At 72.5% G+C, this 57671-nt stretch carries 44 protein-coding genes (2 of these 44 only partly in view); 22 read left to right on the top strand and 22 right to left on the bottom strand.

Translation table 11 applies throughout. From position 1 onward, the window contains the following. Positions 1-874: the 3' portion of a sugar kinase gene (locus AWQ71_RS18160; RefSeq protein WP_067134683.1), read on the top strand. Its footprint begins 80 nt before the window's first position; the window shows 874 of its 954 coding nt (coding positions 81-954); its start codon lies beyond the left edge, outside the window; it ends in the stop codon at positions 872-874. Between the two features lie 22 nt (positions 875-896). Here AWQ71_RS18160 and AWQ71_RS18155 read toward each other — a convergent pair whose 3' ends face one another. From AWQ71_RS18155 to AWQ71_RS18140, 4 genes are all read right to left on the bottom strand, one after another. Then, a complete protein-coding gene (locus tag AWQ71_RS18155; RefSeq protein ID WP_067134682.1) occupies positions 897-1496 on the bottom strand; it encodes a hypothetical protein in 600 nt (199 codons plus the stop codon). 117 nt (positions 1497-1613) lie between these two features. After that, positions 1614-2780: a cytochrome P450 gene (locus AWQ71_RS18150; protein WP_067134677.1), complete on the bottom strand. Its 1167-nt coding sequence runs from the start codon at positions 2778-2780 to the stop codon at positions 1614-1616. A gap of 54 nt (positions 2781-2834) precedes the next feature. Continuing rightward, complete coding sequence (locus AWQ71_RS18145) at positions 2835-4028, bottom strand: cytochrome P450 (protein WP_067134675.1); 1194 nt, start codon at positions 4026-4028, stop codon at positions 2835-2837. After that, on the bottom strand, positions 4025-5338 hold the full coding sequence (locus AWQ71_RS18140; RefSeq protein WP_157570418.1) for a hypothetical protein: 1314 nt from the start codon (positions 5336-5338) through the stop codon (positions 4025-4027). The genes AWQ71_RS18145 and AWQ71_RS18140 overlap by 4 nt, the downstream gene beginning before the upstream one ends. Before the next feature lie 214 nt (positions 5339-5552). Here AWQ71_RS18140 and AWQ71_RS18135 point away from each other — a divergent pair, with 214 nt between their 5' ends. Beyond that, positions 5553-6590 carry a methyltransferase gene (locus AWQ71_RS18135; protein WP_067134672.1) on the top strand — a complete coding sequence of 346 codons (1038 nt, stop codon included), beginning with the start codon at positions 5553-5555 and terminating at the stop codon, positions 6588-6590. A 118-nt stretch (positions 6591-6708) separates the two neighbouring features. On the opposite strand, the gene AWQ71_RS18130 is transcribed toward AWQ71_RS18135, so the two are convergent. The 6 genes from AWQ71_RS18130 to AWQ71_RS18105 form a co-directional block, all read right to left on the bottom strand. Then, a complete protein-coding gene (locus AWQ71_RS18130; RefSeq protein WP_369407204.1) occupies positions 6709-8322 on the bottom strand; it encodes a (2,3-dihydroxybenzoyl)adenylate synthase in 1614 nt (537 codons plus the stop codon). Positions 8323-8395: 73 nt separating this feature from the next. Then, a complete protein-coding gene (locus tag AWQ71_RS18125) occupies positions 8396-9574 on the bottom strand; it encodes a pyridoxal phosphate-dependent aminotransferase (RefSeq protein WP_067134668.1) in 1179 nt (392 codons plus the stop codon). After that, positions 9568-10320, bottom strand: coding sequence for an SDR family NAD(P)-dependent oxidoreductase (locus tag AWQ71_RS18120; protein ID WP_218001839.1), 753 nt, complete (start codon positions 10318-10320; stop codon positions 9568-9570). The genes AWQ71_RS18125 and AWQ71_RS18120 overlap by 7 nt, the downstream gene beginning before the upstream one ends. 2 nt (positions 10321-10322) lie before the next feature. After that, a complete protein-coding gene (locus tag AWQ71_RS18115) occupies positions 10323-13790 on the bottom strand; it encodes a non-ribosomal peptide synthetase (RefSeq protein ID WP_067134664.1) in 3468 nt (1155 codons plus the stop codon). A 141-nt stretch (positions 13791-13931) separates the two neighbouring features. Next, positions 13932-15182 carry a condensation domain-containing protein gene (locus AWQ71_RS18110; RefSeq protein WP_067134662.1) on the bottom strand — a complete coding sequence of 417 codons (1251 nt, stop codon included), beginning with the start codon at positions 15180-15182 and terminating at the stop codon, positions 13932-13934. Continuing rightward, complete coding sequence (locus tag AWQ71_RS18105) at positions 15170-16336, bottom strand: cytochrome P450 (RefSeq protein ID WP_169806586.1); 1167 nt, start codon at positions 16334-16336, stop codon at positions 15170-15172. Before AWQ71_RS18105 ends, AWQ71_RS18110 begins: the two co-directional genes overlap by 13 nt. 1110 nt (positions 16337-17446) lie before the next feature. Between AWQ71_RS18105 and AWQ71_RS18100 the strand changes: the two genes are divergently transcribed. From AWQ71_RS18100 to AWQ71_RS18085, 4 genes are all read left to right on the top strand, one after another. Then, positions 17447-18322 carry a ParB/RepB/Spo0J family partition protein gene (locus AWQ71_RS18100; protein ID WP_245658349.1) on the top strand — a complete coding sequence of 292 codons (876 nt, stop codon included), beginning with the start codon at positions 17447-17449 and terminating at the stop codon, positions 18320-18322. Next, complete coding sequence (locus AWQ71_RS18095) at positions 18319-20121, top strand: non-ribosomal peptide synthetase (protein WP_067134656.1); 1803 nt, start codon at positions 18319-18321, stop codon at positions 20119-20121. The genes AWQ71_RS18100 and AWQ71_RS18095 overlap by 4 nt, the downstream gene beginning before the upstream one ends. A gap of 146 nt (positions 20122-20267) precedes the next feature. Continuing rightward, positions 20268-21005 carry an ABC transporter permease gene (locus AWQ71_RS18090; RefSeq protein WP_067134655.1) on the top strand — a complete coding sequence of 246 codons (738 nt, stop codon included), beginning with the start codon at positions 20268-20270 and terminating at the stop codon, positions 21003-21005. Between the two features lie 53 nt (positions 21006-21058). After that, the gene (locus AWQ71_RS18085; RefSeq protein WP_067134654.1) at positions 21059-21889 is read left to right on the top strand and encodes a thioesterase family protein; all 831 of its coding nucleotides are present in this window, start codon (positions 21059-21061) and stop codon (positions 21887-21889) included. Between the two features lie 199 nt (positions 21890-22088). Here AWQ71_RS18085 and AWQ71_RS18080 read toward each other — a convergent pair whose 3' ends face one another. Then, on the bottom strand, positions 22089-23543 hold the full coding sequence (locus tag AWQ71_RS18080) for a 4-hydroxyphenylacetate 3-hydroxylase family protein (RefSeq protein ID WP_067134653.1): 1455 nt from the start codon (positions 23541-23543) through the stop codon (positions 22089-22091). Between the two features lie 23 nt (positions 23544-23566). Beyond that, on the bottom strand, positions 23567-24499 hold the full coding sequence (locus AWQ71_RS18075) for a thioesterase family protein (protein WP_067134651.1): 933 nt from the start codon (positions 24497-24499) through the stop codon (positions 23567-23569). A gap of 286 nt (positions 24500-24785) precedes the next feature. On the opposite strand from AWQ71_RS18075, the gene AWQ71_RS18070 reads away from it, so the two are divergent. From AWQ71_RS18070 to AWQ71_RS18040, 7 genes are all read left to right on the top strand, one after another. After that, positions 24786-25676 (top strand): ABC transporter ATP-binding protein, encoded by an 891-nt coding sequence (locus tag AWQ71_RS18070; RefSeq protein ID WP_067134649.1) that lies wholly within the window; start codon positions 24786-24788, stop codon positions 25674-25676. 2 nt (positions 25677-25678) lie between these two features. Continuing rightward, positions 25679-26407 (top strand): tryptophan 2,3-dioxygenase family protein, encoded by a 729-nt coding sequence (locus AWQ71_RS18065; RefSeq protein WP_084259012.1) that lies wholly within the window; start codon positions 25679-25681, stop codon positions 26405-26407. Between the two features lie 16 nt (positions 26408-26423). After that, a complete protein-coding gene (locus tag AWQ71_RS18060) occupies positions 26424-27053 on the top strand; it encodes an O-methyltransferase (protein ID WP_067134645.1) in 630 nt (209 codons plus the stop codon). A gap of 71 nt (positions 27054-27124) precedes the next feature. Further along, entirely contained in the window at positions 27125-29503 is a 2379-nt protein-coding gene (locus AWQ71_RS18055; RefSeq protein ID WP_067134643.1) for a lantibiotic dehydratase, read from the top strand. 98 nt (positions 29504-29601) lie between these two features. Continuing rightward, positions 29602-34143, top strand: coding sequence for a non-ribosomal peptide synthetase (locus AWQ71_RS18050; RefSeq protein ID WP_067134638.1), 4542 nt, complete (start codon positions 29602-29604; stop codon positions 34141-34143). Further along, a complete protein-coding gene (locus AWQ71_RS42670) occupies positions 34140-35165 on the top strand; it encodes a saccharopine dehydrogenase NADP-binding domain-containing protein (protein ID WP_084259010.1) in 1026 nt (341 codons plus the stop codon). Before AWQ71_RS18050 ends, AWQ71_RS42670 begins: the two co-directional genes overlap by 4 nt. Next, positions 35162-36361: a cytochrome P450 gene (locus tag AWQ71_RS18040; RefSeq protein WP_067134636.1), complete on the top strand. Its 1200-nt coding sequence runs from the start codon at positions 35162-35164 to the stop codon at positions 36359-36361. Before AWQ71_RS42670 ends, AWQ71_RS18040 begins: the two co-directional genes overlap by 4 nt. On the opposite strand, the gene AWQ71_RS18035 is transcribed toward AWQ71_RS18040, so the two are convergent. Next, a complete protein-coding gene (locus AWQ71_RS18035; protein ID WP_067134630.1) occupies positions 36348-38021 on the bottom strand; it encodes an AMP-binding protein in 1674 nt (557 codons plus the stop codon). The genes AWQ71_RS18040 and AWQ71_RS18035 overlap by 14 nt on opposite strands. A 226-nt stretch (positions 38022-38247) precedes the next feature. Between AWQ71_RS18035 and AWQ71_RS18030 the strand changes: the two genes are divergently transcribed. Beyond that, positions 38248-38472: an acyl carrier protein gene (locus AWQ71_RS18030; protein ID WP_218001838.1), complete on the top strand. Its 225-nt coding sequence runs from the start codon at positions 38248-38250 to the stop codon at positions 38470-38472. Positions 38473-38500: 28 nt separating this feature from the next. On the opposite strand, the gene AWQ71_RS18025 is transcribed toward AWQ71_RS18030, so the two are convergent. Together AWQ71_RS18025 and AWQ71_RS18020 are read right to left on the bottom strand one after the other, a co-directional pair. Next, on the bottom strand, positions 38501-39652 hold the full coding sequence (locus AWQ71_RS18025; protein WP_157570415.1) for a phosphotransferase family protein: 1152 nt from the start codon (positions 39650-39652) through the stop codon (positions 38501-38503). A gap of 29 nt (positions 39653-39681) precedes the next feature. Next, a complete protein-coding gene (locus AWQ71_RS18020; RefSeq protein ID WP_157570414.1) occupies positions 39682-40944 on the bottom strand; it encodes a cytochrome P450 in 1263 nt (420 codons plus the stop codon). 166 nt (positions 40945-41110) lie between these two features. Between AWQ71_RS18020 and AWQ71_RS18015 the strand changes: the two genes are divergently transcribed. Together AWQ71_RS18015 and AWQ71_RS18010 are read left to right on the top strand one after the other, a co-directional pair. Continuing rightward, a complete protein-coding gene (locus AWQ71_RS18015; RefSeq protein WP_067134622.1) occupies positions 41111-41941 on the top strand; it encodes an FAD binding domain-containing protein in 831 nt (276 codons plus the stop codon). After that, the gene (locus AWQ71_RS18010; protein ID WP_084259009.1) at positions 41934-44732 is read left to right on the top strand and encodes a molybdopterin-dependent oxidoreductase; all 2799 of its coding nucleotides are present in this window, start codon (positions 41934-41936) and stop codon (positions 44730-44732) included. The genes AWQ71_RS18015 and AWQ71_RS18010 overlap by 8 nt, the downstream gene beginning before the upstream one ends. Here the strand turns inward: AWQ71_RS18010 and AWQ71_RS18005 are convergent. After that, entirely contained in the window at positions 44665-46203 is a 1539-nt protein-coding gene (locus tag AWQ71_RS18005) for a GMC family oxidoreductase (protein ID WP_169806585.1), read from the bottom strand. The genes AWQ71_RS18010 and AWQ71_RS18005 overlap by 68 nt on opposite strands. Before the next feature lie 91 nt (positions 46204-46294). On the opposite strand from AWQ71_RS18005, the gene AWQ71_RS18000 reads away from it, so the two are divergent. Further along, positions 46295-47398 carry an XdhC family protein gene (locus AWQ71_RS18000; RefSeq protein ID WP_067134620.1) on the top strand — a complete coding sequence of 368 codons (1104 nt, stop codon included), beginning with the start codon at positions 46295-46297 and terminating at the stop codon, positions 47396-47398. Between the two features lie 68 nt (positions 47399-47466). Here the strand turns inward: AWQ71_RS18000 and AWQ71_RS17995 are convergent, their stop codons facing one another. Continuing rightward, on the bottom strand, positions 47467-48351 hold the full coding sequence (locus tag AWQ71_RS17995; RefSeq protein ID WP_157570412.1) for a DUF7064 domain-containing protein: 885 nt from the start codon (positions 48349-48351) through the stop codon (positions 47467-47469). A 103-nt stretch (positions 48352-48454) separates the two neighbouring features. On the opposite strand from AWQ71_RS17995, the gene AWQ71_RS17990 reads away from it, so the two are divergent. Continuing rightward, the gene (locus AWQ71_RS17990) at positions 48455-49276 is read left to right on the top strand and encodes a thioesterase II family protein (RefSeq protein ID WP_369407203.1); all 822 of its coding nucleotides are present in this window, start codon (positions 48455-48457) and stop codon (positions 49274-49276) included. Next, positions 49273-50478, top strand: a complete 1206-nt coding sequence (locus AWQ71_RS17985; protein ID WP_218001837.1) for a cytochrome P450 — start codon at positions 49273-49275, stop codon at positions 50476-50478. The genes AWQ71_RS17990 and AWQ71_RS17985 overlap by 4 nt, the downstream gene beginning before the upstream one ends. Positions 50479-50484: 6 nt before the next feature. Here AWQ71_RS17985 and AWQ71_RS17980 read toward each other — a convergent pair whose 3' ends face one another. From AWQ71_RS17980 to AWQ71_RS17965, 4 genes are read right to left on the bottom strand one after another with little or no spacing between them, the layout of a single operon-like run. After that, positions 50485-51339 carry an alpha/beta fold hydrolase gene (locus AWQ71_RS17980; protein WP_067134617.1) on the bottom strand — a complete coding sequence of 285 codons (855 nt, stop codon included), beginning with the start codon at positions 51337-51339 and terminating at the stop codon, positions 50485-50487. A gap of 32 nt (positions 51340-51371) precedes the next feature. Then, a complete protein-coding gene (locus AWQ71_RS17975; protein WP_067134615.1) occupies positions 51372-51644 on the bottom strand; it encodes an acyl carrier protein in 273 nt (90 codons plus the stop codon). 16 nt (positions 51645-51660) lie between these two features. Next, positions 51661-53181, bottom strand: coding sequence for an amino acid adenylation domain-containing protein (locus AWQ71_RS17970; RefSeq protein ID WP_067134613.1), 1521 nt, complete (start codon positions 53179-53181; stop codon positions 51661-51663). Next, entirely contained in the window at positions 53178-54314 is a 1137-nt protein-coding gene (locus AWQ71_RS17965) for an acyl-CoA dehydrogenase family protein (RefSeq protein ID WP_067134611.1), read from the bottom strand. Before AWQ71_RS17965 ends, AWQ71_RS17970 begins: the two co-directional genes overlap by 4 nt. Before the next feature lie 168 nt (positions 54315-54482). Here AWQ71_RS17965 and AWQ71_RS17960 point away from each other — a divergent pair, with 168 nt between their 5' ends. Together AWQ71_RS17960 and AWQ71_RS17955 are read left to right on the top strand one after the other, a co-directional pair. Then, the gene (locus AWQ71_RS17960) at positions 54483-55136 is read left to right on the top strand and encodes a class I SAM-dependent methyltransferase (protein ID WP_067134609.1); all 654 of its coding nucleotides are present in this window, start codon (positions 54483-54485) and stop codon (positions 55134-55136) included. Positions 55137-55190: 54 nt separating this feature from the next. Then, positions 55191-55556: a VOC family protein gene (locus AWQ71_RS17955; RefSeq protein ID WP_067134607.1), complete on the top strand. Its 366-nt coding sequence runs from the start codon at positions 55191-55193 to the stop codon at positions 55554-55556. A 174-nt stretch (positions 55557-55730) separates the two neighbouring features. Here the strand turns inward: AWQ71_RS17955 and AWQ71_RS17950 are convergent, their stop codons facing one another. Then, positions 55731-56114: a hypothetical protein gene (locus AWQ71_RS17950; protein WP_157570411.1), complete on the bottom strand. Its 384-nt coding sequence runs from the start codon at positions 56112-56114 to the stop codon at positions 55731-55733. Between the two features lie 223 nt (positions 56115-56337). Here AWQ71_RS17950 and AWQ71_RS17945 point away from each other — a divergent pair, with 223 nt between their 5' ends. After that, positions 56338-57671, top strand: partial view of a hypothetical protein gene (locus AWQ71_RS17945; RefSeq protein ID WP_067134603.1) — the 5' portion only. Its footprint extends 205 nt past the window's final position; 1334 of the gene's 1539 nt are visible here — the first part of the coding sequence; its start codon is at positions 56338-56340; its stop codon lies off the right edge, out of view.

Below are 57671 nucleotides of genomic sequence, written 5' to 3'. Positions count from 1 at the left end.
CTTTGCGGGAGACGTCTTCAACACCGCCGTCTATCTCAAGCGGCACGCCCCTCAGGTGACGGTGGGCTTCGCCTCGGCGATCGGACGTGACGAGCTCAGCGACGGCCTCGCGGAGGCCGTCCGTGCCGAGGGCGTCCACACCGAACACCTCTGGCGGCACCCGGACCGGACCATCGGGCTCTACCTGGTCCACACCGATGACGACGGCGAACGCAGCTTCACGTACTACCGGGACAGCTCCGCGGCCCGCGAATGCTTCAGCGCTCACTATCCGGCCGAGGTCGACGAGGGGATCGCCGCGGCCGACCTCGTCTATCTCTCCGGCATCACCCTGTCGATCCTGCGTCCGGAGGCGCGGAGCCGGCTACTGGCCGCACTTCGCGGGACCCGGGCCAACGGCGGCCGGATCGCGTTCGACAGCAATTACCGGCCCCGCGGATGGGCGTGCCGGGACGACGCGCGTACGGCCGTCGCGGAGGTTCTTCCCCTGGTGACCATCGCCCTGCCGTCGATGGACGATGAGATCCAGCTCTGGGGCGATCATCCGGTCGAGGAGTGCGGCCGCCGCTATCTCGATGCGGGCGCCGATGAGGTGATCGTCAAACAGGGAGCCTCCGAGGTGACGATCTGCAAACCAGGCGGCAAAGGGGGAGAACTGCACGCATTGGCTACCCGGCGGGTGGAACGGGTCGTCGACACGACCGGAGCCGGGGATTCGTTCAACGGCGCCTACCTCGCCGCCCGGCTGGCGGGTGCTTCGGCGGCCGACGCGGTCGCGGCCGGGTCGGCCTGCGCGGCGACGGTCATCGGGCATCGTGGGGCGATCGTGCCTTCGAAGAGTTCATCTCGTTCTCCCAACGCTCGCCCGTGCTGATCGCTCGTCGTCGGCGGGATCGTCAGCTCCAGGTCGCGTACTTGAGGACCGTCGAGAGGCCCTGCGTGTTCCACTGGTCCACGAGCAGGATCTTGGACTTGGGCAGGTACCACTCGCGCTGGGTGAAGCGTCCCTTCACCTTGCCGCCGTTCCGGGTGACGCAGTCGGCCGACCAGGCGCGATAGTACGCCTTGTGCCCTGGGCCGATCTGGCGCAGCGCCTTGGCCGCGAGCTTCATCGCGCCGACCGAGAGGTTCGCGTCGTACACGCAGGGGCCGACGTCGGTGGCCGGATAGAACGGGGCGTCCGGTGTGTACGCCTGGAACACCTCGTGCCCTATCTCGATCGCACTCGGGCCCAGCACCCAGAAGCTGCGGCAACCGGAGTCACGGAACCCGAAAACCTCGTCGTTGACGGTCGGGCACGAACCGGTCACCACGCGGGTCCAGTCCTTGCTGATCTTGTAGACCTTCCAGGACCTGGGAATGATCAGGCTCAGTCCGGCACGCAGCCGGAGGTTCTTGGTGTCGGAAGCGGAAGCGGTGGCGGAGGCGGTGGCGGAGGCCGGAGTCACCAGGACCGCGAGGCCGGCCACCACCGCGGTGATCGTCTTCTTCATCATGGCGGGATCGTAAAATCGCGTGCTTGTAAATGACTTGCCGGACTATGTGCGGCGTGCAGCCACCAGGCCCGGCGTCAGGACCCGGAGCAGGCCAGGGCCCGGAGCAGGCCAGGGCCGTCAGCTCTCCCGCTGGAAGGACACCGGGAGCGAGGCGAAGCTGCGCACCGTGGTGGTGGGCAGCCGGAACGGCGTGCCGGCCGGCCGCAGCGGGCCCGGCGCGTCGTGCACGGCGCGGGTCAGCTCCCGCAGCGCGAGCTGCCCGAAAAGCGACCCGAGGCACGAGTGGGGGCCCCACCCGAACCCGAGGTGCCGGTTGGGCGCGCGGTCGAGCACCAGCTCGTGCGGCCGCGGGAACTGGCGCGGGTCGCGGTTGGCGGCGGCCAGCACGACGAACACCGGATCGCCCTGCTTGATCGTGACGCCGCTGACCCGGGTCTCCTGCTTGGCCATCCGGCTGGTGGCCTGCGTCGGCCCGTCGAAGCGCAGGAACTCCTCGACCCCGGTGCCCAGCAGAGCGGGGTCGCGAAGCTTCTCGAAGACGTCAGGCCGCTGGATGAACAGGTGGGCGAGACTGCCGGAGGCGGCGAAGATCGTGCCGAAGCTGCCGATGAACAGCAGGCCGATGAGGTTCTTGATGACTCCCACCGGCACGCCCATCTCCGCGGCCCTGTTCTTCAGCGTCAGCATCGTGCCGTGGGTCTCAGGCGAGCTGAGCCACCCGTCGATGAGGCCGCCGAACGCGTCCCGTACCCGCTGCTCGGCCTCAGGGTCCGGCTCGCTGAGGTCGGCGTCGAACTTGCGGGCCATGCCTTCGACGATCGTCTTGAAGACCTGGGGGTCGGGCTCGGTCACGCCGAGGAAGTCGGCCGTGATCATGCCGGACAGCCGCGCGCTCACCTCGATCATCCAGTCGAACGACGGCCGCGCCAGCACGCCCTCGAAGATGCGATCGATGCTGGCCCGCACCCGGCGGCCGATCTCCTCCAGGTCCTGGTCGTGGATCGAGCCGGTGACCAGGCGCCGCAGCTCGCTTTGCGCCTTGACGTCCAGGCCCTGGATGCTTTCCCCCGACTCGGCGGAGACCTCGCTGACCCGGCGCGGGTCGCGGACGAACAGCTCGGAGTTCCTGAGGACCTCCCGGCAGTCGTCGTAGCGGGTGACGACCCAGGCGCCCACCTTCTCGTGCCAGAAGACGGGGTGCTTCTCCTGGAGGTCCGCGTACACGGGGTAGGGGTCCTCCAGCATGGCCGGGCTGAGCGGGTCGAAGTCCGGAGCGGAGCTCATGGGGGTTGGCCTGCCTTTCGGTGACGTGACGGGGGTGGCTGCCGCCCGGCCGGGTCAGCGGACGGAGATCCTCAACTGGGTGGGGCCGCGGCGGTTCAGCAGCGTGCTCCAGGTCGGCTCCTCCAGCAGCTCCAGGCGCGGGAAGCGGCGCAGCATCCGGCCGAAGGTGAGCTGGCCGTGCATGCGGGCGAGCGCGGAGCCGAAGCAGGTGTGGATGCCGCGGGCGAACGACAGGTGCTCGCCCGCGCGCTCGCGGCGCACGTCGAGCTCGTCGGCGGTGGGCCCCCACTTGTCCGGGTCGTGGTTGGCCGAGGCGAGGGACATCACGATCGCCGTACCCGCCTCAATGGTGCGGCCGTGCAGCTTGATGTCCTCCAGCGGGTAGCGGCCGGTGATCTGCAGCGGCGCCTCGTAGCGCAGGATCTCCTCGACCGCGTTGCGGTCCAGCGCGGGGTCCGCGCGCAGCTCGTCCGCCTGGGCGGGGTGGCGGGCCAGGGCCAGCACCCCGTAGGCCAGGTGGCTGGCGGTCGGCTCCGGCGCGGAGACGTGCAGCAGGATGATGTGGCTGATGAGCTCTTCCTCGTCGAAGCCGTCGGCGGCGCCCAGCAGGTTGGACAGCACGTCGTCGCCGGGGTGGGCGCGCTTGTGGGCGCACACCTCCCGCAGGTAGTCGCGCATCTCGTCGCGGGAGCGGATGATCGCGCGGGTGACTTCCGGGCTGGCTATCGGCTCGGTGAGGTTGACGATGTCGCACGTCCAGGCGTGGACCTGCTCCCGGTCCTGCGGCGGCATCCCGAGGAGTTCGGAGATGGCCAGGAACGGGATCGGGTTCGCCACGTCGGTCAGGAAGTCCGCCTCGCCCTTGTCGGCCAGCCGGTCCAGGTGCTCGTCGATGAGCTGGGCCAGGCGGGGCTGGTAGGCGGTGACGCGCGCCGGGGTGATCCCCTGCGACAGCAGCCGCCGCCACCTGGTGTGCTGCGGCGGGTCGCGGAAGAGGATGACGGCGATGTCGTCGTAGGCCAGGTCCTGCTCCGGGCCCCGCTTGAGGTTGCGGTGGTCGACGCTGAACCGCTCGCGGTCGTGGAGGATGACGTCGATGTCGTCGTGGCGGGTCAGCAGCCACACGCCGTCGGCGGCGGTGATCTGGTGGCAGGGGTCCTTCTCGCGCAGCTCCTTGAAGAAGGGGTAGGGGTTGGCGATGAAGGCCGGGTCGAAGGGGTTGTAGATGACGGGCTGCGGCTGGGTCATCGAGGCTCACCTGTCTTGTCGGCGTCGCGCGGCAGGCCCGCCGCCGCGAGGTCGTCGGCGTAGCGGACGACCTCGCTCCCGGGATGGATCCGGTCCAGCGAGGGGATGAGGTTCTTGGCGATCTCGGCCGTGATCGCCGGGTTGATCTGGAGGATCTGCTGGGTCAGCTCGCGGGCGTAGGCCTTGTCCCCTTCGCGCTGGTGGTAGGCGGCCAGGCCGATGCGGACGAGGATGTTGTCGTGGTTCTCCCGCCGGACCTTCTCCAGGAGCCGCATCGCCTCGTCCCGGCGGCCGGCGCCCAGGTTGATGTAGGCCAGCGCCATCAGCAGCCCGTGTGGCGGGAAGGGGTCCAGGCGCAGCGCCCGGCGGATGGACCGGCTGGCCTCCAGCCGCTGGTGGCCCATGGTGAGCGCGACGCCGCGCATCGCGTGCGGCCAGGTGATGCACGGGTCGGCCTTGATCGAGCGGTCCTGGTGCTTGACCGCCTCCCGCCAGTTACCCCGCACCAGCTCCACGACGCCGAGGATGCCGTGGCCGACCCCGGTGTCGGGATCGAGCTCGACGCAGGTGGAGGCCAGCTCCCAGGCGTGGTCGAGGTGGCCGTCGTCCAGGCTCCAGCCCTGGGTGTGCTCCTGGGTGAAGGTCCCAGCGAGCAGGCCGTAGGCGCTGGCGAGGTTCGGGTCGTTGTCGATGGCGCCCTGGAACAGGGCCCGCGCGGCCAGCAGGTCTTCGTGGTGGAGCTGACGCATGTGGTAGTAGCCGCGCCAGACCGCCTCCACCGAGCGGATGCTGGTGGGCGGCTTGGTCATCCGGTCCAGCTCCGCCGACTCCAGCTCGAAGCCGACGGCGCCGAGGATCCGCTCGACGATCTCGAGCTGCACCGCGTGCATGTCGGTGAGCGCGCAGTCGAACGAGGCCGACCACAGGGTGGCGCCCGGGCGAGCCTCGATCAGCTCGGCGTTGATCCCGAGCTGGTCGCCCGTGCGCTCCACGGTGCCCCGCAGAATGTAGCGGACGCCGAGCTCGGTGCCGAGCTTGGTGGGGTCGGGCTTGGTGCCCTTGAGGGAGAAGGCGGTGTCGGCGGAGATGACGAACACCGCGTTGCTGCTGCGCGCGAGGTTGTTCGTCAGGTCCTGGGTCACGCCGTCGGTGAGGTACTCGTCGTCGGCGCTTTCGGTCTCGAACGGCAGCACGACGATGGAGGGGCCGTTGTCCGGCGGGGCCGGGTTCTTCGGCGGCTTGCTGATCCCCAGGGCGTCGATCACAAGGCCGCGAAGATATGGGCGGAAGTCCCACCACATTCTGGTCATGAGCTCACCCTCAGTCGTCGGGGAAAGAAGCTCCTCCGCATGGAATTCGCCGCTTTAGGGTTATCGCGGCGCCTTGTTTGACCACAACAGCGGTGGAATGCGCGCATGCGGTGGGCTCGCGCGTGCGGCTTGCGCGTACGGCTTGCGCGTGCGGCTTGCGGCTTTTTGGCGCTTCATATCAGGATCTCCACCAACGGCAGCGGAGGAGATCGAAATGCCCGACGACGTCAGCACGGCTGTTCGACCCCACCTCGACATCGCGTCGATACGACGGTTGGCCGACCTGGCCGACTACATCGTGCCGTTCGCGATTCGGGCCGTCTGCACGCTTGGGGTGGCCGATCACCTCGGAGACGGGCCACTGCCCGTCGCCGACCTGGCCCAGCGGTGCGGCGCCGAGCCCAGGGCGCTGCTGCGCGTGCTGCGAGCGCTGGCCGGCAAGGGCATCTTCACCGAGGCGGAGCCGGGCGTGTTCGCCCTGACCCCCCTGGCCCAGCCGCTGCGCAGCGACCACCCGGTCTCGCTGCGCGAGGCCTACCCGCTGCTGCCCGGCGACCTGCAGGCCTGGGCGCACTTCGACTACACCCTGCGCACCGGCCGCTCGTCCTTCGAGCACGTCCTCGGCAAGGGCTACTGGGAATACCTGGCCGAGCACCCCGAGGAGAGCAAGCGCTTCGACGGGTCGCAGGCGGCGGGGACCCGGATGGAGGTGCGCACGGTGATCTCCGCCTACGACTCCTGGTCGAAGCTGAAGACGGTGGTCGACCTCGGCGGCGGCAACGGCATGTTCCTCAACGGCCTGCTGAGCCGGCTGCGCCACCTGCACGGCACCCTGTTCGACCAGCCGCACGTCGTGGACAGCGCGCCCGCCATGCTGCGGGAGGCCGGGTTGGCCGACCGCTGCGACGTCGTGGGCGGCAGCTTCTTCGACGGGGTGCCGGAGGGCGCCGACGCCTACCTGCTCAAGCGGGTGCTGTGGTCCTGGCAGGACGAGCACGCCCACCGGCTGCTGTGCCGGGTGCGCGAGGCCATGCGGCCCGACAGCAGGCTGCTGGTGCACGAGCCGGTCTCCTTCCCCGGCGACACCGACGAGGTCGGCAAGGTCTACGACCTGATCCTGCTGACGATGGGCGGCGGATGCGCCCGCACCGAGGAGGAGCTGCGGGCGCTGTTCGACGGGGCCGGGCTGCGCATCTCCCGGGTGATCCCGACGCCGATGTTCCCGCTGGTCGAGGCGTTCCCCGCCGATTGACCTGAGCCGGCTGACCTGGGCCGACTGACCTGACGTCGGCGCGGCCGACCGCGGAACCGAACCAGACCCGGAGCGGGCCGTTAGGCCCCGCTCCGGGTCTTCGCATTCCGGGAGAAAGTCAGCCGTCGCCGGCGACGAAGTCGGCCCGCAGCCGCTGCTTGTCGATCTTCCCGACGGTGGTGCGCGGCAGCGCGGCGACGGCCTCGATCCGGTCGGGCAGTTTGTAGGTGGCCACGCCGTGCGCGGTCAGGAACTCCCGCACCTGTGCCGGCGTCGGCATCTCACCGTCGGGGACGGCGAAGACGCACGGCACCTCACCCATCAGCTCGTGCGGCACGCCGACCACGGCCACCTGGCGGATCGCCGGATGCAGCCCCAGCACGTCCTCCAGCTCCGCCGCGACGATCTTCTCGCCGCCCTTGTTGATGACGTCCTTGAGGCGTCCCTCGACGACCATGTTGCCCTCGGCGGTGATCCGTACCAGGTCGCCGGTGCGCAGGAAGCCGTCGGCGGTGAACGCCCTGGCGTTGACGTCGTCGGCCCGGTAGTAGCCGCGGATGGTGTACGGGCCGCGGGTGAGCAGCTCACCGACCTCGCCCGGCGCCACCTCGGCGTCGTTCTCGTCGACCACCTTGAGCTCGTCGGCCGCCGCCAGCGGCCGGCCCTGCGTCCCGATCACGACCTCCTCGGGGTCGTCGAGCCGGGTATAGGTGAGCAGCCCCTCGGCCATCCCGAACCAGTGCGTCAGCCGCGCGCCCATCTCGCTCGTGATGCTGGCGGCCAGGTCCGGCGACAGGTGCGCGCTGCCGACCTGGATGACCAGATCGGACAGGTCGACCTCGAAAAACTCCCTGGCCTCCCGCCACACCTGAACCATCGGCGGCATCAGCGTCGTCAGCGTCACCCGCTCGCTTTCCACCAGGTCGAGGACCACGTCCGGGCTGGGGTTGCGGGGCAGTACGACCTTGCCGCCGACCGCCAGCGTACCCAGCAGCCCCGGGCAGCCCAGCGCCGCGTTGTGCGCGACCGGCAGCGAGGCCAGGTAGCAGCCGTCCGCGCCGGTCGCCGTCGCCGCCGCGGAGGCGTAGAGCTGGTAGGCGTAGTCGTCGTGCGTGCGCGGGATCAGCTTGGGCAGCCCGGTGGTGCCGCCGGACAGCAGGAAGAACGCCACGTCGGACGGCCGCGGGCCGGGCAGCGGCACCGGCTCGGCCAGGACCTGCTCGAATCCGAGGAACTCGGCGGGCTCGCCGACCACGATGACGTGCCGTACGGAGGAGACCTCCTTCTGCGTCTCGCGCGCCAGCTCCACGTAGGAGAAGCCCTGATACTCATCGGCCACGACCAGGGCGACCGCCTCCGCGTGCCCGGCCAGGTAGCTGATCTCCCGGCGGCGGTGGCCGGGCAGCCCGTAGACCGGGATGGCGCCCAGCCGGTAGCAGCCGATGCTGACGCTCGCGAACGCGGCGATGTTGGGCAACTGGACCACGATCCGGTCGCCGCGCTCGATACCGAGCGCCGCCAGCCCGGCCGCGAACCGGTCGGCCTGCCGGTCGAGCTCGGCGTAGGACCATCGCCTGCCCCGCGGGTCGACGACGGCGGTGCGTTCGCCGCCGCTCCAGGGCCGGAGCAGGTCGCCCAGCACCTGGCCGCGCCAGTAGCCGTCGGCCCGGTAACGTTCGGCGAACGCCGGGGGATGGCCGGCCACCCCCGGCATCGGCGCCTCAGGTCTCACGTTCGACGCTCCCTTCGGTGACACGTCGGCCCCGTCGCGGGCCGGGCAGGCGCCGGGTGGCGGGCATCGCGCCTCACCCACCCAGGTAGTCGGTGAGGCGGCGGACGCCTTCGAGCGTGGCCTCGCGCTCGGCGCACAGCGAGATCCGCGCCAGCCGGTCGGCCCCCGGATGACCCTCCGGCAGGAAGCCGCGGCCGGGGGCGATGCCCACGTCGATGTCGGCCAGCGCCCGCTTGCAGAACTGGTAGGTGTCCTTCACGTAGGAGCCCAGGTCGAGCACGGCGTACCAGCCGCCGTCCGGGGTGAGGTGGAGGAGCTTGTCACCCAGCAGGTCCACGACCGCGTCCCTGGTCCGCCGCACGTACGCGTGGTGTTCGGCGAGGTGGGCCGAGGCGCCGAGCGCCGCCAGCCCGGCGTACTGCACCGGGGTGCTTGGCGCCACCAGCGTCGTCTCCTGCACCCGGGTCAGCAGCATGGCGCGCTCGGCGTTCGGCGCGGTGGCGTAGCCGAGGCGGCAGCCGGTCATCGAGTAGCCCTTGGAGAAGGTGTGCACCGAGAAGACCACCCGCTCTTCCGGCGGCAGCTCCAGGTCGAGGTTGGCGATGCGGCACGGCTGCCCGTCGTAGACGAAGTCCTCATACGCCTCGTCGCTGATCACCGGCACCCGGCGGCGTACCGCCCACGCGTGCAGCTCGCGCAGCTCCGCCTCCGACCAGACCCGGCCGGAGGGGTTGCCGGGGGAGTTCACCAGCACCGCGACGGTGCGCTCGCCGGCAGCGGCCTCCAGCGCCTCGGTGACCGAACGGCCCGGCTCGCCGAAGGGCGCGAAACACGCTCGCATCCCGGTCATCACCACCTGCTGGTAGTGCATCGGCCAGTGCAGCTCCGGCAGCACCACCTGGCCGCCGTCCACGGCGAGCGACTGCAGGATCGCGCTGATGGCCTGGCAGGATCCCGGCGTGACGAACAGCCGCTCCGGGGGCGGCTGCCCGTTGCCGGCCAGCCGTTCGGCCAGCGCCTGGTGCAGCGTTGCCAGGCCGCGGGCGTCGGTGTAGGCGGTGTGGCCGTCGCGCAGCGCCTTGCAGTAGCCCTCGACGGCCTCCTGCGGCATGCGGATGTACGGCTCGCCCACGTGCAGGGCGATGACCGGCCGGGGGTGCGCGCCGACGAGCTGGTGGATCTCGTGCAGGCACGACAGCGGGATGTCCCTGCTGCGCTCCCTGGCGGCCGGGGAACCGGCGCCGGTCAGCACGAGCGTCCCCCGTCCACCACGAGCAGCGTGCCGGTCATCCACGACGCGTCCGGGCCGAGCAGCATCCGGATCCAGGGAACCACGTCCTGCGGTGTTCCCATCCTTCCCAGCGGGGTGGTGCGGATCATTTCCTCTCTCAACCTCCTGGTCGCGTCCTCGTCCAGGCCGAGGTCCTGGTACATCTCGGTGTCGATGGCTCCCGGCAGCACGGCGTTGACCCGGATGTCGGGCGCCAGCTCCCGCGCGAGCGAGCGGGTCAGGTGGTGCAGCGCCGCCTTCGTGGCGCCGTAGAACGACCGGCCGGGCACGGCCAGCAGCCCGCCGATGGAGCCCACGTTGACGACCGTGCCGCGGCTGCGGCGCAGCAGCGGCGCCGCGTGCCTGATCAGCGCGGCGGGCCCGGCCACGTTGGTCTGGAACAGCCGGGTGAAGACGTCGGGGTCGGTCGGCTCCAGCGCGCCGAAGGTGGCCGCGGCCGCGTTGTTGACGAGCATGTCGAGTCCACCGAATTGCTCGCTCGCCGCGGCGACGACGCGGGCGGCCGAGCCGGGCTCGGCCAGGTCGGCCGGCACCGTCAGGACCTGCTCCGGGCCGGCTCCGGCCGCCACGCACTCCTCGCGGGCGGCCAGCAGCAGGTGCGCGCGCCGCCCCACGAGCACCAGGGAGGTCTTGTCCGCGGCCAGGCTGACGGCCAGGCGGCGGCCCAGGCCGCTGCCCGCGCCAGTAACGACGGCGACCGGCGCCACGTTCAGATCCCGCCCTCTTCGTAGTCCGCCGCCGTCTCCCGCTCCGCGTCGATCACCGCCGCCAGCTCGGCGACGCTGGGGGCGGAGAACAGCTGCCTGAGCGTGACCGCCACACCCAGGCCGGTGCGGACCGCCTCCTGCATCCTGGTCGCCTGCAGGCTGTCGCCGCCCAGCCCGAAGAAGGAGTCGCGGCGCCCGACCTCGGCCACCTGGAGGATCTCGGCCCAGATCGCCGCCAGCGCCTGCTCGGTCGGCCCGGCGGGCGGCTCCGGGCGCGGCATGGCGGCGGGCGTGCGCTCCAGCAGCGCGGCCAGGCGCCGCCGGTCGACCTTGCCGGTTCCGGTGAGCGGCAGCTCAGCCAGCGTGAGGATCTCGTCCGGGACCATGTAGGGGGGCAGCTCGTCGGCCAGCGCCCGCTTGGCCGCCGCGTCCACCTCGCCGTCGGTTCCCCCGTCCGCGCGCACGAGCGCCGCGGCGATCCTGCGCTGCGCCGAGCCGACCACCAGCGCGACCGCCTTGTCCACGTACGGCAGGCGCCCCAGGGCCGCTTCGATCTCGCCCAGCTCGATCCGGTGCCCGCCGATCTTCACCTGGGTGTCCGAACGGCCAAGGAACTCCACCATCCCGCCGGGCAGGTAGCGGGCCCGGTCCCCGGTGCGGTACCAGCGCTCGCCGCCGTCGTGGACGAACGCCGCCGCGCTCGCCTCCGGCGCGTTGCGGTAGGCCCTGGCCAGCCCGGAACCGCCGATCCACAACTCGCCCGGCGCCCAGTCCGGCCGGTCACGGCCGTGCCCGTCCACGACACGGAAGCGCTGGGCGCGCAGCGGGAAACCGTAGGGCACCGCCGTCCACTCCGGCCTGGCCTGCTCCACCTCCAGCAGGTTCGACCAGATCGCCGCCTCGGTGGCACCGCCCAGCGCCGCGAAGCGGGCATCGGGGCGCAGCCGCCGTACCCGGCCCGGAAGGTCGACGCCGACCCAGTCGCCGGAGACCATGACGACGCGTGGCAGCTCCGCCGGGCCGGACAGGCCGCCGCCGACCAGGAGCATGTCCAGCAGCGCCGGTACGGAGTTCCACACCGTCACCCCGTGCCGCCGCACCAGCCGTCCCCAGCTTCGCGCCTCCTTGCGGTCCAGCTCATCGACCAGGACCACGGCGCCGCCCGCCGACAGCGGCCCGAAGATGTCGTAGACCGACAGGTCGAAGTCCAGCGCCGACAGGGCCAGGACACGGTCCCGCTCGCCGATGCCGAAGTGCTCGTTGACCGCCGCGACGGTGTTCATCGCCGCCTCGTGGGTGATCTCCACGCCCTTCGGCTCGCCCGTGGAACCCGAGGTGAAGATCACGTAGGCGAGGTCGTCCTCGGTGGGCCGGACACCGTTGCGCAGGACCGGCCGGTAGCGGGCGAGCTGCTGGATGTCGAACACCGGCAGCTCGCCCGGCCAGCCGAGCCGGACGATCTCGTCGCCGACGCAGACCACGCCCTCGACCCCCGCGGTCCGGTACATCCGCTCCCGCCGCGCGGGAGGCTGGTCGATCCCGACCGGCACGTAGGCCGCTCCGGCGGCCAGCACGCCCAGGACCGCGGCGATCTGCCAGGGGCCCTTGGCCGTGGTCACGGCGACCGTGTCGCCGGGGGAGACCCCCACCGCGTGCAGGCCGGCGGCGATGCGCTTGGCCCGGTCGGCCAGCTCGCCGTAGCTGAGCTCACCCGACTCGCCCCACAGCAGGGCCGTGCGGTCCGGGTCGCGGACGGCGCGGTCGAAGAAGCGCTGGTGGAGCCGGCCCAGCCGGCGGGGGGCGCCGGTGTCGTTGACGCGGGCACGCACCGCCGCCTGGCCGCTCGGCAGCGGGATCGCCAGCGGCCGGTGCCAGGAGCCGGCGTCGGTGAGCGAGGTCAGCGCCTCCTCGTACGCGCCGGTCAGCGCGTCGATCAGGCCGTCGGGGAACACGCCGTCGGCGACATCCCAGTTGATCAGCAGGTCGCCGTCGCCGCTCTCGATCACCTGCTGGTCCAGCCACACCTGCGGCGTCTCGGAGGAGGTCCACACCGGCGTGCCGAAGCACTCGCGCACCTGCGGGCCGAACAGTTCGCCCATGCCGATGACGCTGGTGAACACCACCGGGGCGCGCAGCCAGTCGCCCGGCGCCTCGCGCGCCAGGTCGCGCAGCACCTCCACGCCCGAGTAGTCGGCGTGGGTGAGATCGGAGCGGAGCTGTGCCTGCAGGCCGCGGGCCCGCTCGGCGAAGCTCGCCGGCTGGGAGGCGTCGACGCTGAGCAACGTGATGTTGGTGAAGTCGCCGACGATCAGCGAGACGTCCTCGTGCAGGTCACGGCGGCCGAAGGTGGGCAGGTTCAGCAGGAAGCGGGGCTCGGCGCTCCAGCGGGCCAGCACCTCGGCGTAGACGGCGCAGAACACCACCGGCAGCGTCAGCGCCTCCGCCTGGGCGCAGGCGGTGATCCGCGCCACCTGCGCGGCGGAGAGCCGCTGGTAGTAGCGGGTGACGCCGCGGTGCTCGCGCAGCCCGGCGCCCTCGGCGAGCGGGAGCCGCGGCGGCCCCGGCAGCTCGGCGAGCCTGCCGCGCCAGTAGTCCCTGGCCGCCGCCGCTGCCTCGGCGTCCTCCAGGTCTCGCTGGTCGGCGAGATACTGCGCGAAGGAGTAGCCCAGCGGTGCCCGCCCGGCACCGGGGTCGCGGTAGAGCGCGGCCAGGTCGGCCAGCAGGACCTGGTAGCTCTGCGCGTCGGCCACCAGCATCGAGATGCTGACGTGCAGCCGGGTGCGGCCCCCGTCCAGCAGCGACAGCGCCACGTCGAAGACGTCGCCGCGCTCGGTGTCGAAGCGGCGGTGCGACAGCCGCGTCCGCAGCTCGGCCAGTTCCTCCTGCGCGGCGCCGCCCCGCAGGTCGTGCACCGCCAGCCCCGGCCACGGGCTGACCGGCAGCACCTGCTGGGCGCCGTTGGGCGTGAAGCGGGCGCGGAGCATGCCGTGGCGGGCCAGCAGCGCGTGCACCGCGGCCTCCAGCCGCTCCGGTTCGATGTCCGCGCCGTCGAACTCGGCATAGAAGTGGGCGCTCACCCCGCCCAGCGGTTGCCCGTCCTGGCTGCCGATCCAGTACGCCTGCTGCATCGGGGCCAGCGCGTGCTCGCCGCTGTCATCGACCGGCGCGCGCCGGGGCGGCGGCGCCGCGGGGGCGGGCCGGGGCCGGGCGTCGGCCAGCAGCGCGAGCCAGCGGGCCAGCGTCGGTTCCTCCACCAGGTCCTCGAAGGTGGCCCGCACGCCCGCGCGGCGCAAGAGGTTGGCCACCCGCATCAGTGCGATGGATTCCAGGCCGAGCGCGAGCAGGTCCTGCTGGTCGTCGAGGTCGGCCGCGCCGATCCCCAGCATCCCGGCCACGGCCTCCCGCAGGTCGGCCGGTCCGAGCACGCGGTTGGGAGCGGCGCGGCCGGAAGCCGGCTTGGTCGTGCTCATCGAGTTGTCCCTCCGTGGGCGGGGAGGCGGGAAGGCGGGAAGGCAGGAACACCACGTCTTGGCGATGAGACACCGATGCAGGTCACGGCAACAACCGGGCTCTACTCGCCCGGTCAACTGTGGACCATCCCCATTTGGGCATCATCTGGACGTAACCGCCCTGGCCGTTGCTATGTAGTCGCCGACCAGCCGTTTCGCCAGGTCGTCTTCGAGACGGGCGCGGTTGTAGCACAACACGATCCGCTGCCCGCCGTACTGCGGATAGATCTGGAACTCGCATTCGAACCGGCTGGCGAGCTGGTCGACCACGACGATCTCGGCCTGCGTCCCGGCCACGCGCAGCCCTCCCGGCAGCTCGGGCACGACCTGGAACATCACGTCGTCCGGGCGGCGGCCCGGCTCGGTGAGCGTGTCGCCGCGCAGGAGCTGGTAGGGCAGCCGCTGGTGGACGAAGGCGCCCATGGCCGTGGCATGGGTACGGCGCAGCACCTCGCCGAAGTCGTCGCCGTCGCCGATCCGGGTGCGCAGCACCGCCATGTTCGCGAGCAGCCCGACGGTGTCGCGCAGCTCGACGCGGGTCCTGTTGGCCAGGAACGAGGCGACGGCCAGGTCCTCGTCGCCGGTGTGGTCGCGCAGGACCAGGTAGTAGACGGCCAGCAGGGCCGAGGCGAGGGTGGTACGCCGGGCGCGGGCGGTCTGCTCCAGGGCCGTGACGGTGGCCGCGTCCAGGGCGCCGGTGACGGTGGCACTGATCCATGTGCCGGGCGCCGCCTCCCGCAGCGGCAGCCGCGGCACCCGGGCGCCGGCCAGGTGGTCGCTCCAGTAGGCGCGGTCGGCGCGCATGTCGGGGCCGGCCAGCCAGTCCTCCTGCCAGCGGCAGAACCGCGGGTACTGCCAGCCCACGCGGGGCAGCGGCGGGCCGCCGCCGGTGAGCGACTGCAGGTCGCGCACGATCAGCCCGCACGAGCCGCCGTCGGTCACCGCGTGGTTCAGGTTGACGCACAGGGCGTGGTCGTCGTCGGCGAGCCGGAACAGGGTGGTGCGGGCCGGCCACCGCCCGGCGTCCACCGGCCGGCGCACCTCCTCGGCGATCGCCTCGCGCAGGGCCCGGCCGGGGTCGTCAGAGGTGAGGTCGCGGCGCTCCGCCTTCACCGGCCCGGGCTCGTGCACGAGCTGGGTCAGCCGGGCGCCGCGGCCGGTGAAGGTCGTGCGCAGGCTCTCGTGCCGGGCGGTCAGCGCCGACAGGCCCTCCTCCAGCCGCTCCTCGTCCAACCGGCCGCGCAGGCGCAGCACGATCGGGCAGTTCGCGGCGCCCTGCTCGCCGCGGAACCGCTCCAGCACCCACAACAGGCGCTGGGCCACCGAGGCGGGGAGCTGCCTCACCTCGGCCATACCGTCACCGGCTGGGCGGTGAAGCCGCGCAGGACCAGGCTGTTCCTGCGCTCGGGCCGTCCGTTGGGCTCGATGCCGCCGGTCGCCCTGATCAGCGACTGCAGCGCGATGACCAGTTCCGTCTTGGCCAGCCCCGCGCCCAGGCAGCGGTGGTGGCCGTAGCCGAAGGCGAGGTGCGGGTTCGGGGCGCGGGCGGGGTCGAAGGAGTCCGCGCCGGGGAAGGCGTCCTCATCGCGGTTGGCGGAGCCGAACAGCACCAGCAGCCGCGCGCCCGCGGGCAGCGCCACCCCGCCCAGTTCGTCTTCGGCCACGGTGGCGCGCCACAGCCCCTGCACGGAGGTGTCGTAGCGCAGCGCCTCCTCCACCACCGCCTCCGCCAGGTCCGGCTCCTCCCACAGGCGTTTCTTCAGCTCGGGGTGGCGGAACAGGATGTCGATGAGGTTGGTGAACAGGTTGGCCGTCGTCTCGATCCCCGCGACCAGCAGGAAGGCGCAGAAGGCCAGCACCTCGTGGGGGGACAGCCCGGCGGCGTCCGTGGCGGCCACGACGCTGAGCAGGTCCTCGCCCGGCTCCAGCTTGCGGCGGCGGATCTCGGAGTAGAAGTAGCGGAACATGTCGTAGCCGCGGCCGAGCTGGAAATCGGCGGCGCCGATCATGTCGAGGTCGTCGGTGATGACCGCGGCCCACTCCATGAACTCCTCGCGCACCTGCGTGGACACGCCCAGCAGTTCCGCGAGCACCAGCACCGGGAGCGGGCCCGCCAGGTCGCGGTAGAGGTCGGCGGTGCCGCGCTCGGCGTTGGCCAGCAGCCCGGCCACCAGCCCGTCGGCGATCTCCTCGATCTTGGGGGCCAGCTTGGCGACCGCCGAGCGGGAGAAGGGCGCGAGCACCGCGCGGCGCAGCCTGGAGTGCTCCGGCGGGTCGGTCGCGATCAGCACCCTGACGCCGGGGGCGCCGATCCGGTAGTCCACCGAGCGGGGGGAGGGCAGGCGGGGCACCGCGCCCATGCCCAGCCGCGAGGAGAAGCGCTCGGGGGAGCTCAGCACCTCCACGACGTCGGCGTGCCTGGTCACGAGCCACAGGTCGTGCTCCGGCAGGTGGCAGACGGGGGCCTGTTCCCGCAACAGCCGGTACCCCGGGTACGGGTCCACCACCGTCGATGGATCATCGGGGTTGAAAGGACACAAAGGCGGGGATTGCGCTGCCAGCTGGGGCACCTCCATGCCGCCCCAGCATGTCGGGTCGTGCCCGGCTAGTCGAGGGCCGGAACTTCTCCCTCCCGTGCTGCGTCCCGACCGTGCCGGGCAGGGCGGCGGGTGGCCGCGAGGGCGCCTCGCGTGGGACTCTCCTGCGGTGTGCGGTGCCGGCGCGGCGGGTTCCGGCCGGGTGGTACGGCGCCGCCGGCCGGGCGGACTGTTGTCAGGTTCTGCCAGTCCTCTGTCAGGTTCTGCCAGCCCTCGCCCCGCCCGCTCCGTTTGGGGTTTGCGTGATTCTGAGTGGCATTGCACGGCATTGTGTGAGATTGCGTGGCATTGCGGCGAATCGTGATGTCCCGTCACTCGACTCGGCCTCATCGGCACGAAACCCGATTGGCCATCTTGAAATCCGAGCGGGTCTTGCGTGCGGGCGTCCCGGATTTACGCGCGATCGTCGGTATCGAAACAAGTCTTCCGGTCGCCCTCCGTCTCAATATGCGAGAAAATCTCCAGATGGCCTCGGGGGAATTCATTCATGGTGAGCGAGTCCGGTTCCTCAGCCGCGATGAAATCGCCTTTGATAACCATCACAGATCGCCCTTGACAAACTGTCGGCGACGACGTATTTGGCTGCCTGTCCAGTCTGGACACGGTTGTTTCCCCTGGTCAGCGGGTTTTAAAGGGGGATCGGCGGGAGGATTCGCGGCAACTATCAGGTGAACGGAAATCGTTTACTCGGCGGCATTCGGTAAGACGGTCTGTCATGGCATATATGTCATGCGTCGCTAATATCTTGACGAACCCGGCGTGTGTGAGATGCTCGCCGTGCTCGGGGTGATCGTGGCCACTGAGGCGGCATCTCCCTCGCGCTGACCCGTAGTGAACGCCAGGTGTACAACACATTCTGCTTTGAATCAGGGGGAGAGGGTGGCAGGACCTGACAAGCTCGACCGTACCGACCCTATGCTCGTTACAGTCCACCTGCCGACGCCGTCATCCGGTCACCATGTAAGCCTGCCGATCGAGAGCGTGCTGCCGGCCGACTCTCCGCGGCTTCACGGTGAAGATGTGGAGCATATTTACTCACTCGCGGAGGTGGACGACCTACCGCCGATCATCGTCCACCGCACCACGATGCGCGTCATCGACGGCATGCACCGGCTCAAGGCCGCGATGCTGCGCGGCGACGACACGATCCAGGCCATCCTCCACGACTGCGACGACGCCGGCGCCTTCGTCATGGCGGTCAAGTCCAACATTCAGCACGGCCTGCCGTTGTCCCTGGCCGACCGCAAAGCCGCAGCGGCGCGGATCGTCCGGCTCTACCCCCGCTGGTCCGACCGCGCCATCGCCGAGGCGGCCGGACTGTCGGCCAAGACCGTGGGAGCCATCCGCCGTGACACCCCCGGCACCGCCGCCGAGGTACGCGAACGGGTCGGCCGGGACGGGCGGGTCCGCCCGCTCAACACCGTCGACGGCCGCCGCTACGCCAGCGAGCTGATCGCCCTCTACCCCGACTCCTCCTCGCGGGAGATCGCGCGCAAGGCCGGCATCTCCCCGAGCACCGTCCGCGACGTGCGCGACCGGCTGAACAGGGGGGACGACCCCGTGCCCGCGCGCCGCCGCCCCGGCAACCCCGACGACCGGCTCACCCCCGAGCACAAGCTCCAAGAGCGGATCAAGAGCCTGCAGTCCTTCGACTGCCGCACCGACATCCTGCAGAAGCTCAGCAAGGACCCCGCGGTCCGCCTGACCGACAAGGGGCGCGCCATGCTGCGCTGGCTCAGCTCCCAGTGCCAGCAAACGGAGAGGGGGGAGGAGTTCCTGACCGACAACGCCCCCGAACACTGCTCGGAGCTCATCGCCGACCTCGCCTGCTCCTTCGCCGCCGCCTGGCTCAGCATCGCCGGCGAGATGCGCAGCCGAAGCCAGACGCAGCCATGAGGGCCGGCCCACCGCGACAGTACGCGCAGACCACCGCCGCGGCCCTGTTCGAGCAGTGCGTGCACCGCTACCCGGCCCACCCGGCCGTGGAGGACGGCGGCGTCTCGCTGACCTACCGCGAGCTCGACGCCCGCGCCAACCGGCTGGCCCGGCGGCTGGTCGCCGAGGGCGTCGGCGCCGAAGACCTCGTCGCCATCGCGCTTGGGCGCTCGCTGGACTGCGTCATCGCGCTGCTGGCCGTACTCAAGTCCGGCGCCGCCTACCTGCCGCTGGACCTGACCTATCCCCGCGAGCGCCTCGCGTTCATGATCCGTGACGCGCGGCCGGCGCTGGCCGTCACCACCGCCGAGGGCAGCCGGCTCCTTCGCGACGCAGCCGGCGAGATCACCAGCCTCGAACTCGACCGCCCGCAGACCGCGGCGAGCCTGGCCGAGCTGAGCGGCGACAGCCTCACCGATGCCGAGCGGGCCACGCCCGCGCGGCCCGCCCACGCGATGTACGTGATCTACACCTCCGGCTCCACCGGCACCCCCAAGGGCGTCGTCGTCACCGGACGCGGCGTGGCCGCGCTGGCCGGCACCCAGCGCCGCACGCTGCGGGTCGGGCCGGGCAGCAGGGTCCTGCAGTGGGCCTCGATCAGCTTCGACGCGGCCTTCTGGGACTACTCCGCCGCCCTGTTCTCCGGCGGCACGCTGGTGCTCGCCCCCACCCAGGGAGACCGATCCGTCCCCGACTCGCGGTTGCACGACCTGCTGCGCGAGGGCGGGATCACCCACGCCACCCTCCCGCCCGCGGTGCTGGCCGCCCTCGACGACTCCGTGCTCCCCGGCGCGACCATCGTCTCCACCGGCGACTCCTGCACCGAGGCGATCGCCAAACGCTGGTCGCGCGGGCGCCGCCTGCTCAACGGCTACGGCCCCACCGAGACGACCGTCGGCGCCACCATCAGCGAGCCGTACCGCGAAGCCGGAGTCCCGATCGGCAGGCCGTTCACCGACACCGTCGTCCACCTGCTCGACGACGACCTGCGCCCGGTCGGCGACGGTGAGATCGGCGAGATCCACGTCGGCGGCCCCGGTGTCGCCCGCGGCTACCTGCGCCGGCCCGCCCTCACCGCGCAGCGGTTCATCCCCAGCCCCTTCGAGCCCGGCGAACGGCTCTACCGCACCGGCGATCTGGCCTCCGTCGCCGAGGACGGGCAGCTCATGTTCCACGGGCGCGCCGACGACCAGGTCAAGATCCGCGGCTTCCGGGTCGAGCCGGGCGAGGTCGAGTCGGTCCTGGCCCGCCACGCCGACGTACGGCAGGCCGTCGTGGTCGCCAGGGACGACGAGCACCTGGGCAAGCACCTGGTCGCCTACGTCGTCGCCGACAGCTTCGACCCCCAGCGGTTACGCGCGTATCTGGCCGGCAAGGTGCCCGACTACCTGGCGCCCGCCGCGATCGTGGAGATACCGGCCATCCCGCTGACCCCCAACGGGAAGATCGACCGCAACGCCCTGCCCGAGCCCCCACGCCACTCCGCCGCGCCGGAGCCCGCCCCGCCTGAGCTGTCGGAGCACGAGCGCTACCTGGGCGCCGTCGTCGCGGAACTGCTCGGCGTCGACCAGGTCGGGCCCGCCGATGACTTCTTCGCCCTCGGCGGCCACTCGCTGCTCGCCGGCCGGCTGATCGGCCGGATCAGGAAGGACCTCGGCCTGCGGCTGCCGCTGCGCGAACTTTACCGAGCCAGCCGGATCGCCGACATCGCCGCCAGCCTCGGCGAAGCCGAACCCGACCGGCGCGGCGCGCCTGACTGAGGGCATTCCTCACTCGCGCGCCCCGCCGCCGCTGTTGTGCGCGGTTGTGCTCCACCGGGGCCAGCGGCCATGGTGGAGCAGCCCGGCTGTACGACAGGCGCATTCACGACCCCGCGAGAACTCAAGAGCCGGCCGTTGAGGAGATCATGAAATCGCGAGCGCTCACGATCGCGCGCCACGAGGCGCGCCTCATGCGAACCCAGCCCTGGATCGTGGTGATCCTCATCGTCATCCCCGGCCTGCTGCTGGCGTTCTTCGCCAACGGCATCGTCGGCGGCGCGGCGCGGGCGGTCCCCGGCGTCGCCGCGCTGTTCGGCTTCTTCGGGCTGTCGGCCATCGGCCTCGCCTTCTTCCGCGACCACGGCTGGATGACCTGGGACCGGCTGCGCGTCAGCCGAGCCCGGCCGATCGCCGTCATCTTCGGCAAGCTCACGCCGCTCGCGATGGTGTTCCTGGCCCAGTACCTCCTGCTGTTCCCGCTGAGCTGGGCGGCGTTCGGGCTGCAGATCCGCGGCAGCGTCCTCGGAGTCGCCCTGGTCTCCGTCGCCCTGGTCTCCGTCGAACTCGGCATCGGCCTGCTGCTGGCCGTGGTCTGCACCAGCATCGCCCAGCTCAACACCCTGGTGAGCGTCGGCGCGCTGCTGCTGGTCGGCGGCGCGGGCGCGCTGGCGCCCATCGAGACCTTCCCCGGCTGGCTCCAGGCCATCGCCCCCGTCTCCCCGGTCTACTGGTCCTTCAAGGGCTTCTACGCCGCGATCGGCGAAGGCGGCAGCCTGAACGACGTCCTCGTCCCCATCGCCGTCCTGTTCGGGATGGCCGCCGTCTGCTTCGTGCTGTCGGGCGTCTTCTACAAGCATGAGCAGCGCAAGACCTTCTTCGCCTGAACCCCACGGGCCGGACCCGACACCCGGCCGACCTCCACCGGGAAGGACAGCAGATGGGAAACCTCGCCGACGACACCATCGTCAAAGGGGCCGGCGGCCACTATGAGGCTGTCCTGTCCGGCGAGTGGGATTTCTGGGGCCCCAACGGCGGCTACGTCGCGGCCCTCGGGCTGCGCGCCGTCCAGGCCCACAGCACGCAGCCGCGGCTTGCCTCGATGTCCACCCACTTCCTGTCCACCGCCAGGCACGGCCACGTCGACATCGAGGTCACCACGCTGCGCGCCACCCAGCGGGCCGAGTCCATCCGCGTCCGGATGACCCAGGAGGACCGCCCCATCTGCGAGACGCTGGTCTGGATGGTGGCCACCGACCTGGCGGGCGTCACCCACGACCACGTGCGCCGCCCCGACCTGCCGGGCCACGAGCAGCTCCTGTCGATCATCGACCTGATGGGCCCCGGCATCGAGCCGCCCATGCCGATCTTCCACAACATCGAGTGGAAGCCCTTCGAGTGGCAGCACCCCGGCGGGACCGACCAGGCCGCCGCCGAAGCCCGCTGGTCCGCCTGGTGGCGCTTCCTGCCCCAGGCGACCTTCGAGGACCCCTTCGTCGACGCCGCCCGCGCCGTCATCCTCCTCGACCTCAACACCTGGGCCGCGGGCAGCAAGGGGCGCCCGTACGAGATGAGCTACTTCGCGCCGACCATCGACCTGTCCATCCAGTTCCACCAGGCGCAGCCCGACTCCGAATGGCTGCTGGTGGACGGCATGGCCGACTTCGCCAAGGACGGCCTGGTCTCGGGGCAGAGCCGGCTGTGGAGCTCGACGGGCACGCTGATCGCCTCCGGCTTCAGCAGCCTGCTGTGCAAGGAGATCCGGACGTAGCCGCGGCCGGCGTGCGGAGGGCGTGGTCAGGAGAACGGTGGCGTAGCCGAGAAGCGACGCGCGGGCCATCGCCGCGCCCGTCGCGCAGGGGCTCGTCACGCACGGCAAGACCTCCGGACCTGATGAAACAGGCACCGGAGGTCTCCGATCGGCCGGCCTCGGCCCGCGGCACCCTCAAGGTCAGGGTGCCGGGGCCGCGTCACCAGACGTCGTCGAGGCCGTAGGAGGCGAGGAACGCGTCCACCTCGGCCAGCGTCTCCTCGTACCCGAAGTTGCGGTACGCGTACCCCTTGGCCACATGCGGCGCGCCCGCGTAGAACATCTCGTACTGATGGTGCCGCCCGGCGAACTCGCTGCCGATCGCATCCCAGGCGAGCTTGAACAGCTTCACCCGCTCCTCGGCCGGCACGCCGGGCGACTGGACGTAGCGGTCCATGTCGGGCCGGGTGGCGGGGTTGCGCAGTTCGGCGACCGAGGAGGGGAGCTGCAGCACGCCGCCGCCCGTCAGCTCGCGCAGGATGGCGAGCACCCGCGGGTACAGCTCGGCCTGCAGGGCGATCGCGCCGTAGAGCGAGCGGGGAGTCGGCCGCCACATGCCCGCCTCGTCCGGCTCGGCGGTGTACTCGGCGGCGAGCACGGCCGACTCCACGAGGGACACGAGCGCGGCGAGCTCGCCCAGCTTCTCCTGCACGCTGGGGATCCGGTCGATGTGGGTCGTCTGCGCGACCTTGCGGGCGACCCCCGCCAGGAAGCGCAGCTTCGCCACGAACCTGATCTGCGCCTGCGAGTTGCCCAGGATGTGCGCGCCGGTGTCGAAGAACTGGCGGCGCAGCCCCTCCACGTCGCGATAGACGAAGATCCGCTCCCACGGGACGAACACGTCGGCGAACACGACCAGCGCGTCGGTCTCGTCGTAGCGGCTGCTGAGCGGGTAGTCGTAGTGGCTGGTCGCCGCGGGCGCGTAGGGGCGCCGGCAGTACAGCTTGAGGCCGGGTGTCGCGACCGGGACGACGAAGCCGAGCGCGAAGTCGCGGTCCTCCGGCGTCAGCGGCTTGATGCACGACACGAAGATCTCGTCCGAGACCGCGGCGCCGGTCGCGAGCATCTGGGCACCGCGCACCACGATCCCGTCGCCGCGCTCCTCCGCCACGCCGACCTGGATCAGGTCACCCTCCCAGGCGTGCGCGGTCGTGATGCGGGAGACCTGCGGCGGGATGATGGCGTAGGAGACGTAGAGGCTGTCGCTCAGCAGCCGGTCGTAGTACGCGGTGACGTTGTGCGAGAAGTCGTGGGTCTCCGACCGGAACGCCTCCGGGTGGGCGGCGAAGCCGGCCAGGAACGACCCGACGTGATCAGGGCCGCGGCCCACCCAGCCGTGGGTGTGCCGCGCCCAGGTCTCGATAGCCTTGCGCCGCACGACAAGCTGCTCGTGGGTCTGCGGGATCGAGTACACGAGGTTGGCTGGTCCGTCGATCTCCCTGGCGTACGCGGTCATGCCGTTCGCCGGATCGGCGGCGATGTCGTAAAGCTCCGACATCGTCCGCGCGATCGGCGCGAACGCCGGGTGCCCGGCGACGTCGCGGACGCGGTCGCCGTCCACGTAGACCTCGCGCCCGTCCGCGATCGCCGCCAGGTACTCAGATCCCTTACGCATCGGCTATCCCTCTGCCGGTTCCGTCAGTTCTCCGTCAGCTGGAACCACGACTTCCCGAGGCGCTCCATGGTCCTGGGGTCGGAGAAGTCGTGGTAGGTCATCTTGGAGTTGGCGGTGGCCACGAAGTCGCCGCTCTGCGTCCACAGCCTGGTCTCCGCACCGAGGATGCCGTCGCCGACGTGGCTGCCGACGGCGTCGGCGAGCAGCCACTGCTCCTCGGGGTGGAAGGTGTGGAAGTCGACGGTGAGGTTCATCGTCGGCGCGATGAACTGCAGCGGCGGGGTGAAGGGGTCGGCGACCGTCGCGAACTGCATCGCGGCGGTGATGATGACGGAACGGCAGGCGTCGACCCACGGGTCCTTGTGGCCTTCGCCGCAGGGCATCCGCTGCCAGCCGCGGATGTGCGCGTCACGCCGCGGGGTGAACTTCATCTCCTCCGTGGTGAGATCCTCGACGCCCGGGTAGTTGTGGGAGCCCATCAGTCCCTTGACCATGCGGAACTCGAGCATCTTCCAGAACGGCTCGTCGCCCATCAGCGCGAGCACGTCGTCGTCGAGGATCGTGGTTTCGAGCTCGTCCGGCCGGGCGGACTCGGGGGCTTCCTGCCAGTTGAGGGTGGGGCTGAGCTCGCCGGTGGGTGCTGCCGACACCAGCGCGGCGAGAATGTCCTGGCCATCCTGGTTCATCCGCACCAGGTACGAGCCCGCCCGATCGGTGCTGCGTAGTGTGGTCACCTCGAGGTCGGCCGGGCCGACCTTCGCCTCGTTCAGATAGTGGCACGACACGCTGACCGGCCGGGCCATCGTGCTCGGCGCGTGCGCCTGAGCAGCGCGAAGTGCGATCGAGGTCAGGTATCCACCGATCGGAACCCACATCTTCCAGTCTTCGACGACGTCGGCTCGGTACGTTCCGTCGCCCGTCCGTTCGACCGCGGTTTGCCGCTCTAGATTCGACATAGGCGACACCTACCACGCGCGGAATGCCCGCCGACAGCGACGCCGTTCGCGCGGTCACGACGCCGTCGGACACCGGCTTGGGCGGGCATCGCGGCGGAACGTGGCCGCGGAGAAAGCAGGGACGGGACGGCGGAGATCGCCGCGTGACTGCGGAGTCGGTCGTGGTGTCGACTGCTGGGTGCCGACTGTGGGTCTGCCGCAGTTGGCCAGTTCTTCGCGTGTCCGAGAAATGACAGGATGTGCGGGCGCGTGAGGTCTGCCCCTAACTACTGGCCGGGAGGATCGTATGAGCGTTGACGATGAATCCGGAGCGGCTGCCCTGGGCTCGTCCCGGCCGGCCGCGCGGATTCGCGGGCTCCGGAAGGTCTACGGCGGTGTGGTCGCGCTCCACGGACTCGATCTCGACGTGGTGCCGGGCTCGGTGGTCGGCCTGATCGGGCCCAACGGCGCGGGCAAGACGACCGCGGTGCGGTGCATCGCCGGGCTGCTGAAACCGGATTCCGGAGAGGTGAGTATCGCGCCGAGCTCCACGCCGGGGAAGTCGCCGGTGGCGATCGCCGCCCAGGAGATCGAGCTGTACCCGGGACTGCCCGTCGAAATGAACCTGACCTTCTTCAGCGAGCTGTCCGGCGTCGCCGACGCGGAGCGGGTGCTGGCGGAGCTGACCGAGGAGCTTGAGCTCGGCCCGCTTCTCGGCAAGCTGCCCAAGGACCTGTCGATCGGGCAGCAGCGGCTGGTCCATGTCGCCGCCGCCCTGGTGGCGACGCCCGAGCTGCTACTTCTCGACGAGCCGACGGCCGCGCTCGACGTGGGCGCCCGCGAGACGCTGCTGGCCGCGGTGGCGCGGCGGCGCGCGGCGGGGGTGGCGGTGCTGCTGTCCAGCCACCAGCTGCAGGAGGTCGAGACCACGTGCGACTCGATCGTGATGATCAACCATGGGGAGGTCATCGCGGCCGGGAACGTCGACGACCTGATCGGCGAGCACGGCGGCGGCAGGATCGAGCTGACCGTGGACGGGAAGGTCGAGGTGGTCGACGGCGATGACGTGGCCGCGGCGATCGATCAGGTGATGGCGACCGGCGGCCGGTTGGAGGCCGTGAACGTGATCAAGCCGTCGCTCGAGACGGTGTTCATGAGCCTCACCGGGATGCGCAGCACGGATGTCGAGGCGTCCTGACGGTGGCCGGATACCACGAGTACCTGGAACTCGACCAGTTGCTCAGCTTGCAGCGGCCCAGGACCGGGCACCTCGCGACCGAACTGCCGTTCATCGTGGTGCATCAGGTCAGCGAGCTGTGGTTCAAGCTGATCATCGAGGATCTCGGGGGCGCGCTGGGCGCGCTGGACGCCGACGACGCGGGCGCGGCCGTGCGCAGGCTGAGCCGCGTGCACGAGGTGGAGCGGCTGCTGATCGACCAGTTCGTGCTGATCGACCGGCTTCCTCCGGGCGGTTTCGGCGCGCTGCGGCCCGCCCTGGGCACCGCCTCGGCCGCCGAGTCGCGGCAGTTCGCCGTCATCGAGCGGCTTTCGTGCCCGCCGTCCGGCGGCATGGCGCCGACCGGCCACCCGGCCGAGGACCTGTGGACGGCGCTGTGCCTGCACGCCCAGCGCGACGGCTACGAGATGCCCACCGAAGACACCGACAAGGCCGCCGCCCAGCGGGCCCGCAGCCTCCTGGACATCTACTGGCAGGCGGGCCCGCTGGCCGCGGTCTGCGAGGCGCTGGTCGACCACGACCAGGCGTTCTGCACCTGGCGGCAGCGGCACGCCATGGCCGTCGCGCGGCAGATCGGGAACGCCCCCGGCACCGGGGGCACGTCCGGGCTGACGTATCTGGAACACCGCTGGACCCGCAGGTTCTACCCCGACCTGTGGGCGATCCGCGCCGACCTCCAGATCTCAGGCTGAGCAAGAGGCGAGACCCATGATCGTCCGACCCAAGTTCGAGTTGTACGCCGAGGAGCACACGAGCACGCCGTCGCCGCTGCTGGCGCAGGTGGCCGCCACCACCAGGGCGACGATGGAACGACCCGAGATGATGACGGGCGCGGTCGAGGGCGGCCTGCTGGCGATGCTGGTCGCGATGGTCCGCCCGCGGCGCGTCCTGGAGATCGGCACGTTCACCGGATACTCCGCGCTCAGCATGGCCGAGGCCATGCCCGCCGACTGCCGCATTGTGACCCTGGAGGCCGACACGGGCATCGCCGAGATCGCCCGCGGCCACATCGCGGCCTCGCCGTACGCGGACCGCGTCGAGGTGCGCGAAGGGCCGGCGCTGGACACCCTGCCCACCCTCCGGGGGCCTTTCGACCTGGTCTTCCTCGACGCGGACCGGCCCTCCTACATCCACTTCCTCGACGCCGTGCTGCCGCTGCTGGGCGAGCACGGATTCGTCGTGGTCGACAACGTGCTGCACTTCGCCATCACTCCGGATCCGGCGGAGGCGGCGGCCGTGCACGCCTTCAACGCGTACGTGGCGGGCCGGGACGACCTGGTCCAGGTGATGCTGACCATCCGCGCCGGCGTGACGCTGATCCGCCGTGCCGCGCCCTGAACCGGCCGCCCGCGCCGCCCTGCCACGGGGCGCGCCGACGGCACCACCCGCCGATGAGGACTGGAGTCCAGGTGATCGATGAGTACGAGACTGTCGTGACCTCCGGCGCGGCGGCGGACGTCGCCGGCGCCGCCGGACGGTACGCCCGCCTGCACGCCCCCCGCCCGCCGTCCTCATCCCTGCGGTCAGGCACGTTCATCCCGCTGCCCGAGAGGTTCGCGGTGTGGTCGCAGGGGATCCTCCGCAGCGCCGGGTTCCCCATCGGCGGCCTGCTGGAGCTGGGCGACGCCGAGTACGCGGCCGCCGTGGACCGCGCCCTGCAGGCGGGCGAAAGCCCGCAGGCGGAGGTGGTGGCCCGCGCCGACGAGCGGCAGGCCGAACTGCTGCGCCGGATCGCCCGCCGCGGCGACTTCCAGGAAGCCATGACCTGGCAGAACCCCGACATCGTCGAACCGATGATCGTCAAGCTCGCGAGGCTGGGCCGCGACGCCCCGCACAACCACCGGCTGCGCAAGCGGCAGCGGCTGGTGGCCAACTACTGGGCGCGCTACTGCGCGAAGAACGAGACGATCGGCTTCTTCGGCCCGGTGAACTGGTTCAGCCTGCGCACCGGCGGCGAGACGCTGCGCATGCGGCCGGGCAAGGCCACGGTCGGCCACGGCGAGCTGTTCCTCGAACCCTGGGCGATCGACGTGCTGGCGGCGACCCTCGCCGCCGACCCCGAGGTGCGCCCGTGGGTGGCGCCCCGCCGCCACCCCACCGTCCACGTCTCAGGCGCCGACGCCAGGACCATGGCGGGGCCGCTCACGCTGTCCCCGGCGCAGGCCCGGCTGATGGCCCTGGTCGACGGCGAGCGCCCGGCGCGGGCGATAGCCGCCGAGTACGGCGCCGCCCCCGAGGAGGTCTACGCCGAGCTGGAGCAGCTCGCCACCATGGGGCTGCTGCTGTGGGACCTGGAGCCGCCGCTGATCCACAACGCCGAGCGCGAGCTGCGCGCCCGCCTGGAGGCCATCGGCGACGTGGACGCCCGCAAGCAGGCGACAGACAAGCTCGACCGGCTCGAACGGGCGCGGGACATGCTGGCCGGCTACCGCGATTTCGACGACCTGATCAGCCTGCACCACAGCCTGGAACGGGAGTTCACGGCGCTGACCGGCGTCGACCCGATGCGGCGCCCCGGCCAGACCTACGGCGGGCGGCGGCTGACCTACCTCGAGTGCGCCAGGGACGTCGAGCTGTCCTTCGGCCCCCAGGTGCTCGAGTCCTGCGCCGAGCCGCTGGCGCTGCTGCTGCTGAGCGCCCGCTGGTTCATGGGCGAGGCGTCGCGGAGGGTGCGCGCGGTGTTCTCCGACGCGTTCGAAACGCTGGGGGTGGACAGCGCCGGCCTGTCCGACCTGGTGTTCGCCAGCGCGGACAAGCTGTTCACGCCGGGTGACCGGCCGGTGGACCACCTGGCGCGCGAGTTCGTGGCGCGCTGGCGCGCCATCCTCGGCCTGGACACCACGGCGCGCCAGATGAGCTTCACCAGCGACGAGCTGCGCGAAAAGGTCGAGGAGGCCTTCCCCGGCCGGGTCCCCGACTGGGGGTTCGCCTGGACCCACAGCGTGGACCTGCTCATCGCCGCCCGCGGCCCGGAGGCGTTCGCGCGGGGCGAGTTCCAGCCCGTGGTGGGCGAGCTCCACGTCGGCTACTGCCCCTTCGAGACGCCGGTCTTCGCCTGGAGCCACCCCGACCAGGACGAACTGCGGGCCATGCTGGCCACGGTCATCCCGGACGACCGGGTGATGCTCAGCCCGGTCAAGGACTTCCCGCGGGTGGCCGCGCGGATCTACCCGTGGGTCAACAACGACCGCGACTGGTGGCTGTGCGTCTCGCCGTTCCCGACCCGCGGCACCGAGCGGCTCCTGCCGCTGTGCGGGCTGGAGGTCCACCGCGACGGCGACCGGCTGGTCACCGGGTTGAGCGGCGGCGACACCTGGTTCGACATCGCCGACGTGCACGGCACCTGGCTGATGTACGAGTTCATGGACGTGTTCAAGCAGATCGTGCGCGGCTACGACCACACGCCGCGGGTCGTCGTCGACACCACAGTGGTGTTCCGCGAGGCCTGGTCGTTCCGCGTCGCCGACCTGGACTGGATCTCCGTACGCAGCGACCCGGAGCATTTCCGGGCCGCCAGGCGCTGGCGGCGGGACCGCGAACTGCCGGAGATCGTGTTCGCCTCGGTCAGCTCGGAGAGCAAACCGGTGTACGTCGACTTCCGCAGCGAGGTGCAGGTGGCCAGCCTGGCCAGGGTGCTGCGCGCCGCCGCCGAGAGCGGCGGCGACGCCTCGGTGACCTTCACCGAGATGCTGCCGGGGCCGGAGCAGTCGTGGCTGGCCGACGCGGCGGGCGAGCACTACACCGCCGAGCTGCGCCTGCTGTTCGTGGACCGCGAGACGGACGGCTGAGCCATGCCGACACCACGACCGACTGCGCGAATTCTTCACTCGAACACCGGCGAGTGCCCGTTCTACAGTGCGCTGCGGACACGCGAGGAGGCAGGGGTGTGAGCGAGACCAGGTCAGAAGCGCACCCCGCCGGACTGGTCGACCGGCTGGAAGCGGTGGGCGTCCAGCTCTGGGCGGAAGACGGTCAGCTTCGCTTCCGCGCGCCCCGCGGCGTGCTGACCGAACAGGACCGGGACGAGCTGCGCCGGCACCGCGCCGCGCTGCTGGAGTATCTGAGCGAGGACGTCGGCCCCGGCCTGCTGGAGCCCGACCCCGAGCACGCGGGCGAGCCTTTCCCGCTCACCGACATGCAGACCGCCTACCTGCTGGGACGCAGCGACGGCCTTGACTACGGCGGGGTGGGCTGCCAGGTCTACCTCGAAGCCGACCTCACCGAGGCTGACCCGCGGCGGCTGCGGGAAGCCTGGCAGCAGCTCGTCGAGCGGCACCCGATGCTGCGCGCGGTGGTAGACGAGCGCGGGTTCCAGCAGGTCCTGCCGGAGGTGCCCGCCTTCGAGCTGCCGGTCGCCGACCTGCGCGGCGAACCTCAGGACCGGGCGGCGGAGAAGGTGACGGCGGTCCGCGAGGAGCTGTGCGGCCGCTCCTACGAGCCGGGCCGATGGCCGATGTTCGACGTCAGGCTGTCGCTGACGGCGGAACGCTCGGTACTGCACCTGTCCTTCGACCTGCTGATCGCCGATTTCATGAGCGTCCAGCTCCTGCTGGACGAGCTGCACCGGCTCTACCACGCGCCGGACGAGGCGCTGCCGGCGCCCGAGCTGACCTTCCGCGACTACCTGGCCGCGCAGCTACGCCTGACGGACCGGCGCGGCTACCGGCGCGCACGCGACTACTGGTGGGCCAGGATCGACGACCTGCCGCCGGCGCCCAAGCTGCCGGTCCGCGCCGACGTGCGCAAGCACGGCCACGCCCGCTTCGACCGATGGCAGACCCGGCTGGACCCCGAGCGCTGGCGGCGCCTGCGCGAGCTGGCGGCCGGGCACGGGCTGACGCCCTCCGGCGTCGTGCTGGCCGCCTACGCGGAGACGATCAGCCGCTGGACCTCGCAGGACGGCTTCACCCTCGCCGTCACCCTGCTCAACCGGCTACCGGTGCACGAGCGGGTGAACCAGCTCGTCGGCGACTTCTCCTCGGTGGACCTGCTGGAGGTACGGCCGGGCGCCGCCGACACCTTCACCGAGGTGGCACGCGCGCTGCAGGCCCGGCTGTGGATGGACCTGGACCACCTGGCCTGCTCGGGCGTGGAGGTGCTGCGCGAGCTCGGCGCGCGCCGCGGCCGGTCCGAGGCGCTGATGCCGATCGTCTACACCAGCGCCATCGCCCTGGACGGGGAGTCGGAGTTCTGGCGGGACGCCACGCTGGTGCGCGGCCTGACCCAGACCCCGCAGGTGTGGCTCGACTGCCAGACACTGGTGGCGGGCGACGCCCTGCTCGTCAACTGGGACGTCCGCGAAGGGATCTTCCCCGACGGGCTGGTGGAGGAGATGTTCGGGGCGTTCGAGCACCTGCTGCACGGCCTGGCCGACCGCGAGGAGCTGTGGGACCGGCCGGTCCTGCTGCCGCTGCCGCCGGCGCAGCAGGAGCGCCGCCGCGCGGCCAACGCGACGGCCGTACCCGGCCTGCCCGCCCACCGGCTGCTGCACGAGCCCGTCGTACGGCAGGCGCTGCGCACCCCCGACCGGCCCGCCGTCGCCGGTTCGTGGGGGAGCCTGAGCTACGGCGAGGTTCTTGACCGGGCGGTGCGCCTGGCCGTCGAGCTGGGCGAACGGGGCGCGGGCCGGGGCACGCCGGTGGCCGTGGTCTCCGACCGCGGCCCCGAGCAGCTCATCGCCGTGCTCGGCGTGCTGCTCGCGGGCGCGTCGTACCTGCCGATCGACACCAACCAGCCCGCGGCGCGACGCGACCGGATGCTGGCCGACGCCGGCGTCACCACCGTGGTGACCCAGGAGCACCTGCGCGAGGCCACGTCATGGCCGGACGGGCTTACCGTGCTCGCCGTCGCCGATCCGCGCGGCGGCCAGGAGCGCGAGGGCGCGGCGGTGCCCGACCTGGCGGCGTTCTGCGACCGGGCGCTGGCCGGGCCCGTCCCCGACCTGGCCTACATCGTCTACACGTCCGGCTCCACCGGGTCGCCGAAGGGCGTGCGGATCAGCCACCGCAGCGCGCTGAACACGGTGGAGGACATCAACCGCCGCTTCGCCGTCGGCCCGGACGACCGCGTGCTCGCCCTGGCCAACCTCGGCTTCGACCTGTCGGTCTACGACCTGTTCGGCCCGCTGGCCGTCGGCGGCTGCCTGGTCGTGCCCGACCACAGCCGGCGGGGCCTGCCCTCGCACTGGGCGGACCTGATCGCCCGGCACCGGGTGACGCTGTGGAACTCGGTGCCGGCGCACCTGCAGATGATGGCCGACCTCCTGTCCGCCTCCGAAGCCGACCTGTCCTCGCTGCGGCTGGCGCTGCTGTCCGGCGACTGGATCCCGGTGAGCCTGCCGGAGCGGATCCGCCGCTTCGTGCCCGGCCTCGAACTGATCAGCCTCGGCGGCGCCACCGAAGGGTCGATCTGGTCGATCTGCTACCCGATCGGCGAGGTGGAGGAGGGCTGGCGCAGCATCCCGTACGGCAAGCCGCTGTCCAACCAGCAGATGCACGTGCTGGACCGGCGCGGGCAGTCCTGCCCGGACGGCGTGCCCGGCGAGATCCACATCGGCGGCGCGGGCGTCGCCGAGGGCTACCTCGACCCGGAGCGCACGGCCGAGCGCTTCGTCGAGCATCCCCGCACGGGCGATCGCCTCTACCGCACCGGAGACCTGGGCCGCTACCTGCCGGACGGCAACATCGAGTTCCTGGGCCGCCAAGACAGCCAGGTCAAGATCCGCGGCCACCGGATCGAGCTGGCCGAGGTCGAGGCCGCGCTGGTCGCCGACCCGCAGGTCGGCAACGCCGCCGTGATCGTGGACGAGGCCGCTGACCGGCGGCTGGTCGCGTTCGTCCAGCCCGCCTCCCAGCCGCCCGCGCGCGAGCTCGCGCCCACGGTGACCGAGACGGCCGCCGCCACCGCCGAGGCCAACGACGGCGGCGTGGACCGGCGGGAGTACGTCGGCTACCTGCGGCGGCTGGACGAGCTGGCGCTGCTGTGCATGCTGCACGCCTTCCAGCGCGACGGCCTGTTCCGCGAACCGGGGCGGACGCACACGATGGAAGAGATCGTCGCCGGGACGCAGGCGCCGTCCCGCCACCACCGCGTGGTGCGGCGCTGGGTCCGGGTGCTCACCGGCCACGGGCTGCTGATCGCGGAGGGGGAGGACCGCTACCGCGCGGCGCTGCAGGCCGAACCGGCCGCCATCGCGGACGGCTGGCGCGAGGTGGACGAGCTGGTCACGCGGCTCGACCCCGGCTCGGCCAAGGTGCACGACTACTTCAAGGCCTCCACCGAGAACCTGCCCGAGGTGCTGCGGGCCGGCACCACCGAGGCCGTGCAGCTGCTGTTCCCCGAGGGCCGGATCGACATCGGCGAGTCGCTGTACAACGTGACGCTGTTCAACCGGTGGGCCAACACGGTCCTCACCTCGGCGGTCACCGCCGTCGCCGCGGCGACGGCCAAGCCGCTGCGCGTGCTGGAGATCGGCGCCGGGGTCGGCGGCACCAGCATGGACGTCATCCCGGCGCTGGCCGAGTACGACGTCGAGTACACCTTCACCGACCTGTCGCAGTTCTTCCTCAACCGGGCCAAGGAGACCTTCGGCGATTACCCCTGGGTGCGCTACGCGATCCTGGACATCAACGCCGACTTCCGCGCCCAGGGGTTCTCGCCCAACTCCTTCGACGTGATCGTCCTCGGCGACGTCTTCCACGCCACCAGGCACGTGGGGGAGAGCGTCGCGGCGGTGCGCGAGCTGCTGGCGCCCGGGGGCTGGCTGCTGTTCGCGGAGATGACGCGCGACCACTACCAGATCATGACCTCGATGGAGCTGCTGCTCGGCCAGGGCGAGGACTTCGCCGACATGCGCCGGGGCCGCGACCAGTCGTTCGTGGCGCACCGGGACTGGCTGCGGGTGCTCGGCGAGGACCTGGTGTTCGCCTTCCCCGCCGAGCAGGACCCCTTCACCGAGATCGGGCTGTACGTCTACGGCTGCCAGGTCAAGACCGATCGGGTGCCGCTGCGGCCCCAGCACGTCACCGAGGCCACAGCCGACCGGCTGCCGCCCGCGATGGTGCCCAGCCTGGTGCAGATCCTGGACCGGCTGCCGGTGGCCGCCACCGGGAAGGTCGACCGGGACCGGCTGCGCACCCTGGTGCCCAAGACGGCGGCGGCCGCCGGGTCCTCGGCCGACGAACCGGCGGACGACCTCGAACGGCGGATCGCGGCCCTGCTGTGCCAGGTGCTCAACCTGCCCGCGGTGGGCCGCTCGCCCGGTTTCTACGAGCTCGGCGGCGACTCGCTGCTGGCTTCGCAGGCGGCGGGTCTGCTGATCGAGCAGATTCCGGAGGCCAAACCCCTGTCGTTCAACACGCTGCTGCGTGTTCTGCTGGAAGGGCCGTCGGTGATGGCGTTGGCCGCGCAGTTGCGAGACGGACCGTGAGCGCGATCGGGGTCCTGGGCGGGTACGGGTCGGTCGGCCGCGCCGCGGTGGCGCAGTTGCGGGCCTGGGGGCTGGGGCCGGTGCTGGTCGCGGGCCGGGATCGGGCGCGGGCGCAGGTCGTGGTCGACGCCGACGACGCCGACGCGCTCGAGCGGTGGTGCTCGACGCTGAAGCTGGTCGTCAACTGCACCGGCTCGCCGCCGGAGAAACGGGCGCCGGTGGCCGCCGCGGCGGCGCGGGCCGGGATCCCCTACCTCGACCCGGACGGCGACGAGCCGCTGCACGAGCTGCTGGCGGGCGGCGCCTATGCCCGGCCGGTGGTGCTGTCGGCCGGGATGCTGCCGGGCCTGAGCGCTCTGCTGCCGCGGCTGCTGGTCACCGAGCCGGGCGCGCGCCTGGTCTGCTACACCGGCGGGCAGGACCGCTTCACGATCGCCGCCGCGGCCGACTACCTGGCCGCGGTGAGCAGGTCGGCCGGCCGCACGTTCGCCGTGTGGCGGGGCGGCGCCCGGGTGGAGCGCGCCGGTGTCCCCGTCCTGGAGGGCGAGGTGCCGTTCTTCTCCGGGCCTGCCAGCGGCGTGCCGTACCTGAGCGCCGAGATGGAACGGCTCGCGCGCCGGCTCGGGCTGGCCGAGCTGGTGTGCTACTCGGTCTTCCCGGGCAGCAGGCTGCGGGAGACGCTGGTCGGCGGCGCGGTGGACGCCGCGGCCGTGGTCAGGGCCAGCGAGCTCGACGCCTTCGGCCGCGCCCGCTACCAGCGGCTGGCCTTCCAGGTGCGCGGCGCGTCCTCGATGCCGACCGTGGTCGTGTCGGGGACGGGGTCGAGCGAGCTGACCGGGGCGATGGCGGCGCTGACGGCCCAGGCCGTCCTGGACGGCGCGATCGGCCCCGGTCTGCACTTCGCGGCCGACGTGCTCGACCCGGCCTGGGCGGAGCGGCGGCTGCGCGCCGGCGACGCGGTGACCGGGCTGCGGGTGTTCGACGCCGCCGACGCGCTGGAGCCGGAGGAGGGCACAATATGAGCCTCACCCTGCCGCCGAAGTACGACGCGGTGGAGCTGGCGGCCCTGGAGGACCCCTACCCCGTCTACCGGCGGCTGCGCGCGGCCGGGCCGCTGTGCCGCGGCGGGCCCGCGCAGTGGGTGGTGACCCGCTACGCCGACGTGGCCGGGCTGGTCGGCGACGACCGGCTCGGCGCGGAGTTCGACCGGGACTACCACCGGATCGCGCTCGGCGACGGGCCACTGGCCGACTTCTTCGGCCGGGTCATGCTCAACCGCGATCCCCCGGCGCACACGGTGCTGCGCCGGCTGCTGGGCCGCGAGTTCACCACCCCCGCCGTACGGCGGCGGCGCGAGCGCATCGACGCGATGGTGGCGGAGCTGTTGGCGCCCGCGGTGCGGGAGGGGCGCTTCGACGCGGTGACGGACCTGGCGGACAAGCTGCCGATCCGGGTGCTGGCCGAGTTCGTGGGCCTGGACCTGGCCGACATCGACGAGGTGCGCCCGCGGGCCAGGACGCTGTCGCAGGCGTTCGCCACCTACCTGGCCGAGCCGGAGCGGGCCGAGACCGTCGAGGCGCTGGTGTGGATGCGGGAGCTGGTGGCCGGGCTGTTCGAGGCGGAGCGCAAGGGGCCGGGCGAGGACCTGATCTCCCGGTTGCGCGAGGTCGATCCGGCCACCGCCGACCGGCGGACGCTCATCGACAACGTGGTGTTCCTGCTGTTCGCCGGGTTCGCGACGACGACCGACCTGCTGTCGAACGGCTGCGCGGCGCTCGCGGCCCGCCCCGACCAGCTCGCGATCCTGCGCGCCGACACCGGTGTGGTGCCCAGGGCGGTCGAGGAGCTGCTGCGGTTCGACGCGCCCGTACAGGTGAAGAGCAGGCTGGTGCACCGGCCGGTCGAGATCGGCGGGCGGGTGGTCAAGCCGGGCCGGGTGCTGGTGCTGCAGCTCGGCTCGGCCAACCACGATGAGACCCGCTTCGCGCGACCGGCTGAGCTGGATGTGACCCGCCACCCCAACCCGCACCTGAGCTTCGGCGGCGGCGGCATCCACCAGTGCCTCGGCGCGGCGCTGGCCAGGGCGGAGGCGGTGTCCGCCTTCACCTTCGTCGCGCGGCGCTTCACCGCCATGGAGCCGGGCGGCCAGGCCGTACGGCGGCACACCCCGAACTTCCGCTCCTACCTCAGCGTGCCGCTCCGGGTCACCCCGTCGTGACCTCGTCCTGGTCGTGTCCGGCCGGGGGAAGGATCTCGCGCGCGTCCAGCTTGCCCGCGACGTAGGCCGTCCACATCTCGCGGCGCTTGGGCTTACCGCTGGTCGTGCGCGCGATCGAGCGGCGCGGCACGTCCAGCACCACGGTGGTGGCGTGCTCGGTCATCCGCCGCAGCGTCGCCTCCGCGGCGGCGGCCCATTCGGGCGTGGGCCGCTCCAGCAGGACCACGCCGGTCGCGCCGCCGGCGGAGGAGCCGAGCAGGACGGTCAGGCGCAGTCGCGGCACGCCCGCGTCGACCAGGGCGCTCTCGACGTCCTCCGCGAACAGCGTGCGACCGCGGACCTTCATGGCGTCGCCGAGACGGCCGATGACGAAGAGCTGCCCGCCGTCCAGGAACCCCGCGTCGCCGGTGTGCAGCGCGCCCTCGTGCCATTCGGTGAGGCCCGCCGGGCTGTCGTCGGCGCGTCCGGTGGCCGCGCCGTCGCGGACGTAGCCCTCGGCGAGCGAGGCGCCGCGCACCACGATCTGCCCCACGTGCCGCTCCGGCAGCTCCACGCCGTCCTCGTCGACGACGGCGACCCGCACGCCGTCCAGGGCGCGCCCGCAGCCGACCACCGGCCGCACGGTGTCGCCTCCGTCCGTCACCGGGCTGCCCAGCCGCACCTCCTGCGGCACGACGGGGAGCGAGGTCGGCTCCTCGCGCAGGGCCAGTCCGGTGACGGCCAGCGTCGCCTCGGCCAGCCCGTAGGCGGGCAGCAGGGCGCGCCGATCGAACCCGGCGGGGGCCAGCAGCGCGGTGAACCGGTCGAGCACGTCGACGTCGATGCGCTCGGCGCCGACGATCAGGGCGCGCCAGCGGGAGAAGTCCATCCCGGTCAGGGGCAGCGCCGACAGGCGGCGCACGATGTACTCCAGCCCGAACGGCGGCATCGCGGTCATCGTGGCGCCGTGCTCGCCGAAGCAGGCCAGGTAGCTCGCCGGGTCGCGGATGAACTCGGCCGGTTCCAGCAGCCACAGGTCGCGCTGCCGGCTGACGGGGGTGAACAGGCAGCCGATCAGCCCCATGTCGTGGTGCACCGGCAGCCACGAGGCGGTCGCGTCACCTTCACCCATCTCCAGCCAGGTGCTGATGGCCGCGACGTTGGCTGCCAGGGCCGCGACCGGCACCCGCACGCCTTTGACCCGCCCGCTCGACCCGGAAGTGAACTGCAGCAGCGCCGCGCCGGCCGGCGGGCCGTCGGCGCGGCCCCCCGCGGCGGCGAGCTCGGCCGCGGTGTGCACGGGGCCGTCGAACTCCAGCCGCTCCACCAGGTTGGCCGCGGTGACCACCAGGGCCGGGCGGGCGACGTCGATGATCGCCCGCAGATGCCGCGCGTACAGGTCGGCGTTCTGGAAGAGGTACGGCGGCGCGACCGGGCAGGGGATCGCCCCGGCGAGCATGACGCCGTACAGCGTGGCGACGAAGTCGGGCCCGGTGCGCTCGATGATGACGACCCGCTCGTCGTGCCGGACGCCCGCCGCCGCCAGCCCCCCGGCGATCTTGCCGGCGAACCCGGCGAGGTCGGCGTACGTCCACCGCTCCCACGCGCCGTCCTGCCGGAACCTGATGCCCTGCCGCGTCGATGGCTCGTCGATCCAGGTAAGGAGCGGGTTGGCGTTCACGTCGGCACTTCCTTCGTGGCGTTGGCCGCAGGGCGATGCGAGTGCGTTAAGGGGCAGGATGTCGGATCGGCGGTCGTTTCGGCATCATGTGCGCTAAACGGTCCGCTGTCGTGAGGGCCCGCTGGGGCTGGCCAAAGTCGATGAGAACGGTGGCGAAGTCTGAATGAGCAGTGAAGCCAAGACCGACCAAGATGTTCGGGCGCGGGTCCGATCGATCATCATTCAAGTGGCACCGAACCCCGAGGGGGTCCAGGCGGGGGAGACCAGGTTGGTCGAGGACCTCGGATACCATTCGCTCGCGCTGCTCGAACTGGGCTTCACCATGGAAGACGAGTTCGACCTGCCGGCCATCGATCAGGCGCAGGTGCAGCACATCGCCACGGTCAAGGAAGTCGAGGACCTGGTCCTGGAGCTGCTGAGGGCCAGCGCGGGCGACGCGGCCTACGGCTGAGCCCCCGTGCTCCCGCTGAGCCCGCGGCTCAGCGCAGGAACGAGGCGGCGTCCAGATCGATCGCATGCATGCCGTGCCTGTTCGCCATCGTGGCGAACAGGCCGTCGCCGCGGTCGGTCCGCACCACCAGCGCCGACGCGACGAGGCTGGTGAGCAGGCCGCCGAAGGCGTAGCGGCGGTAGTCGCGCCAGCAGTCCTCGAAGGACAGCTCGACGCCGTAGCCGCGCAGGGCGCGGATGTAGCGGCGCAGCACGGCCCCTTCGATCGCCCGCCGCCGGTCCGGCTCGACGCTGCCGCCGAGGAAGTAGGCCAGATCGGTGGCTGCGGGCTCGTGGGCGGCGGTCTGCCAGTCCAGCACGGTGATCCGGCCCGTGCCCACCACGAGGTTGTCCGCGCGGAAGTCGCCGTGCACCACCGTGCGCGGGCCGGGACGCGCACGCAGGTAGCGCTCGACGCGCGGAACGAAGAACTCGAGCAGGTCGACGACCTCGGCGTCGAGCCGGTCCCCGAAGCGGCGCAGGAAGCGCGGGTAGATCCGCTGCGCCAGGGAGGCCATCCAGGCGGCGTCCGGGCCGTCATGACGCGGCAGCCAGGCCAGCGAGTCCAGCGCCGGATCGCCCCACATCGGACCGTGCAGCGCCGCGAGCTGGTCCACGGCGCGCTCCGCCTCCTCCGGGCCGCATCCGGTGACCTGGTCGGCGACGTGCCCGTCGACGGCGTCCTCGAGGAGCAGGGTGAACGCCCCGCTCGGCTCGTCGTAGCGGGACAGGTAGCAGCGTGGGCTGCGCACCGGCAGCGTGGGCGCGAGGTGCCGGTAGAAGCGCGCCTCCACCTCGTAGGCGCGGGTGACCTTGGCCGCTGTACGGCTGGCGGGGGAGGCGGCGGCGAGCTTGGCGATGACGGTGGCGGGTCCGGCGCCCGCGGGGCTGTAGTCCAGGTGCAGGCGGTAGGTGTCCGCCATCTGGCCGGTGCCCACCGCGGCGGTGGTCACGCCGGTGACCCGGGCCCCGCCGAGCCGGCGGGACAGGGCGGCCGAGCACCAGCCCGGCGTCATCTCCGCCACCGAGCGCAGCGGCTCCACCGGCGGCAACGGTGCCTGCGAGCGCGTCGGCTCCTCCGTGCGCGCCTCCTCCATGCGTGCCTCCTCCGCGCGCGGCTTCTCCGGGCCCGGTGAATCCACGCCCGGAGGTTCCTGCGGGCGCGGCGCGTTCACAGGGTCAGCGGCAGTTCGTACAGCCCGCGCAGCCCGGCGGCGGGCTTCCACCTGAGCCGGTCGGCGTCGCCGCGCAGGCGCGGGAAGCGCTCCAGCAGCCGCGACAGCGCCGCCGCACCCTCGACGCGCGCCAGCCAGGTGCCGGGGCAGAAATGCGAGCCCAGGGCGAAACCGATGTGCCGGTTGTCGCCGCGGGTCAGGTCGAGCCGCCTCGGGTGCGCGAACTGCGCGGGGTCGTTGTTGGCCGCGCCGATCAGCACGGTGACCGCCCGCTTGGCCGGCACCCGCACGCCGCCGATCTCCAGGTCCTCGCCGGGGATCCGCCACGCCGCCTGGATCGGCGACTCGTAGCGGACGAACTCCTCGATCGCCGCCGGCATCAGGTCGGGGTCGGCGGCCAGCAGCTCGCGCTGGTCGGGGAAGCGCAGCAGGCCGGCCACGGCGTTGCCGATGAGGTTCGTGATCACCTCATGTCCGGCGATCATGAGCATCATGATGAGGACGCGGAGCTGCACCTCGTCGAACTCCCCGGCGAGGTGGTGCTCCAGCAGCCGGGTGATCAGGTCGTCGCCCGGCTCGGCGCGCTTGCGGCGCAACGTCTCGGCGACATACGGGTCGAACTGATGGAAAGCCGCGTTCATCCGGGGGATGCCGGCGCCGTTGATCAGCGGGTCGACCAGCACGAGATAGCTGTCCGACCACTCCTGGAGCCTGGCCGCGTCCTGCGGCGGGAACCCCAGCAGCTCGGCGGCGACCAGGATCGGCAGCTTGGCCGCGAAATCCCCGATCAGGTCGAACTCGGCGCGGGCCGCCGCCTTGTCCAGCAGCTTGTCGACCCAGAACTCCATCCGGGGCCGCAGCGCGCTGACCCGCCGCCTGCTGAAGTCGTACGCGATGGCCTTGCGCATGTGCTGGTGAACCTCGTCCGGGACCGCGCCCAGCGTGTTGTCCAGCGCGTTCTCCTCCTCGGGGGTGAACTTGGCGAGGCGGAAGAACATCTTGCTGCGCAAGGAGGAGTCCTCCTTGCGGTTGGTGCCGTAGCGGCGGTCGGTCAGCGCTTCCGAGGCCAGCTCGTAGCTGCTGATCACGTAGGAGCCGGTCACCCTGCTGCGGTAGATCGGGGCGGCGGCACGCAACCGGTCGAGCTGCCGGTAGGGGTCGCTGATGTAGGCGGGGCTGTAGGGGTTGTACCGGCCGACCAGCGGGCCCATCGGCAGCCGCCATTTCCGGTCCACCGCACGTTGCGCAAGTCCCAGCACAGGAGGGTCCCTTCCCGGCGATCACGGTAGCCCGGTACAGGATGGCCGCGCGCCGCGGCAGGCGGCAAACGTCCCGATCGGTCACCCGACCAGCGCCGGGAGGGTTGCTTGACCGTGATTTTCACCGGCGGCTAGGGTCCGAGGCGATCTGGGAGGCGGTCACCACGTGAAACCTGCCCCATTCGCTTACCGAGCCCCCACCAGCAGCGCGCAGGCCATCGCCCTACTCGCCGAGCACCGAGGCCGGGCCAGGCTCCTGGCCGGCGGCCAGGCGCTGATGCCGCTCCTGGCGAGCAGGCAGGTGCGCAGCCCGCTGCTGATCGACCTCAACCGGGTGCCCGACCTCGCGTTCGTGAGCCGCGCCGAGCGGCTGCGGATCGGCGCGCTGACCCGGCTCCGCCGACTTGAGGCCGACCCGGTGGTGCGGGCGGGCGCGCCGCTGCTGGCGGCGGCGGCCGCGCTGGCCGGACCGGTCCAGGTGCGCAACCGGGCCACGCTCGGCGGCGCGCTGGCCCACGCCGACCCCGCGGCCGAGCTGCCCGCGGTCGCGGTGGCCCTGGATGCCCGCGTCGAGCTGCGCGGATCCGGGGTACGGCACCTGCCGGCCGCCGACTTCTTCCGCGGCGCGCACCAGACCGCCCTGGACGACGGCGAGCTGCTGGCCGCCATCGAGTTCCCCCTCCGCGAGGCGGCCTTCGCCATCGAGAAGATCCCCGCGCGGCCCGGCCACGCGCTGGCCGGAGCCGTGGTGGTGCTCGGCGGCGAAGACCGCAGGCTGGTGCTGTTCGGCGCCGGGCCCGTCCCGCTGCGTCCGGCGCGGGCGGAGGCGGCACTGGCCGGGGGTGCCGCGCCCGCCGAGGTGGCGGAGGCGGCGATGGCCGACCTGGACGCCGCGGGCGTTCCCGAGGACGTCACGCGCGCCCTGGCCCGGGGCGCGCTGACCAGAGCGCTGGACCGGGCACGGGCGACGGCACGAAACCAGGTGGACCATGGCTGAGCGCATGACCGTCGAGATGAAGGTGAACGGCCGGCCGGTTCGCGCCGAGGTCTCGCCCCGCACCTCGCTGGCCGACTTCCTGCGCGAGGAGCGCCGCCTGACCGCCACCCAGCTCGCCTGCGAGGAAGGCGTGTGCGGCGCGTGCACGGTGTCGATGGACGGCGCCACCGTGCTGTCCTGCCTGGTGCTCGCGGTGCAGGCCGAAGGCGCCGAGGTATGGACGGCCGAGGGCCTGGACGGCGCCGCGGCGCCGCTGGCCGAAGCCCTGCACGCCGAGCACGGCATCCAGTGCGGCTACTGCACGCCCGGCATCCTGATGCGGGGCGGTGAACTGCTCAAGGAGCAGCCGGCGCCGAGCGAGCGGGACATCCGGCTGGGGCTGTGCGGGAACCTGTGCCGCTGCACCGGCTACGCCGGGATCGTCGAAGCGGTGGCCGCCGCCGCCGACCCGGCCGCCGCGCCGGGCGAGCGGGGGGCGGCGCCCGCGCGGCGGGAGGACGAGCGCCTGCTGGCCGGGCGCGGCGAGTTCGTGAACGACGTGTCGCCGCCCGGAACGCTGCACGTCGCGTTTCTGCGCAGCACCGTCGCCGCGGGCCGGATCACCCGCCTGGAGACGGGCGCGGCGCGGGCGCTGGAGGGCGTTGTCGCGGTCTTCACCGCCGCCGACCTGAACCCGCGCGCCGGCGACATGCGGCCCACGCCGCTGCTGAATGCCGCAGAGCCGCCGCTGCTGCCGCTGGCGGCCGACCGGGTGCGTTTCGCCGGGGAGCCCCTGGCGCTGGTCGTGGCCGGGGACCGCTACCTCGCGGCGGACGCGGTCGACCTCATCGAGGTCGAGATCGAGCCGGAACCCCCCGTCCTGGACCCCGGCGGCGCGGTGGAGGACACCGACCGGCTGGTGTACGCCGAGACCGGGTCGAACCTCTACCAGGAGCTGACCTCTCCGATCAGGCCCAAGCTCCGCCGCGCCCTGGAGGACGCGCCGCAGGTCGTGCGCGCCACCTCCCGCCAGCAGCGCCAGGCCAACGCGCCGCTGGAGACCCGCGGCGTGGTCGCCTCCTACGACCCGGACACCGGGGAACTGGTGGCCTCCCTGTCGACGCAGAACCCGCACGAGGCCAAGCTGGCCATCTCCCGGGTCAGCGGCGTGCCCGCCGAGCAGGTCAGGGTCACCGCCCGCGACGTGGGCGGCAGCTTCGGGCTGAAGGTGTGGACCGGCCGCGACGAGCTGACCGTGGCGCTGGCCGCCCGCGTGCTCGGCCGTACGCTCAAATGGATCGAGACCCGGCAGGAGAACCTGACCGCCTCCGGCCACGCCCGGATGGACGTCGGCGAGGCGACCTTCGCGCTGGACGAGCAGGGCCGCATCCTCGGCTGCCACCTCGACCACCTCGAAGACACCGGCGCCTACCCGCTCGGCGTGGTCGGCAAGGCGGGCCCGTTCGTCGGCATGGTGTTCACCGGCCCCTACCGCATCCCCCTGCACGCCTTCCGGTTCCGCTCGGTGCGCACCAACACCTGCCCGCGCGGCGCCTATCGAGGGCCGTGGGCGTTCGCCACGGTCGCCCGCGAGCAGATGCTGGACGAGGTGGCCCGCGCGGTGGGGATGGACCCGCTGGAGCTGCGCCGCCGCAACGTGCTCGGCCCCGACGAGCTGCCTTACACGATGCCGACGCGGCTGGTCCTGGACCACGTGACCCCGGCGCAAACCTTGGAGGAGGTCGCCGCGCGGCTCGACTACCCGGAGGTACGGCTCCGCCAGCGCCGCCTGCTGGCCGAGGAGGGCCGCCTGATCGGCGTCGGGATCGCGATCGGCCTGGAACCCTCCAGCATCGGCACGATGCAGCCGATCGACCGCGACACCGCGCGGCTGCGGGTGGAGCTCGACGGCACGATCACCGCCTACCTCGCGACCGGCGCGGGCGGCCAGGGCGTGGAGACGACGATGGCCCAGGTCGTGGCGGCCGAGCTGGACGTGGACCTGGACGCCGTCCGCGTCGTGCAGGGCGATACGGACGCCACGCCGTACGGCAGGGGCACCGGCGCGAGCGGCACCGCGGTGATCACCGGCAGCGCCTGCCGGGCCGCCGCCGCCGAGTTGCTGACGATGGCCAAGGAGCTGGCGGCCGAGCACCTCGGGGTGCCGGCCGAGCGGGTCGAGCCGCGCAGGGGCGTGCTCGCCGACCGGCAGGACCCCGGCGCCGCGGTGTCGTGGGCCGAGCTGGCCAAGACGGTCTCCGCCCATGGGCCGGGCGAACGGCTCGAGGCTCTGGGCCGCTACAAGGCGCCCCCGATGACCTGGTCCAACGCCTGCCACGGCTGCGTGGTGGAAGTCGACCGGGAGCTCGGGACGGTGCGGATCGAGAGATACGTCGTCGCCGAGGACTGCGGCAGGATGATCAACGCCAAGGTGGTCGAGGGCCAGATCGCGGGTGGGGTGCTGCAGGGCATCGGCGGCGCGCTGCTGGAGGAGGTCCGCTACGACGCGCAGGGCAGGCCGCTGACCAGGGGGCTGGCCGAGTACGCCGTCCCGACCACGCTTGAGGCACCCGCGATCGAATTCGTCCACATCGAGACGCCCTCCCCGACGCCGGGCGGCCACAAGGGCATGGGCCAGGGCGGCGCGGCCGGCGCGCTGGCGTGCGTGTTCAACGCGGTCGCCGACGCCCTGGCGCAGGTCGGTGCGCGCGTCGACCGGACTCCGCTGGACCCGGCGCGCATCCTCACCGCGTTCGCCGAAGCCGGCTCCCGATCGCCGCGGCCAGCCGCTCGGCCACCATCACCGTCGTGAGGTAGGGCGGCACGCCGCACGGCACCGGCATCACCGCGGCGTCCGCCACCCACAGCCCCTCCACCCCGAGGACGCGCCCCTCCTCGTCCACCACGCTGCCCGGCTCGCCCTCGGGCCCCATCCGGCAGGTGCCGGAGGGGTGGTACAGCACCCGGCAGCGCTCGCGCAGCCACCCGTCCAGGTCGGCGGGCGGCCGCGCGGGGCCGCCGTCCGCGACCTCGCGGAAGGCGGGATGGGCCAGCAGCTCGGCGGCGTGCCGTACGGCCCGGCCCAGCCGCTCCAGGTCCCGGCGGTCAGCCAGCAGCCGCAGGTCGAGCAGCGGGTGGTCGGCCGGGTCCGGGCTGCGCAGCCGCACGCTGCCGGTGGACTCCGGCCGCATGAGCGAGACCAGCAGCCCGCCCGCTCCGGGCCCCGCCGTCCGGTCCATCGGGAGGATCTGCAGGTCGTCGGCGTGGCCCGGCCCTGAGGGCAGGCGCAGCAGGTAGCAGCCGGAGTCGGCCCGCGCGGCCAGCGCGGAGGCGGCGGCGGTCAGCCGCAGGTCCAGCAACGCCGCGGGGTGCTCGCCCAGCCCGGCCCCGACGCCGGGCAGCGCGGCGACGACTTCGATGCCCAGCGCGGCGAGATGGTCGTCCGGGCCGACTCCCGAGCGCATCAGGATGGCGGGGGAGTGCACCGCGCCGGCGCACAGCACCACCGCCGGGGCGGCGACCACCTCGCGGTGCCCGTCGCCCGCCAGCTCGACGCCGCTGACCCGGCCGGAGGAGAACAGCACCCGCGACACCGTGTGCCGCCCGGCGACCCGCAGGCGTGGGCGGTCCCTGGCCGGTTCGAGGAAGCTGTCGTTGCTGGAGGCGCGCACGCCGTCCCTTCGATGCCAGGCGGTCGGGCTGATCCCGGTCGCGCCTTCGGCGTTGAGGTCGGGGTGCTCGGCATGGCCGAGGCCGGTCGCGGCCTCATGCAGCGCGGCGCTGACCGGACCGCGTACGCCCATGGGCCGCCGGGAGACCGGCACCGGGCCGCGCGCACCGTGGCCCGGCTCGTCGCCGAAGTCCAGGTCCCGTTCGAGCGCGGCGAACAGCGCCCGCACCTCGGGCCAGGACCAGCCGGAGCAGCCCGCGCGCACCCAGGCGTCGAAGTCGGCCCTGGTGCCGCGGACCGCGAGCTGGCCGTTGATCGCCGAGCTGCCGCCCGCGCCCCGCCCGCACACGTAGGGCCGCAGCGGCTGCTCCGGCGTGAGCCGAGCCGGCAGCTCCGGCCAGCGCAGCGCGCGCGCCGCCAGCGCGCGGCCGATGTCGGCGCCCCGTACGGCGCGCGGAGTGTCGGCGCTGCGGTAATCCTCCCCGGCCTCCACCAGCAGGACCTCGTCCGCGCCCGAGGCCGACAACCGGGCGGCGACCACAGCGCCCGCCGCGCCGGCGCCCACTACCACGACGTCGGCGGAACGCGGAACCGCGCAGTCTCCCGCAGGCACGCCGCCCATCATGGCGCCGGAAGCGCCGCGCGGACCAGACTGACCGCGATACGTGAGAGCAGCCCCTTGCCGCGCGAAGGGAACCCCCACCATGCGTGACGTCCTCGATCAAATCCTCGAATGGTATGACGGCGGTACGACGTTCGGGCTGGCGACCGTCGTCAACACCTTCCGCAGCGCGCCACGGCAGCCGGGCGCGGCGATGGCGGTCTCGGCGCAGGACGAGGTCGTCGGCAGCGTCTCCGGCGGGTGCGTGGAAGGGGCGGTCTTCGAGATCGCGAAGCAGGTCGTCGAGACCGGTGAGCCGTCGTACGAGGAGTTCGGCTACAGCGACGACGACGCGTTCGCCGTCGGCCTGACCTGCGGCGGGATCCTGCACGTGTACGTGGAGCAGGTGAACAGGCAGACCTTCCCCGAGCTGCGCGAGATCGCCGAGTCGGTGGAGGCGCGTGAGCCGGTCGCGGTGGCGACCGTCGTCGGCGGCGAGGGGAAGATCGGCTCACGGCGGGTGATCTGGGGCGACCGCGCCTCGGGCTCGCTGGGGTCGTCCGGGCTGGACTACGCCATCGACGACGACGCCAGGGGCATGCTGGCCCAGGGCATCACCGGGCAGCGCCGCTACGGGCTGGAGGGCCAGCGCCGGATGGAGGAGGTCGCGGTGTTCGTGCAGGCGTTCGCGCCGCCGCCGCGGATGCTGGTGTTCGGCGCCATCGACTTCGCGGCGGCCGTCGCGCGGGTCGGCAAGTTCCTGGGCTATCACGTGACCGTGTGCGACGCGCGCGGGGTATTCGCCACGGCCAAGCGCTTTCCCGACGCCGACGAGGTCGTGGTCCGCTGGCCGCACGACTACCTCAAGGACCTCACCGTGGACGAGCGGACCGCGATCTGCGTGCTCACCCACGACCCGAAGTTCGACGTGCCGCTGCTGCAGGTCGCGCTGCGTACCCCCGCCGGTTACATCGGCGCGATGGGCAGCAGGCGCACGCACGACGACCGCACGGCCAGGCTGAAGGAGGCCGGGATGAGCGAGGAGCAGTTGGCCCGGCTGCGCTCGCCCATCGGGCTGGACCTGCACGCGCGGACGCCGGAGGAGACGGCGGTGGCGATTGCCGCCGAGCTGATCCAGGCCCGCTGGGGCGGCTCCGGCCAGGCCCTGACCAGGACGCAGGGCCGCATCCACGGCCCGGCCAGCTGAGCGGCGAGGCGGCTGCCTGAAGGGGCGGCGCGGGGTGCCCGCGGCGCGCGAGTGAGGAAATGCCTCACTCAGGCGTGCCGCCCCTGGCGCTGCGGCACGTTGCGCTCCCGCCACCCGATCCCGTGCCGTACGGCGTCGTCCCGTTCCCTGCCGGCCGGTTCGGTGACGGCCCGCACCCTGGTCATCGCCCGCCGCAGCCGGCTCAGCCTGCCATCGGGAGCGCGCAGCTCGATCGTGACGTGCGCGATGTCGGAGAACTCCAGCACGGTGCCGTTCATCCGCAGCGAGTCCGCGCCGGCGACCACGTCGTCGACGGGCCGCGGCGAGTCGCCCGGCGCCAGGAGGTAGCCGTCGGGCGGGATCCGGCCGCGGGCGTCCAGGTGGGTGGCCTGGAAGCGGGTGCCGTCGGAGAGCCGGCCCGCGCACCAGGTCCAGCCGATCCGCCACCAGTCGCGAACCCCCCAGGAGTGATCCCGCTGGCCCGGGCCCTCCACCGGGAACGCGGCGCCGCCGAGGGCGACCTCGCCGACCGCCCAGCCGGACTGCTCCATCCGGCTGCCGCGCGCGTAGCCGTACGGGGGAGCCTGCTCCCGCCAGGTGAGATCCAGCCCGAACCCGTCGCCGCCTGCGGTCAGGCGCCAGCCGCCGTCTCCCGGCTCGACCCGGAACCGCAGCGCCGGATCGTCCGCCGTCCACGGCAGGTCGCGGCCGTCGGTCAGCGGCACCTCCAGCGCGTATCCCGTCGCGCGGTCACCCGCCACGACGTAGGCCCAGTACCAGCGCCGTCCGAGCAGGGGATAGTCGCCGACCCGCACGAAACCGCCCGCGGTGCCGTCGGCCGCGGCGAAGTCGAAATACCACGACTCGCCCCACAGGCGGTCGGTGCCCGGCTGGTGCAGGCGCGCCGGGGTCGCGCCGCCGGCGGGCGGCGCGGCGTCCCTGTCGAGGTCCATGTCGAGCACACCCTATGGTCGAGCACGCCCCGCTGTCGGGGACGCCGGCGTGGACAGGCGGGCGGATGAGCGAGGCGGATGAGCGGGCGGACGGGCGGGCATTGTGGCGGGCGGCCGATCCTGCTGGAATGCGACCGTGTGTAACGGCAGCCTGAGGCCCCTGGGCGAGCCGTCCGGGCGCGCCGCGTCGTTGGTCTGTTGCCCGCACGCGGGCGGGACGGCCGCGTTCTTCCGGAGCTGGCCGACCTGTTTCCCCCCTGATATCCAAGTCGTGCCCGTGCAGTACCCGGGCCACGGCGACCGGCTCGACGAGTCGTGCCTGGACGACGTGCACGAGCTGAGCGCCCTGCTTGCCGCCGAGGTGGCGGACCTGCCGGGGCTGATCCTGTTCGGGCACAGCTTCGGCGCCGCCGTCGCCTTCGAGGCGGCGGTACGGCTGAGCGCCGCCGGCACGCCGCCGCTGGCCGTCTACATCTCCGCCAGAGGTGCCCCGCACCACGACCTCGAACGGGTCCGGCCGCCGCGCACCGACGCGGCGATCTGGCAGGAGATGGAACGGCTCGGCGGGACGCCGCCGGAGATCGCGGCCGCCCCCGAGTGGCGCGAGTTGCTGACGCCGATACTGCGCGCCGACTTCCACGCCGATGCCGACTACCGGCCCAGCCCTACCCGGCTGCCCTGTCCGATCACGGTCCTGCTGGGCGAGGACGACGCGGACCTGCCGGCCGCCTCGATCGAGGCCTGGCGGGAGTACACCGCCGCGGAGTTCACCGTCCGGGTGTTCCCCGGCGGCCACTTCTACCTGGCCGACCACGTCCCCGCCATCGCCGCGCAGGTGGCAGGGCAGCTGGCGGCGCTGCGCTCCCCGTCGCCCCGCGCCGGCGGGGGCGGCGCGCGGTCGTCCACGTCCGGGGGCACCCCGTGATCGACGCTGCCGAGCTGAGCGTCCGCGAGCTGCGCGAGATCGACCTGCTCGATCCGAACACGTTCGTCGACTACGACCTGACGTCCCTGTGGCGGAGCCTGCGTCACCAGAGCCCGATATTTCGGCATCCGCACGGGTTCTGGGTGCTGACCCGGTACGCGGATGTGGTCGCCGCCTACAAGGATCCCCGGTTCGGCTCCGACGGCGGCAACGTGCTGTCCACGCTGATGGCGGGTGGCGACTCGGCCGCGGGCGCCATGCTGGCGGTCACCGACGGGCCGCGCCACCGGCGCCTGCGCACCGCGCTCGTCGACGCGCTGCGGCCCAGGACGATGAACGCCCTGGCGGAGCCGCTGCGGGCCCGCACCGGCGAGCTGGTGCGGGCGATGACCTCGGGCCGGCCGTTCGACTTCGCCACCGAGATCGCCGAACGGCTGCCGATGGGCACGATCTGCGACCTGATGGGCATTCCGGCAGGCGACCGCGCCGAGCTGCTGGAGTGGAACAAGCAGGCGCTGAGCTCCGACATCGCCGGCACGACCGAGGCCGACGCCCAGCTCGCCCGCGGCGAGATCCTCCTGTATCTCAGCGACCTGGTGCAGGAGCGCCGCGAGCGGGCCGGGACCGACGTGGTCACCGAGCTGGTCGCGCACCGGCCGGAGGACGGGGAGCCGCTGAGCGACGAGGAGATCGTCTACAACTGCTACAGCCTGCTCATCGGCGGGGACGAGTCGAGCCGGATGTCCGCCGTCTGCGGGGTGCTGGCCTTCTGCGAGCGGCCCGAGGCCTGGCGCCGGGTGCGGGACGGCGAGGTCGGCGTGGACTCCACGGTCGAGGAGATCCTGCGCTGGACCACCCCGGCGATGCATGTCGGGCGGCGGGCCAGGGCCGAGGCCGAGGTCGGTGGCCACCGCATCGCCGAAGGCGACATCGTGACGCTGTGGAACAGCTCCGCCGACCGCGACGAGACGGTCTTCCCCTCACCCGAGACCTTCGACCCCGCACGGCGGCCGAACCGCCACCTCGCCTTCGGGTACGGGCCGCACTTCTGCGTCGGCGCCCAGCTCGGCAGGCTCGAACTGAGGATCCTGCTGGAGGCGCTGCGGGAGTCGGTCACCGAGATGACGCCGGCGGGCAAGCCGCGCCGGATCTACTCCAACTTCCTGTACGGCTACAGCACCCTGCCCGTGGTGTTCACCTGACATCCCTCACGCCACGGTGGCCAGGAGCTCCCGCACCAGGCGCATGAACCCGGCGAAGTCGCCGCGGTGGAGCTCGTGCCCGCTGCCCGGAAGCTCGCCCGCGACGCAGTGGCCCGGCAGGCACTCGCGGGCGAGCTGCCAGTCCGCGTCGCTCAGCATGCCGCCGCGCCGCGGATCGCCGCGCAGGACGAGCGCCGGAACCTTCACCCGCGCCAGGAGCGGGAGCAGCGGGCCCGCGGCGGCGCCCTCGTCGATTGCGCTGAGGTAGACCTGCACGTCGGCCCCGCGCAGCTCCTCCAGCAGGCTCTCCCGGTCGACCGGATGCCAGTCGCGGCAGACCAGGTCCACCCACTTCGCCACGTACTCCGGCGAGCTGCGCATCATCCGCAGGAAGTCGCGCACCACCGGCTGGGTCGCCGTGGCCGCCATGTCGGGCGGCAGCTCCTCCAGCACCAGGCCGCTCAGCACCGGCGGCACCCGGTCGGCCACCGCGCCGGTCGCCAGGGCGAGCGCCGCCGCGCCGCCCCAGCAGTGCCCGATCAGCAGGGGAGCGTGGACGCGCAGGGCGCGGAGGAAGTCGTCCAGGTCGCCGGCGACCTCGCGCAGGCCGTACGACCCGGCGGGCGGTCGGACGCTGGCGCCGCTGCCACGCAGGTCGACGGCGAGCACGTCCATCCCCGCCGCGCCCAGCGCCGCCCCGACGCGGGCCCATGTAGCCCAGGTGCCGCCGTTGCCGTGCACCAGGACCGCGCTGGGAGCCGGGACCTCCGGCGCCCACCTCCGGTAGTGGAACCGGCCCGCGGGCAGGTCGACGTAGTGGGACGTCCCGGAATCGGCGACGGAGCCGAGATCCTGAGTCATGCTGCCGCCCGGCCCGCGCTCAGGCGAACCGCTCACTGGGCGGCCTTCGCCTGGCCGCCGTTGGAGCGGACCAGCTCCGCGATGCTGCGCACGTCCTGGAAGTTCGAGGCGTTGAGCTGATCCGGCGGGATCTGGGAACCGAGCTCGTCGTGGATGAAGCCGACGAGCCTGGCGGTCTTGAACGAATCGAGCACGCCCCACGCGAGCAGCGGCGTCTGGTCGGTCAGCTCGCCCGCGGGATCGCCGTCGAGGAACTGCGTGCGGATGAACACCAGGAGGTCGGACACGATCTGGTCGTCGGCCACCTTGCTTCCCTTCCTGCTACCGCCCGGCGGCGGGGTGGTGATTGGCTCGCCGGCCGAGTGCGGCGCGGTCGACTTTTCCGTTCCCGGTGCGGGGCAGCCCGGCCACCAGGTGGATCCGATCGGCGATCATGTAAGGAGGAAGGCGCTCCGCGCTGTGCCGCTTGAGCGCCAGCAGCCCCGGCGCCCGGCCGCTCACCGGCACCACGAACGCCTCCAGCCGTGCGTCATCGCCGTCCCCCACGACGATCACCGCGGCCTCGTCGACCTCCGGGTGGGCGGCCAGCGCCGCCTCGACGTCGCCCAGCTCCACCCGGCACCCGCGCACTTTCACCAGGTGGTCGCGCCTGCCGAGGTAGTCGAAGCCGCCGTCCGGCAGCACCCGGACGATGTCACCCGTGGGATAGGGCCCCTTCTGCGGGTCGCGCCCCCAGTAGCCGAGCATCACCGTGGGCCCCTCCACCCACAGCTCGCCCTCCTCGCCCGGCCCGGCCCGGTCGCCCTCGCTCGTGAGCGCCCACACGGTGTCGCCGCCGGCCGCCATGCCGATCGGCGCCGGGCGGTCGCGCTCCAGGTCGGCGGGCCCGACCTGGTGGAAGGTGCACACGTTGGTCTCGGTCGGGCCGTACAGGTTGAGCAGCCGCGCGGAGGTCCACGCGGCCAGCTCGCGCAGCTTGGTGATGGGGAAGGGCTCCCCGGCGAACAGTACGGCGCGCAGCGCGCCCGGCGCACGCCGCTCCAGCAGGCCGCCCTCGCGGATCATCAGGGTCAGCGCGGACGGGACCGAGTACCACACGCTGATCCGCTGCTCGTGCAGCAGCTCGACCAGGCGCCTGGGCGAGTAGGCGAGGCCGTTGGGGACGAGGTGGACCAGGGCTCCGGCGCGGAAGGCTGCGTAGATGTCCAGGACCGACAGGTCGAAGGACAGCCCCGCGTGGTTGGCGAAGCGGTCCTGCGGGACCGCGGCCAGCTCGGCCGCCGCCCAGTCCACGAACGCGCGGGCGTTGCCGTGGCTGATGGACACGCCCTTCGGCACGCCGGTTGAGCCCGAGGTGTAGAGGATGAAGGCCAGGTCATCGGCGCCGGCCGTCTCGTTGACCGTCTCGTTGACCGGCTCGTTGACCGGCTCGTTGACCGGCTCGGGGCCGCCGGGCGCCGCCGCCGTGGCGAGATCGAGCGTGCCGGGTGCCGCGCCGTAGTCGCCGGCCGCCCGCAGCAGCGGGCCGTCCCCGCACAACAGGCGCGCGTCGCAGTCGCGGATCACGGTCGCGGCGCGGGCGGGCGGGGTGGCCGGGTCCAGCGGGACGTAGGCGGCGCCGAGCCGCAGGACGGCCTGCATCGCCGCCACCACGTCCGGCGACTTCTCCGCCCAGATGGCCACGCGATCGCCCCTGACGACCCCGGCCTCGCGCATCACGGCCGCGAGCGCGTTGGCTCGGCGGTCCAGCTCGGCGTAGGACAGCTCGCCTCCGGCCCCGGCCACGGCGGGCCGGTGCGGGTGGCGGGCCGCCGCGTCGATGGCGAGCTGGTGCAAGGTCATAGCCCGGCCCCGTTGGCGATGATCTCCCGCTGGATGTCGCTGGTGCCGGAGAAGATGACGCTGGGCACCGAGTCGCGTAGCTGCGCCTCGCTGCCGGTGCCCGACAGGTAGCCGGGGCCGCCGAAGATCTGGACGGCGTCCAGGCTGTTGGCCACCGTCGCCTCCGAGACCGCGAGCTTGGCCAGCGCGGTCGCCTGGGCGTCGGACCGCTCCCGGTCCAGCAGCCAGCAGGCCCGGTAGAGCAGCAGCCGCGCCGACTCCAGCCGCTGGGTCATGGTGGCGATCCGGTGCGAGACCGCCTGGAAGGCGCCGATCGGCCTCCGGAACTGGCGCCGCCGCTTGGCGTGGGCCACGCACTCGTTCAACTGGCGGCGCATCTGGCCCAGGTAGAGGGCGAACAGGCAACCGCGCTCCCAGCTCATCGAATGCTTGAAGATCGCGTTGCCCTGGCCCTCCGCGCCCAGCCGGTAGCGCACCGGCACCCGGCAGTCGGCGAACTCCACCCGCCCGGCGGGGCAGGCGTGCAGGCCCATCTTGGTGAACGGCTCGCCGACCGTGACACCCGGCAGGTCTCTGGGTACGGCCAGCGCGGTCTGGCCCAGGAAGCCGGCCTTCTCGTCAGAGGTGCCGTAGACGACGAACACGTCGGCCGCCGAGGCGTTGCTGACGAAGGACTTCACGCCGTGCAGCACGTAGTCGCCGCCGTCGCGGACGATCGTCGTGCCCAGCGTCCCGATGTCGGACCCTGCCGCGTCCTCCGTCATCGCGTTGGCGGCGACCAGAGTGCCGGCGGCCATGCCTTCCAGCAGTTCGGCGCGCACGGGGTCGGTGCCGAAGTCGCGCACCGGGACCGCGCAGGCCAGCAGGTGGGCGCCGATCGCGAAGGCCAGGCCGGAGTCGGCCCCGCCCTCGGTGAAGGCTTCCAGGCAGAGCGCGGTGTCCAGCGCGCCCAGGCCGCCCCCGCCGTACTTCGACGGCAGGCACAAGCCCGTCATGCCCAGGCTCGCGGCGGCCAGCCATTCCTCGCGGGAGAACGGGACACGCGGTCCGACCAGGTCTTGAACCTGCCCGCGGACACCCGCGAGCACTTCTTCGTAGCGCCTGCGCTGTGCTTCGCTGAAGTCGAAATCCATGCTTTGCACCAACTCGTCCGGAGCGGAGAAGGACACGGTGGCCGACAGGACGTTGGCAATCTGGCACAGCGTTCTCCGTCTGTCGAGCGTGTCGGTCGGCTCCTATGGAGGCGGGGCGCGGCATGCCATGATGGGGCCGAAGGATCAGGTCCGAAGGAGGGCACGGTTTTGTCCGAGCGATCGAAAGCGCCCGCCGACGACCCGTACGGCGGTCGGCGCCCGACCAGTCACGAGCGGCAGTCGGGGGAGCCGTGGGACGCGTCCTACCAGGACGGCCCCGCGCCGTGGGACATCGATGGTCCGCAGCCGGCGCTCGTCCGCCTGGCTTCCCGAGGCGGCCTCGCCGGCACGGTGCTCGACGCGGGCTGCGGCAGCGGCGACAACACCCTCCACGTGGCCTCGCTGGGCCTGCGGGTGCTGGGCGTGGACGTGGCGGAGACCGCCTTGGAGCAGGCCAGGGCCAAGGCCCGCGAGCGCGGGCTGGAGGCCGAGTTCGCCGTGGCGGACGCGCTACGCCTGGGGGATCTGGGGCGCGAGTTCGATACGGTGCTGGACTCCGGTCTCTTCCACACCTTCGACGGCGAGGAGCGGTCGGAGTACGTCTCGGGCCTGGCCTCGGTGACCGCGCACGGCGGCACCCTGTACGTGCTGTGCTTCAGCGACGAGGGGCCAGAGCCGGGGCCGCACCCCGTCAGCCGGGAAGAGCTGACGGCGGCGTTCTCCTCCGGGTGGAGCATCGCCGCCATCGAGCCCGAGCGGGTCCTGACCAGGCGTCACCCCGACGGTGCGCCCGGCTGGCTCGCCACGATCAAACGGATCTAGCCGGCCTGCGCCGCCCCCTCCTGTCCCATAAGAAGAGAGCGAAGGGTGTTGACGATGGGAACCTCCGAGTCCTGGCAGCGGCCGACCGTGACGCCGAGGATCATCACCGGCGACCCGGCCGGGCTTGTCGGCTTCCTCAAGGAGGTGTTCGGCGCTCAGGGCGAGATCGAGGGCGAACGGCCGGTCGAGATGCGGTTCGGCGATTCGCTCGTCATGGTGAGCGACGGCGGGGGAGTGCACGCGGACACGCCCGCCTTCCTCATCGTCTACGTCGACGACACCGACGCCGCCTTCGCCCGCGCCGTGGCGGCCGGGGCGGCGGTGCAGGACAAACCGGATGACATGCCGTGGGGCGACCGGCGCGCCACCGTCCGCGACAAGTGGGGCAACACCTGGCAGATCGCGACGTCGCGCCACTGACCACTCCTGCCCGTGCGTAGGGCCACTGCGTCGGCTTCGCCCCGCGCGACCGCCGCCGCACCCGCTGCCGCAACGGGGTCGGCGCGGCACCCGAGATCGGGCATGTCCCTGAGCCGCCTGCGCGACGTGATACCGAGTTCGCGGAAGATGTCGCGCAGGCGGCCGGGTCGTCGGTCAACCACCGGATGACGACGTGGTTCGCCGTGCAGCCGCCGGAGGTCGTCGCTCGACCCGGTCGCGCGTCTCGGGCCGCACCGAGACGAAACCGCTGGCCCCGATCATGAGCGGGAAGTAATACAGGCCGATCTCGCCCCAGACGAACGTGAGCACGGTGAGAACCACCGCGCCGACGGCCCCGGCCACACCACGCGCTCTGGCGGGCAGCGCGAACGGCACGGCCGCGATGAGCGCCGGTAGCAGGGTGAGCATCGCGAGCCCGGGGCCGTATCGCTGCATGATGCTCTGCCCGTCGGGGCCCGCCTCGGCCAGGTCCAGTGCCAGCGCCGTAGACCGCAGCAGGAAGCTCACGCACACGGCGGTCAGCACGCCAAGTGCCACTGCGACCACGCGTAGGGACCGGCTGACACGCGCCGCGTGGTCCAGGGCGCCATCCGGAAGTGCGAGCTCATCGCGCGTCTGCCCCGCCACGGCCTGCGAGCGAGCAGTGGGCCCGGAGACGGTTACGGCGCGACGACCGCCCAATCCCCACTTATCGGCACATCAAGATCCTTTCCTGGATAGGGTGCGTCTGCTCTGTCCAGGCGGCGAGGAGTCGGTTCACATGTGGCGGTCACGCGGGTTCCGGCTCTGGACGGTCGCGACCGCGATGACGCTGCCGCCTCTGGCGTTGTGGTTACTCCCCGAGTCGGTGCTCGTCGAGTCGGTGCTCGTCACCGACGCCCTGCTGGTCGACCCGCCCACCTGTCCGGGCCTTGAGTTCCAGACCGAGGTCTACTGGCCGTCGACAGCGGCGGCGCTCCTGGGGTGGAACGTCTTCGCCGGCCCCCTCGCCTTCGCGTTCTGGCTGGTCACCCGCGGGGGACGGGCCAGCCGGGTCGCGGCCCGCATCGTCGCGGCGTACGTGCTGCTCCCGGCCCTTCTCGACCCGGCGCTCATCGCGTACGACCTTTTCACGGTCGGCGCCGGATGCTGGGAGGTGTGGCGGCCCACGGCCGTGTGGAACCTCGGCGTGGGCGCCTACTGGACAGTCTGCGTGGTCCTCATCCTGCTCGCGGTGCGGCCCGCCCGCCCCGCGTCTCCGCTCCGGATCCGGTTGCGCCGTACGGCCGGGGTCGTCGTGGTGTGCTGCCTCCTGCTCGGCCTGATCGGGGTGGACCAGGGGCCGGACATCCGCTTGACCGGTGCTGACGTCGCGGCGCGGTCCATCGGGGAGGTCGAAGGGTCCCGGGACACGGCAGAGGACGGAGACGGGGGCGCCACAGAACCGACCTGTGATCAGTGGACCGACGAGCACCGCTCCTACGGCGATACCGCGCCCGGTGACCGCGAGCGCGCGTTCCTCTGCCTCGCCAGTGCTGCCGGCGGCTTCGCGTCGCGGCTCGCGAAGCTCCCCGACCGGGAAAAGCTCGTGGCGGGCCGCGCTCTCTGCGGCGTCGCCGGGCGGCCCACCACCGAGCCCCGTGTCCGCACAGTGCTCGACGAGGCCGGTGCGGACGACTGGAACTACATGGTCATGAGGGTGCTGGTGTTCCTCTGCCCCGACGCGGTCGCGCGTACGTGGCCGGGGCTGGCGCTGTCGGAGGACGATCCGGAGCGGCGGGACGAGGAATACCAGGCGGTGATGACCTCGCACTGCGCGGACTCGGCGCGGCGGCTGCGGGGCGTGCGGCAGGTGACCACGGCACTGTTCGTCGGCGAAGGCGGCGGCTACTTCATCGAGGACGGTGACTTCGTGGGCGAAGAGGAGCCGTCGTACGCCCTGGACAAGGCGGCCGAGGCGATCCTCTGGGGCCTGTCCGCCCACAGGGTCTCGGTCATCACGGCGGTGGAGAACTCTTCCGTCTGTTTGACGGTCAAGGTGCTGCGCCGTGCTCCCCGCGTGCGGCCGGCGGGATGGGAGGCGGTCGTCGAGACCGGGATCACCAGCCCATCCGG

The sequence above is a fragment of the Microtetraspora malaysiensis genome (assembly GCF_001528665.1).
GTDB classification, from domain to species: Bacteria; Actinomycetota; Actinomycetes; order Streptosporangiales; family Streptosporangiaceae; genus Microtetraspora_A; species Microtetraspora_A malaysiensis.
Note: the sequence above shows the minus strand (reverse complement) of the source record. Positions and strands in the feature narration are given on the sequence as shown.

Bases quoted from the DNA above. Each gene is read 5' to 3' on its own strand.
- AWQ71_RS18155 (WP_067134682.1), bottom strand. From the start codon at position 1,496: ATGATGAAGAAGACGATCACCGCGGTGGTGGCCGGCCTCGCGGTCCTG.
- AWQ71_RS18150 (WP_067134677.1), bottom strand. From the start codon at position 2,780: ATGAGCTCCGCTCCGGACTTCGACCCGCTCAGCCCGGCCATGCTGGAG.
- AWQ71_RS18145 (WP_067134675.1), bottom strand. From the start codon at position 4,028: ATGACCCAGCCGCAGCCCGTCATCTACAACCCCTTCGACCCGGCCTTC.
- AWQ71_RS18140 (WP_157570418.1), bottom strand. From the start codon at position 5,338: ATGACCAGAATGTGGTGGGACTTCCGCCCATATCTTCGCGGCCTTGTG.
- AWQ71_RS18135 (WP_067134672.1), top strand. From the start codon at position 5,553: ATGCCCGACGACGTCAGCACGGCTGTTCGACCCCACCTCGACATCGCG.
- AWQ71_RS18115 (WP_067134664.1), bottom strand. From the start codon at position 13,790: ATGAGCACGACCAAGCCGGCTTCCGGCCGCGCCGCTCCCAACCGCGTG.
- AWQ71_RS18110 (WP_067134662.1), bottom strand. From the start codon at position 15,182: ATGGCCGAGGTGAGGCAGCTCCCCGCCTCGGTGGCCCAGCGCCTGTTG.
- AWQ71_RS18095 (WP_067134656.1), top strand. From the start codon at position 18,319: ATGAGGGCCGGCCCACCGCGACAGTACGCGCAGACCACCGCCGCGGCC.
- AWQ71_RS18090 (WP_067134655.1), top strand. From the start codon at position 20,268: ATGAAATCGCGAGCGCTCACGATCGCGCGCCACGAGGCGCGCCTCATG.
- AWQ71_RS18085 (WP_067134654.1), top strand. From the start codon at position 21,059: ATGGGAAACCTCGCCGACGACACCATCGTCAAAGGGGCCGGCGGCCAC.
- AWQ71_RS18080 (WP_067134653.1), bottom strand. From the start codon at position 23,543: ATGCGTAAGGGATCTGAGTACCTGGCGGCGATCGCGGACGGGCGCGAG.
- AWQ71_RS18075 (WP_067134651.1), bottom strand. From the start codon at position 24,499: ATGTCGAATCTAGAGCGGCAAACCGCGGTCGAACGGACGGGCGACGGA.
- AWQ71_RS18070 (WP_067134649.1), top strand. From the start codon at position 24,786: ATGAGCGTTGACGATGAATCCGGAGCGGCTGCCCTGGGCTCGTCCCGG.
- AWQ71_RS18060 (WP_067134645.1), top strand. From the start codon at position 26,424: ATGATCGTCCGACCCAAGTTCGAGTTGTACGCCGAGGAGCACACGAGC.
- AWQ71_RS18040 (WP_067134636.1), top strand. From the start codon at position 35,162: ATGAGCCTCACCCTGCCGCCGAAGTACGACGCGGTGGAGCTGGCGGCC.
- AWQ71_RS18010 (WP_084259009.1), top strand. From the start codon at position 41,934: ATGGCTGAGCGCATGACCGTCGAGATGAAGGTGAACGGCCGGCCGGTT.
- AWQ71_RS18000 (WP_067134620.1), top strand. From the start codon at position 46,295: ATGCGTGACGTCCTCGATCAAATCCTCGAATGGTATGACGGCGGTACG.
- AWQ71_RS17995 (WP_157570412.1), bottom strand. From the start codon at position 48,351: ATGGACCTCGACAGGGACGCCGCGCCGCCCGCCGGCGGCGCGACCCCG.
- AWQ71_RS17980 (WP_067134617.1), bottom strand. From the start codon at position 51,339: ATGACTCAGGATCTCGGCTCCGTCGCCGATTCCGGGACGTCCCACTAC.
- AWQ71_RS17970 (WP_067134613.1), bottom strand. From the start codon at position 53,181: ATGACCTTGCACCAGCTCGCCATCGACGCGGCGGCCCGCCACCCGCAC.
- AWQ71_RS17965 (WP_067134611.1), bottom strand. From the start codon at position 54,314: ATGGATTTCGACTTCAGCGAAGCACAGCGCAGGCGCTACGAAGAAGTG.
- AWQ71_RS17955 (WP_067134607.1), top strand. From the start codon at position 55,191: ATGGGAACCTCCGAGTCCTGGCAGCGGCCGACCGTGACGCCGAGGATC.